Genomic DNA, 56,922 nt, shown 5'->3' with positions numbered 1-56,922 from the left:
ACCGCGCCGCTTCCCATGCCTGGACCGGCCTGAGCCTGCGGGCGCGGACCATCGCCTATTCCACTGACCGCGTGAAACCGGGCGAACTGACCACCTACGAAGCGCTGGCCGACAAGAACTGGGAAGGTCGCCTGTGCCTGCGCACGGCGAAGAAGGTCTACAACCAGTCCCTGACCGCCACCATGATCGAAGTGCACGGCGCAGAGAAAACCGAAAAAATCCTCAAGGGCTGGGTCAACAACCTGTCCACCGACGTGTTCTCCGACGACGTAGCGGTGCTGGAGGCGATCAATGCCGGTCAGTGCGACGTCGGCATCGTCAACACCTACTACTACGGCCGCCTGCACAAGCAGAAGCCGGATTTGCCGGTAAAACTGTTCTGGCCGAACCAGGCGGACCGTGGCGTGCACGTCAACCTGTCGGGTATCGGCCTGACCAAGTACGCCCCGCACCCGGAAGCGGCCAAGGCGCTGGTGGAGTGGATGACCACGCCTGAGGCGCAGAAAATCTTTGCCGATGTGAACCAGGAATTCCCGGCCAACCCGGCTGTGCAGCCATCGGCTGAAGTCGCGGCCTGGGGCAAGTTCATTGCCGATACCTTGCCTGTGGAAATAGCCGGCAAGCGCCAGGCCGAAGCGATTCGCCTGATGGATCGCGCTGGCTGGAACTGAGTCGCCCGTTATACTGCGCCCCGCCTATGCGGGGCGTTTTGTTTGTGCGCCCCGCGTTTTGCTCCTGTAGGAGCCGGCTTGCTGGCGAAGGCGTTCTTGCGTGTTGCAGCGATATTTCGGCCGTCTTCGCTGGCAAGCCAGCTCCTACAAAATCTATCCACTTCCAATTCTGACCATTTCATCGTTTAGAGAGCTTTGTCCTTGGCCCACCCCGCCCAACGCCGCTGGTATCCCCTGGTCTTCGCCATCGCTGCGTTGGTTCTGCTGCCCCTGAGCGTGCTGCTGCTGTCCTGGCAGACCATCGATCAACAGATCTGGTCCCACCTCTGGGACACGCAGATGCCACGGCTGCTGGGCAATACGCTGACCCTGGTGTTGGGCGTCGGTGTGGGTGTGACGCTTCTAGGCGTGAGCCTTGCCTGGCTGACCAGCCTTTGCGAATTCCCCGGTCGACGCTGGCTTGATTGGGCGTTGATGCTGCCGTTCGCCATTCCTGCCTACGTGCTGGCCTTCGTCTTCGTCGGCCTGCTGGATTTCGCCGGGCCGGTGCAGTCCCTGCTGCGCGAATGGTTGGGTACGGGGCTGCGTCTGCCGCGTGTTCGCTCCACGGGCGGCGTGATTGTCGTGCTCGTGCTGGTGTTCTATCCCTACGTGTATCTGCTGGCGCGCACCGCGTTCCTCGCCCAGGGCAAAGGCCTGATGGAAGCGGCGCGGGTCCTGGGCCAATCGCCGTGGCAGGCGTTTTGGCGGGTGGCATTGCCGATGGCTCGGCCGGCCATTGGCGCGGGTGTTGCGTTGGCGCTGATGGAAACCCTGGCGGACTTCGGGGCCGTGTCGGTGTTCAACTTCGACACCTTCACCACGGCCATCTACAAGACCTGGTACGGATTCTTCAGCCTGTCTACCGCCGCGCAACTCGCCAGTCTGTTGCTCCTGGTGGTGATGGTCGTGCTGTACGGCGAGCGTCGTGCTCGCGGGGCCAACCGGACGAGCAACGAGCGACCACGGGTCAAGGCGTTGTATCACCTGCGAGGGTTCAAGGCGTTGGCGGCCATGACCTGGTGTGGCCTGGTGTTCGCCTGCGCTTTCGTCATTCCGATGCTGCAATTGGTTGTCTGGTTCTGGCAGCGCGGACGCCTGGATCTTGATGAGCGTTACACCGGGCTGATCGTCCATACCTTGTATCTGGGCGCGATGGCGGCGTTGATTACCGTGTGCGTCGCCCTGGTGCTGGCGTTTGCCCGGCGTCTGGCGCCGACCCAAGGGATTCGGGCCGGGGTCAGCCTGGCCAATCTGGGCTACGCCTTGCCCGGTTCGGTGCTGGCAGTGTCGATCATGCTGGCATTCAGTTACCTGGATCGTGAGCTGGTGATTCCGCTCTCGGGCTGGCTCGGCGGCGCTGGCAAACCGCTGCTGCTCGGCAGCCTGGCGGCGCTATTGCTGGCGTATCTGGTGCGTTTCATCGCCGTCGCTTACGGGCCGCTGGAAAGCAGTCTGGCGCGTATACGACCTTCTTTGCCCGAAGCAGCACGTAGCCTAGGCGTCAGTGGGCCACGACTTTTTTTCAAAGTGTATCTGCCGTTGCTGCTGCCCGGCACCTTGAGCGCAGCGTTGCTAGTCTTTGTCGATGTGCTCAAGGAAATGCCCGCGACCCTGCTGATGCGCCCGTTTGGCTGGGATACGTTGGCTGTGCGGATCTTTGAAATGACCAGCGAAGGCGAGTGGGCGAGGGCGTCTTTGCCGGCGTTGACCCTCGTGTTGGTCGGGCTGCTACCGGTCATCGGATTGATCCGACGTTCAGCGCATCGAAACACCTAGGTGCCAGTCCTACACCTTGCGGCTACAATGCGCGGCATTCGGTGCGGTCCGTCTGACAGACCAAGTAGCTGAAATCGGCTAAAAGCCTTTAATTCAAAGGGTTCAAGCTGTGCAGCACTTGTCCGCACCTTCGCCACGCCCGGAAGGAGAAACCCATGGGACAGCGTACGCCTCTGTATGACCTTCATCTCGCCCTTGGCGCGAAGATGGTCGATTTTGGCGGTTGGGACATGCCTCTGCATTATGGATCGCAGGTCGAGGAGCACCATCAGGTGCGCCGCGATTGCGGTGTCTTCGATGTATCCCACATGACCGTGATCGATGTCAGCGGCCCCCAGGCCAAAGCCTGGCTCCAGCATTTGCTGGCCAATGATGTCGAGCGCCTGCACAGCCCCGGCCGTGCGTTGTACAGCGCCATGCTCAATGAGCAGGGCGGTATCGTCGACGACATGATCGTCTATCGCCTCGACGAGGGTTATCGCCTGGTGGTCAATGCGTCCACCCGCGATCAGGACATCGCGTGGATGTCAGCCCATCTCGACGGCTTTGACGTGCAGATGAGCGAGCGTTCCGAAATGGCGATGCTGGCCATTCAAGGTCCCCACGCCCGGCAGAAAATTGCCGAACTGGTGAGCCAGTCCCGAAGCAATCTGATCCAGATACTCAAGCCCTTCGAAGGTCAGCCCGACGGTGACTGGTTCATCGCGCGCACCGGTTATACCGGCGAAGACGGGTTGGAGATCGTCCTGCCAGCCGATCAGGCGCCCGGATTTTTCAACGATCTGGTCGGTGCCGGGATCTCTCCGATAGGCCTTGGTGCCCGGGATACCTTGCGCGTCGAGGCCGGCATGAACCTTTACGGCCAGGACATTCAGCAAGACATTTCACCCCTGGCCTCGAACATGGCCTGGAGCATCGCCTGGGAACCGGCCAAGCGTCAGTTCATCGGCCGCTCGGCCCTGGAAGCCGAAAAGACTGCCGGGATCCAGCACAAACTGGTGGGGCTGGTCCTCGAGGAGCGTGGCGTTTTGCGTGCTCATCAGGTGGTTCGTATAGCCGATGTTGGCGAAGGGGAGATCACCAGTGGTAGTTTCTCTCCTACGCTAAGCAAGTCGATTGCACTGGCGCGCGTGCCGATGGCAACTGCCGACCGCGCCGAAGTGGAAATCCGTGGCAAGTGGTACCCGGTCCGGGTGGTCAAACCGACCTTCGTTCGCCACGGCAAAACCTTGATCTAATCTTTTTTGGCGGTTGATGACCGCTGACAATTTCCTGAGGACACAGAACATGAGCAATATCCCTGCCGACCTGCGTTTTGCCGAAAGTCACGAATGGGCACGTCTGGAAGCCGATGGCACCGTCACCGTGGGCATCAGCGATCACGCGCAGGAAGCGCTGGGTGATGTGGTGTTTGTTGAACTGACCGAGGTTGGCAACGTGTTTGCTGCCGGTGATCAGGCGGGTGTCGTTGAATCGGTTAAAGCCGCTTCCGACATCTATTCGCCGATTGCCGGTGAAGTGATCGCGGTCAACGAAGCACTGAGTGGTGAGCCTGAATTGCTCAACTCCGACCCGTACGGAGCGTGGATCTTCAAGATCAAGCCAAGCAATACCGCTGATCTGGACAAGCTGCTCGATGCCGCCGGTTACAAGACCGCCATCGGCGAATAAGCTTCAAGCGTCACCCCAAAGCCCCGACCCGTCGGGGCTTTTTGTTGTCTGGCGATTTTCCCTTGTAGGTGCGAGCTTGCTCGCGATGGATCGTTAACGAAAACGCTACAACCCAGGCCCCCCGCGGCGCGCTCGCTGTCATCGCGAGCAAGCTCGCTCCTACAAGGGTGGCTGCTATGCTGGTTTGACCGTGTTGCATCGACGTTGAGCGCCAGTCAAGAGAGAGCCCGTCATGTCCCAGTTGCCGTCCCTGAGCCAGTTACGCGACCCCAATGCCTTTCTCCGCCGCCACTTGGGCCCCGACGCCGCCGAGCAGCAGGCAATGCTCGACAGTCTGGGTGTTGGCAGCCGGGTTGAATTGATCGAGCAAACCGTGCCGCCCGGCATCCGCCTGAATCGTGCGCTGGATCTGCCCCCGGCACTCGACGAAGAAGCCGCGCTGGCCAAGTTGCGGGGTTACGCCGAACAGAACCAGGTCTGGACCAGCCTGATCGGCATGGGCTACCACGGCACCCTCACGCCGGCCGTCATCCTGCGCAACGTGCTGGAAAACCCAGGCTGGTACACCGCTTACACGCCCTATCAGCCGGAGATTGCCCAAGGTCGCCTCGAAGCGCTGCTGAATTTCCAGCAACTCACCATCGACCTTACCGGTCTGGAGCTGGCCAACGCTTCGTTGCTGGATGAAGCCACCGCAGCGGCGGAAGCCATGGCCCTGGCCAAGCGTGTCGCCAAGTCCAAAAGCAATGTGTTCTTTGTCGATGAAAACTGTCATCCGCAAACCATTTCCGTGGTGCAGACCCGCGCCGAAGGTTTCGGTTTCGAGCTGGTCGTCGACGCTGTGGATAACTTGAAACAGCACCAGGTGTTCGGCGCGTTGTTGCAGTACCCAGATACCCACGGCGAGATCCATGACCTGCGACCGTTGATCGATCACCTGCATGCGCAGCAAGCGATTGCCTGCGTCGCCACGGATTTGTTGAGCCTGCTGTTGCTGACGCCGCCCGGAGAGTTGGGCGCGGACGTGGTGTTCGGTTCATCCCAGCGTTTTGGCGTGCCGATGGGCTATGGCGGACCTCACGCGGCCTTCTTTGCCAGCCGCGACGAATACAAGCGGGCGATTCCGGGGCGGATCATCGGTGTCTCCAAAGATGCGCGCGGCAACATTGCCCTGCGCATGGCCCTGCAAACCCGCGAGCAACATATCCGTCGGGAAAAGGCCAATTCGAACATCTGCACGGCCCAAGTGTTGCTGGCCAATATCGCCAGTTTTTATGCGGTGTATCACGGCCCCGAAGGGCTCAAACGCATCGCCCAGCGCGTCCATCGCCTGACCTGCATCCTCGCCGAAGGCCTGGCGCGAAACGGCATCAACCGCGTCAATCAACACTTCTTCGACACACTGACGCTCGATGTCGGTGGAGCCCAGACCGCCATCATCGAAAGTGCCCGGGCGGCGCAGATCAACCTGCGTATTCTGGGGCGCGGCCAACTGGGCCTGAGCCTGGATGAGGCCTGCGATGAAACCACCGTCGCCAAACTGTTCGATGTTTTTCTCGGGGCCGATAACGGGCTCAGCATTGAAAATCTGGATGCTGAAGTCTTGCCGGGCGGCATTCCCGAAGGGCTGCTGCGGTCTTCGCCCTATCTGCGCCATCCGGTGTTCAGCGCCCATCACAGCGAAACCGAAATGTTGCGCTACCTCAAACAACTGGAAAACAAGGACCTGGCGCTCAATCAATCGATGATCCCGCTGGGCTCGTGCACCATGAAGCTCAACGCCACCAGCGAGATGATTCCCATCACCTGGCCGCAGTTCGCCAACCTGCACCCGTTTGTGCCGAAAGAGCAGGCCGTGGGTTACACATTGATGATCGAAGAGCTGGAACGCTGGCTCTGCGCGATCACCGGTTTCGATGCGATCTGCATGCAGCCCAATTCGGGTGCACAAGGCGAGTACGCCGGGCTGCTGGCGATCCGCAAATACCACGAAAGTCGCCAGCAGGGCGGTCGGGATATCTGCCTGATTCCGTCGTCGGCCCACGGCACCAATCCGGCGTCGGCACAAATGGCCGGGATGCGCGTGGTGATCGTCGAATGCGATGAGGCAGGCAACGTCGACCTCGACGATCTGAAGGAAAAAGCTGCCACGGCCTCGGACAAACTGGCTTGCCTGATGGCCACCTATCCTTCGACCCACGGGGTATACGAGGAAGGCATCAGCGAGATTTGCGAAGTGGTCCACCAGCACGGCGGTCAGGTGTACATGGACGGTGCCAACCTCAATGCCCAGGTCGGCCTGGCGCGACCGGCGGACATCGGTGCCGACGTGTCGCACATGAACCTGCACAAAACGTTCTGCATCCCCCACGGCGGTGGCGGCCCAGGCATGGGGCCGATTGGGGTGCGTGCGCATCTGGCGCCGTTCGTGGCCAATCACCCGGTGGTGCCGATCGATGGGCCGCAACCGCAGAACGGTGCGGTCAGCGCTGCGCCTTGGGGCAGTGCGAGCATTTTGCCGATCAGCTGGATGTACATCGCCATGATGGGGCCGCAACTGGCGGACGTCAGTGAAGTGGCGATCCTCGCCGCGAATTACCTGGCGCGGCATTTGGCCGGGGCCTTTCCGGTGCTCTACACCGGACGCAACGAGCGTGTGGCCCACGAATGCATCCTCGATTTGCGACCGCTCAAGGCGCTGACCGGCATTACCGAAGAGGATGTGGCCAAGCGTTTGATGGACTACGGATTCCATGCGCCGACCATGTCGTTTCCGGTGCCGGGGACGCTGATGGTCGAGCCGACCGAAAGTGAGTCGAAGGCCGAGCTGGATCGCTTTATCGGGGCGATGTTGAGCATTCGTGCGGAAATCAACGAGGTGCAAAACGGCAACTGGCCGGCCGAAGAAAATCCGTTGAAAGGGGCACCGCATACCCTCGCCGATATCACCGGCATCTGGGAGCGGCCGTACAGCGTCGAACAGGCAATCACCCCGGATGCACACACCAAGGCTCATAAATACTGGCCGGCGGTGAATCGGGTGGACAACGTGTACGGGGACCGGAACCTGTTTTGTGCGTGTGTGCCGGTGGATGATTACCGTTAGGCAGGATCAAAAGATCGCAGCCTTCGGCAGCGCCTACGATTGAGCTGCGATCTGTCAGATATAAAAATGCCGCTCATGTGAGCGGCATTTTTAGTCCGGCAACGAAGCTTACTCCGCAGCAGCCACGGCATTCTTCGCCAGAATCGCGTTCGCCAGCTCCATGTCCGTGGCTTGCAGGCCCGGGTTGTCGGCGCGGACTTCTTGCATGGCGGCTTCCAGGTAAGGCCCGCGGATGCCGCCATCGCTGGCAACGAAGCTGCTGGCGTCATCCTGGGTTGCGACGACCAGCTTTTGATCCTTGGATGTCAGGTAAGACGAACCGGTGGTTGCGCCGGACGTCAGAACGTTCCGCCAAAACGTATCGGCCATTGCCGAACCGACAGGCAGAGACAGCAGAGCGACGGTTGCAACAGCAAGTTTGAAACGCATGAAAAGGTGACTCCAATGGATAAAATCCGCCGTTGGATTGCCTTCCCCCCATCGAGTTCAATCATCGCCTTACCTAAAGTTGTTCGCTCTGGGGCGTCACCCGCAATACCTCTTCAACCGTGGTCAAACCGGCCGCGACCTTTTGCGCCCCCGACAGGCGCAGGCTGCGCATGCCTTCCTTGAACGCTTGCCTTCGCACGGCCAGCAGGTCGGCGTCGGGACGGATCAGCGCTTTCATGCCGTCGCTGAGCTGCATGATTTCGTAGACCCCGGCGCGGCCGTGATAACCGGTATCGCGACACTCCGCACAACCCACGGCGCGTTGGGCATTGAGCGGCAATGGCGCTTGCCAGGGGCGGGTCAGGGTTTGCCAGTCGTCGTCCCCCAGTGTTATCGGCGCCTTGCAGTGCGGGCACAGGGTTCGCACCAGACGCTGGGCCATGACGCCGAGCACGGTGGCCTTGATCAGGTAATGCGGCACGCCGAGTTCAAGCAAGCGGCTGATGGCGCTGGGGGCATCGTTGGTGTGCAGCGTCGACAGCACGAGGTGGCCGGTGAGCGCGGCCTGGATTGCCATTTCCGCCGTCTCCAGATCGCGGATTTCGCCAATCATGATGATGTCCGGGTCTTGCCGCATCAGCGCCCGCACACCGGCGGCGAAGGTCAGGTCGATGTTGTGCTGGACCTGCATCTGGTTGAACGACGGCTCGACCATTTCAATCGGGTCTTCGATGGTGCAGAGGTTGACCTCCGGCGTCGCCAGTTTTTTCAGCGTGGTGTAGAGGGTGGTGGTCTTGCCCGAACCGGTCGGGCCGGTGACCAGGATGATGCCGTTGGGCTGGCGAGTCATGTCCTGCCAGCGGCGCAGGTCATCGGCAGAAAAGCCCAACTGATCGAAGTCCTTGAGCAGCACTTCGGGGTCGAAAATCCGCATGACCATTTTTTCGCCAAAGGCCGTCGGCAGTGTCGACAGGCGCAACTCGACCTCGCCGCCGACCGGTGTCTTGGTTTTCACCCGGCCGTCCTGAGGTTTGCGTTTTTCCGCGACGTTCATGCGGCCCAGGCTCTTCAGGCGACTGACAATCGCCATGGTGACCTGCGGCGGAAATTGATAGACGTTGTGCAACACGCCGTCGATGCGAAACCGCACGGTGCCCTGTTCGCGTCGAGGTTCGATATGGATATCGCTGGCGCGTTGCTGGAACGCGTACTGGAACAGCCAGTCGACGATGTTGACGATGTGTGCGTCGTTGGCATCCGGCTCCTGGTCGCTGGCGCCGAGGTTGAGCAACTGCTCGAAGTTGCCCAGCGTGTTGACCTGCTGATCAGCGTTGTTCGCCCCGGTGACCGATTTGGCCAAGCGGAAGAATTCGACGCTGAAACGCTGGATGTCCACCGGGTTGGCCACCACGCGCTTGATCGGCAGCTTGAGCACGTGGGTCAAGTCGGCTTCCCAACCGCTGACGTAAGGCTGGGCGCTGGCCACTGTCACCGCGTCACGGTCGATGGCGACGGCGAGGATCTTGTGGCGTTGGGCGAAGGCGTAGGACATCAGCGGCGTCACGGCCGCGACGTTGATTTTCAGCGGGTCGATGCGCAGGTAAGGCTGGCCGGCCTGCCGGGACAGCCACAGGGTGAGGCTTTCGAGGTCCAGGCGTTTGCCTGGCCGGCTCAAGTCGTCCAGATGCTGATCGGCAATAAACTCCAGCGGATGCACCTGGCCATGGGCGGCGTGACGGCGTCGGGCATTGAGCGCGTGCTCGGCCGAGTCCTGGCTGATCAAGCCTTGGGCGACCAGTTCACGCAGTACCTCATTGAGATCCAGCCAGCGGTCCTGAATGGCGAGTTGAACGGACATGCGGGCTCCTTTTGAACAAGTCCGCAAAGGATAGCCGTGGCATTGCAGACCGCTGGGCCACTACCCGACGAAGCCGTGTCAGGGTTTTTCAGCCCGCCGCCTGAGCCGCTTCGCCCCAAGCAGAATCAGCCGCTTGCAGCTCGACCGAGCAAACGCTGATCAGGTTACGAAGTTTTTCAGCAATCACTTGGGCGCGGTGCCAGCTCAATCCGTCCATGACGATGTCGATGACCAGCAGGTCGTCCTGGCGTTGCACATTGACCTGATCCGGCGTCAGGAACTGCAAAGCGAACAGGTTGAGCGCTCGACACAAAAGATCCGGTTCGGCTTCGGCGAGCATTTGGTAGTGCACACGGCAGTGGGCATTGCTGACATGCCAGACATCGGCGCGGGTGGGCGGGGTGTTCACGGCTTCTAAATGCGGCATGGTCGGGCTCCAGAATCATTGGAGAAATTTTTACATCCGTTACCGGGTATTTCTTGTCTAAGATGGGGCGTATAGCGGCTTTGTTGAATCATGCAATGCACAAATTGCTCACTTAAGGGTTTATTCATGCAGATCGAGCTGGACAGTTATGACCGCAAGATACTCGCGCTGCTGCAAGAGGACGCTTCGCTGTCCAGTGCGCAGATCGCCGAACAGGTCGGCCTGTCGCAATCCCCGTGCTGGCGACGGATTCAGCGGATGAAAGAGGAGGGGATCATTCGGGCCCAAGTGACCTTGCTCGACCGCAAGAAAATCGGTCTGAACACGCAGATCTTCGCCGAAGTAAAACTCAACGCCCACGGCCGCTCGAATTTCACGGAGTTCACCGACGCGATTCGCGGCTTTCCGGAAGTGCTGGAATGTTATGTGCTGATGGGGGCGGTGGATTTCTTGCTGCGGATTGTCACGGCGGACATCGAGGCGTACGAGCGTTTCTTCTTCGAGAAACTGTCGATGGTGCCCGGGATTCAGGAAGTGAATTCGATCGTGGCGTTATCGGAGATCAAGTCGACGACGAGTTTGCCGGTCTGAAATGCTGCGGTAATTGTGCGGGCCCCATCGCCAGCAGGCTGGCTCCCACATTGGTTTTGTGTACGTCACAAATCCCCTGTGGGAGCCAGCCTGCTGGCGATGGCGGTATTACATGCGCAACAGCATTTTCCACGCACGGTTCTGATACACCGCAATCGCCTGCTGTTTACGCGCGTCCAGCACTTCGTCGGTGATCGATTCGTTCGCCAACTGCGCCAGTTTGTTCAGCTCACCGTACAGGCGATCCATTTCCGGGATCTCCAGCACGTTGCGCGCATGGTGCAGCCAGACCTGGATGCGTTCGATGCGCGGCAGTTGCTCGGCCAGGTCTTCCGGCTGTTGCTGATAACGCTGCAATTGCAACGAAGTGGCTTCCTCGCCCAGCAGGCGCGGCAACCAGCTGCCCAATTGCGCAGCGCCCTGGCGATTGCCACGGGTGTTGCGCTCGGCAGCCCAGGTGCGGGCCAGCAACCAGCGCGACGTGGTCAGGGAGAACAGGCCCCAGCGTGGGTCTTCGAGTTCTTCGAGGAACTGCTCCGGCGCGGCTTTGCGCACGTCTTCATCGTCCAGGCCGGCCTGAACCAACGGGCGCCAGTCTTCCAGCAAAGCGTCGAGCGCGACACGCAGGTCGTGGGTCGATTGACGCGGGGCTGCCTGACCGAGACTGCTGATCAGTGCGCGCATTTCAGCAAGGCACTCGACCCAGTCCTGCAACAGGCGCCAGTGACCATTGAAGCGATACTGTTCGGCCAGACGCTGGCTGCTGCTCAGCAAATGCCAGCTCAGCGCGGCGAAAGCATCGTCCAGCGGTGTTTCGGCCGTGATCTGCGGTGCCGGCAGGCTCAACGAGTAGCTGTGGGCGTCATACAAGCGATAACCGCGTTCGGCCTTGCTGATGTCGCACGGCATCAACGCCAGTTTTTCAGCCAGCTCGGCGGCCAGTTCCAGCAGCGCGGCAGGATCGCCTTCGCGCAATTCCAGCTCCAGCTCGCAGATTTCTTCTTTCTGTTTGCCGACGACGACGTGACCCAGGTCCAGCGCGGCTTCGATGACCACTTTGGTTTTGCCACGGCCCCAGGCGATTTCAGCGTATTCGCGGACGAAATCGGTGGTGAAGATCGGCTTCAGGGTTTTCTTGTCCAGTTCGGCCAGTTCCTCGGGCCAGCATTCGCCGTCGAGTTTTTTCACGTCGAGCTTGGCTTTGGGCAGGGGCCAGTTGTATTCATTACGCTCGGACAAACCGGCGACGCTCTGGCCGCGGGTCTTGAGGGTCTGAATCACTTCCTCGCCATCCTTGCGCAGGCGCAGGGCGACTTTGGCCCGGGCCAGATCGCGCTCAGGCGTGTCGAAGTACTGGTTCATCAATTCACGGCGTTCCCAGCCACTTTTGTTGCGTTTTTTCAGTAACGGGTGCTCGCGCAGGGCGGCGAGGGTTTCGCGGCTGACGCGGAGTTTGATTTCGGTTTCTTTCTGCATGGCCGGAAAATCCAGGATCGGGAGCGCAGCCGGGGAATATGTGGCTGCCAAGGTCGTGCAGTGTACAGGACTCAACCTTCCTACGCCGTGCAACGGTTTATTCCTGTCGCCGGATAGCTCTATGATGGACTTCAATCCGCGAGTCGGGAGTCAGCGATGCCATTGCCGTCCATGAAAGATCAGTTCGCTGCACTGATCGCTGCACCGTCCGTCAGCTGTACTCAAGCGAGCCTCGATCAAACCAACCGCCCGGTGATCGACCTGCTGGCCGCATGGCTCGGAGACCTGGGTTTTGCCTGCGACATCCAACAAGTCAGCCCTGGCAAATTCAATCTGCTGGCCAGTTTTGGCTCAGGTCCCGGCGGGCTCGTGCTGGCCGGTCACAGTGACACCGTGCCGTTCGATGGCGCGTTGTGGCAGACCGATCCTTTGAAACTGACCGAAGTCGACGGTCGCTGGGTCGGCCTGGGCAGCTGCGACATGAAGGGCTTTTTCGCCCTGGCCATCGAAGCCGTCAGACCACTGCTCGATCAACCGTTCAAGCAACCGCTGCTGATCCTCGCTACCTGCGATGAAGAAAGTTCGATGTCCGGTGCCCGTGCGTTGGCGGCAGCGGGGCGGCCGCTGGGGCGTGCTGCGGTGATCGGCGAGCCGACCGGGCTCAAGCCGATCCGCATGCACAAAGGCATCATGATGGAGCGCATCGACATCCTCGGGCAGAGCGGCCATTCCTCGGACCCGCGCCTGGGCCACAGCGCCCTGGAAGCCATGCACGATGCCATCGGCGAACTGCGTGGCCTGCGCCTGTTGTGGCAGCGTGAGTTTCGCAATCCACAGTTCGGCGTGCCGATGCCCACGATGAATTTCGGCTGCATCCATGGCGGCGACAATCCCAACCGCATCTGCGGCCAGTGTTCGCTGGAGTTTGACCTGCGTCCATTGCCCGGCATGGACCCCAAGGTCTTGCGTGCCGAGATCCTGCAGAAGCTCAACCCGGTTGCCGAGCGGCATCAGGTGAAGATCACCTACGCGCCGCTGTTCCCCGACGTGCCGTCCTTCGAGCAGGCCGAAGACGCGGAACTGGTACGAATCGCCGAAAAGCTCACCGGCCACAGCGCCGAAGCAGTGGCGTTCGGCACCGAAGCGCCTTATCTTCAGCGTCTTGGCTGCGAAACACTGGTGCTCGGCCCTGGCGATATCGCCTGTGCCCACCAGCCGGGGGAATACCTCGAAATGTCACGTTTGCAGCCTACGGTGCATCTATTACGTCAACTGATCGAACATTACTGCCTGACACCGGCCAAAACGCAACACAACCTGTAGGAGCCGGCTTGCCGGCGATGAACGATGACGCGGTTCATCTGCCGGATCGCAGCGCTTGCATCGCCAGCAAGCCGGCTTCTACAGGTTTCATGTATAACTTGCCGATGTTGAAACCCGTATTCATGAGGAGAGCGCGCGTGTTGCCAAGCCTGTTCCGACGATAACCATCAGCCCGTTGTGCGTTTTTCTGTTTCGCCCTTTTTTCGGCTGCTATTTATTACAGGCCCTGGTTCATGCCCGAATACGTTAATTGGCTTCGTCACGCTTCGCCCTACATCAACGCCCACCGCGATTGCACCTTTGTCGTCATGCTGCCCGGCGACGGCGTTGAACACCCGAATTTCGGCAATATCGTCCACGACCTGGTGCTGTTGCACAGCCTGGGCGTGCGATTGGTGCTGGTCCACGGCTCGCGCCCGCAAATCGAATCCCGCCTCGCCGCTCGCGGTCTGACCCCGCATTACCACCACGGCATGCGCATCACTGATGCGGCAACCCTGGAGTGCGTGATCGACGCCGTCGGCCAATTGCGCATCGCCATTGAGGCGCGCCTGTCGATGGACATGGCCTCGTCGCCGATGCAGGGCTCGCGCTTGCGGGTCGCCAGCGGCAACCTGGTGACGGCACGGCCGATCGGCGTGCTCGAAGGCGTCGACTACCACCACACCGGCGAAGTGCGCCGGGTCGATCGCAAGGGCATCAACCGTCTGCTGGACGAGCGCTCCATCGTGTTGCTGTCGCCATTGGGCTACTCGCCGACCGGTGAGATTTTCAACCTGGCCTGTGAAGACGTCGCCACGCGGGCGGCCATCGAGTTGGGCGCGGACAAGCTGCTGCTGTTTGGCGCCGAACTGGGTTTGATCGACGAAAACGGACGTCTGGTGCGTGAGTTGCGTCCGCAGCAGGTGCCGGCGCATTTGCAGCGCCTGGGCAGTAACTATCAGGCAGAACTGTTGGATGCCGCTGCCGAAGCTTGCCGTGGCGGCGTGGCCCGTAGTCATATCGTCAGCTATGCCGAGAACGGTGCACTGCTGACCGAACTGTTCACCCGTGACGGCGGCGGTACGCTGGTGGCGCAGGAGCAGTTTGAAGTGGTGCGCGAAGCGGCCATCGAAGACGTCGGCGGATTGCTCGACTTGATCAGCCCGCTGGAAGAGCAGGGGATTCTGGTACGCCGTTCCCGTGAAGTGCTGGAGCGCGAGATCGAGCAGTTCAGCGTGGTCGAGCGTGAAGGCATGATCATCGCGTGTGCGGCGCTGTATCAGATTGCCGATTCGGATGCCGGTGAGCTGGCGTGCCTGGCGGTGAATCCGGAGTATCGCCATGGCGGTCGCGGCGATGAATTGCTGGAGCGCATCGAGACCCGCGCCCGGGCTCAGGGTTTGAAAACCTTGTTCGTGCTCACCACCCGCACCGCTCACTGGTTCCGCGAGCGTGGTTTTGTGCCGAGCAGCGTTGATCGCCTGCCATCGGCGCGAGCGTCGCTGTACAACTATCAGCGTAACTCGAAGATCTTCGAAAAAGCCCTTTGACCGAATAGCCCCATCGCTGGCAAGCCAGCTCCTACATGATTTGCGCCTACCTGTAGGAGCTGGCTTGCCAGCGATCGGTTGCGAAAGAACCGCAATAATTACTCGGTTACGAACTTCGCGCTGACATACGGCGAATAGTCCAGCAACACCGTCTCTACCTTTCCTTGCTCCTTCAAGAATTTAGCCGTCTCGCCAATCGCCTTGGCCGTACCGCCGTCCAGCAGCGCGGAGCTTTGCTGAGCCTTGGCATCCGGGAAGGCTGATCCGGCCAACAACTCAGGCACGTCAGCGGCATTGGCACCGGTCAGTTTGGCGATTTTCTGTACCGGCACCGAGTTGGCGGTCCAGTCAGATTTATGGGCGGCATACTCGGCAAAGGAATCCAGTGTGACCTTGGCAAATTTAGCCACGACCTCCGGGTGCTTCTCGGCGTAATCCTTGCGCGCCACCCATACCTCGAACGTCGGTGCGCCCCATTGGCCCACTTGCGCGGCGTCGGTCAAAGTCTTGCCGGTCTTGCGGATCTCCCCAAGCGCCGGCGACCAGACAAACGCGCCATCAATATCGCCGCGCTTCCAGGCTGCCGCAATTTCTGCCGGTTGCAGGTTCACCACTTTGACTTTCGAGCCATCCAGCCCCCAGTGCTTCAAGGCGCCGAGCAGGCTGTAGTGGGAGGTCGAAACGAACGGTGTGGCGATGGTTTTTCCGATCAGATCTTCCGGTTTTTCGATGCCGCTACCGTTGCGAACCACCAACGCTTCGGCCGCATTGATCTGGGCTGACACGATGAACGCGACAATCGGCAAGTTACGGGACGCGGCGGCCGCCAGCGGGCTTGAACCCAGATTGCCGATCTGCACGTCCCCCGAAGCGATGGCCGTGACCACTTCCGGACCGCTGTTGAAGCGTCGCCAGTCGATTGGCTGGCCGATGGACTTCTCATAAAGGCCGTCCGCCTGAGGCACCTTGCTGGGGTCTATTCCGGTTTGATAGCCAACGGTGAGGTTGGCCGCATGAGCTGAAAAGGAAACAGCGAGCGATACATAAACTGTAACAAATGAGCCGGATAGTGCGCGCTTGATCGTCATGGGATCGCCTTTCGGTAAAGGAATTATTTCCGAACTGCGCCAACGCTAAACGATCTAAAAAAACTCTAATAAATACCATTTTGGAATTAGCTTATGAGCCCGGTCGCTCTAGGCCGCGACGTTTGGGGCTATGACCTAAATACCTAAACGGTATTAGAAAAGAACTGCCTATTTCTTTTCAGGTTTATGACGAACTCATGACCCTGCATGGACCAAAAAACGGGGGATTAGACCATGGTCGTAGACACACGTAGTTACGATTGACTTGTGGGTCTCGGTCTGGCGCTAATCGCGCATCTTAGGATTTCGGGCAATCGATCCGGAACCAGGAATACAAGAATTAGAAACGAGAGGAGCTTCAACATGAACAAGTCCACCTTGGCTGTCGCCGTGGCCGTAGGGGTTTTGGCGCAGCAGGCAAGCGCCGCAGGTTTCTTCGAAGACAGCAAGGCTTCCGTCAGTTCGCGAACCATGTATTTCAATAACGATAATCGGGATGGCGGCGCGGATCAGCGAGAAACCGCTGAAGGCCTGAAGCTCGATTACCTGTCCGGTTTCACGCAAGGCAGTGTCGGTTTCGGTATTGATGCCCAGGCGTTGCTGGGTATCCATCTGGATGGTGGCAAAGGCCATCACCCTGATCCCAACACCTTCGTCCCAAGCGACAGCGATCATTCGGCCGTGGACCAGTGGAGCCGTGCGGCTGCCAACGTGAAAGCACGCTTCTCCAAGACCGAAGCGCACCTCGGTGGGGCTCTACAACCCAACTTGCCGATTCTGATCGCGAGCGATGGCCGTTTGCTGCCACAGACTTTTGAAGGTGGCACCATCACCTCCAAGGAGTTCGACGGCTGGACCTTTAACGCGGGTCAGCTGGAACACGCGGCAGGTCGCGCCTCGTCTAACACTGATGGCCTGGCTGTGAATGGCGGGACAGAAGAAAGCAACAAGTTCCTTTACGGCGGTACTGACTGGAAGGTCACCAAAGACCTGACCTTGCAGTACTACTATGCGAACCTGGAAGACTACTACAAGCAAAACTTCTTCGGTTTGGTGCACGTCTACCCGATTGCTCCCAACCAGTCGTTCAAGACCGACGTTCGTTACTTCGACAGCAGCGCCGATGGCAAGAACGGTGAGACCGGCTATCGCTTCAACAACAACGGTGGTTACGCCAAAACCCCGGGCGAGGTCGATAACAAGACCTGGAGCGCCATGTTCACCTACACCCTGGGTGGCAACGCCTTCCTGCTGGGTCACCAGCGCGTCAACGATGACGGTGGCTTCGTTTACCTGAACCAGGGCAGCCTGACAGGTGACAACGGTCATAACCTGGGCGCGGGTGGCTCGAGCTTCTACCTGTTCACCGATTCGATGATCAACGGTTTCGTCCGCGCAGGTGAGAACACCACGTTCGGCCAGTACAGCTATGACTTCGCCGGTCTGGGTGTGCCAGGTCTGAAAACGGCGATTTCCTATCTGCATGGCGACAACATCAAATCCGCTACGGGTGGCAGCGATATGTCCGAGTGGGAACGCGACATGCGGATCGACTACACCGTCCAGCAGGGCGCTCTCAAAGGCTTCGGCGTGACGTTGCGTAACGGCGTTTATCGTGGCAGCGAAATCAACATCGCCGACCAGGACCAGACCCGCCTGATCTTCAACTACACCTACAGCTTCCTGTAACTAGCCGTTCGAAAAGGCCCTGCCAACTGGCGGGGCTTTTTTTCGTGTGAATTTTTATATTCCACAAAAGCTGCACGTAATCATTTTTTATTCTTTTTGGTTTTTGTGTCCGCCGCCTAAAGTGAGCGGGTCCGGCCGTCGCGGTCCCTCGAAAAATGATCAGCTTAAGGAATCGGCCTTTGCCGCCGATACCTCGGATCTGTCGCGGAAACGTATATTCCACAAAGATATTAAAAAGTACCAAGCGATTCATTTTGGCTTTATGGCGATGTATCCTGCGGCCGCCAAACGACCGGCTTAGACGGTATGCCGCGAAATTAAGCGTTTAGGATCCCGGGCACCAGATCCAGGACCAGAAACAGAAGAATTAGAAACGAGAGGAGCGAAACATGAATAAGTCCACCTTGGCCCTGGCTGTGGCCACAGGGGTTTTGGCGCAGCAGGCAGGCGCCGCCGGTTTTATCGAAGACAGCAAGGCAACATTGGGGCTGCGTAACTTCTACATCAACACCGATAACCGCAGTGGTGCTGCCGATCCAAGCAGGAACGAAGAATGGGGCCAAGGCTTTGACCTGCGTTTCATCTCCGGTTACACCCAAGGCACTGTCGGCTTCGGTATTGATGCGATTGGCCTGCTGGGCGTGCGTCTTGATTCGGGCGGTGGCACCAACGGTGCGACGTCGACGTCTTACGGCGGCACTGTTTTCCCGAGCAAGTCCAACGGCGAAGCGGTTGATGACTTCTCCAGCCTGGGCCTGACGGCCAAGGCCAAGATCTCGCAGACCGAGCTGAAACTGGGCACCCTGCAACCAAAACTGCCGGTGATCGTGACCAACGATGGTCGCCTGCTGCCACAAACCTGGGAAGGTGGCCAGCTCACGTCCGGCGAGATCAAGGACCTGACGCTGATCGGCGGCCAGATCGAGCACGTGAAAGGCCGTAACTCGAGCAACAATGAACAGATGTCTATCAATGGTGCATCCCCGCGCACTATCAATAGCAACAAGTTCATCTACGCCGGTGGTGACTACAAGCTCACCAAAGACCTGACTGCCCAGTACTACTACGGCAACCTGGAAGACTTCTATAAGCAGCACTTCCTGGGTCTGGTACACAACTGGGCCATCGGCCCGGGCGTGTTGAAGTCGGACTTGCGCTACTTCAACAGCTCCGATGACGGTGCCAACGGCTACAACCCGGATTACTACAGCACCGGCAACTACAGCGGTGTGCCAAACGGCAAGGGCAAGGTAGACAACAATCTGTACAGCGGCCTGTTCCTGTACTCCGTTGCCGGTCACACCTTCGGCGGCGGTTATCAGGTCAGCAATGGCAGCAGCGATTTCCCTTGGCTGAACCAGGGTGACGGTTCTTCGAACTACACCATCACCGATTCGCAAATCCAGAAGTTCGGTCGTGCCGGCGAGCGCACCTGGCAAGCACGCTACTCGTATGACTTTGCCAAGGTCGGCGTACCTGGCCTGACGGCGGGTATGGTGTACCTGCATGGCGATAACATCGACACCGTCAACAGGGCCGGCGCTGAAGCAGCCAGCGGCGCTTCCGAGTGGGAACGTGACCTGAGCGTTGCTTACGTATTGCAAGAAGGCCCACTGAAGAATCTCGGCCTGACCTGGAAAAACGCTACATGGCGCACCAATATCGCGGGTGTTCGCGACCAGGACGAAAACCGCCTGATCCTCAGCTACTCGATCCCGCTGCTGTAACAGCGCTCGCGTAACCGAGACGAAAAAAAGCCCCGCCCGGCATCACGCCGGGCGGGGCTTTTGCTTTCTCAAGGCGGTTCACCCCCGTAAACACGCCATGAAGTTCCCCTCTTTGCAGCAACTCAAGGCCTTCTCGAACCTTGGCGACGATGGTGGGCGTGATGCTTGAGGACGTCCAGTGAACAGATTTTTAATATTCAATTACGATCTAAATAAATCGATATTTATTCTTTTTAATAGTTAAAAAACACAGGCACAGTTGAGCTCATCAAGCACTCACAAGGAGCAGCACCATGAGCCTCAGACTCGGCGACATCGCCCCCGACTTCGAACAGAACTCCAGCGCCGGCACCATCCGTTTCCACCAGTGGCTGGGCGATAGCTGGGGCGTGCTGTTTTCCCATCCGGCGGATTTCACACCGGTGTGCACCACCGAGTTGGGCCTCACCGCCAGGCTCAAGGACGAATTCGCCCAGCGCGGCGTCAAGGCCATCGCCTTGTCCGTGGACTCGGTGGAGTCGCATCACAAGTGGATCGAAGACATCAATGAAACCCAAAGCACGGTGGTCAACTTCCCGATCCTCGACGATGCCGACCGCAAAGTCTCGGACCTCTACGACCTGATCCATCCCAACGCCAACGACACCCTGACGGTGCGCTCGCTGTTCGTCATCGACCCGAACAAGAAGGTTCGGTTGACCATCACTTACCCGGCGAGCACTGGCCGCAACTTCAACGAGATCCTGCGGGTGATCGACTCGCTGCAACTCACCGATAACTACAAGGTGGCCACCCCGGCCAACTGGCAGGACGGTGATGACGTGGTGATCGTGCCGTCGCTCAAGGATGAAGCGGAAATCAAACGGCGCTTTCCCAAGGGCTACCGTGCGGTGAAACCGTACCTGCGCCTGACGCCGCAGCCCAACCGCTAATTGCTTTTGTAGGCGCTGGCTTGCCGGCGAACCAGGCGACGTGGTGCTTCAGGCACACCGCTATCGCCGGCAAGCCAGCGCCTGCAGGTATGTGTTCGGATGCTCTCTAAGCAGGGGATTTCAGGCCGTTTCGACGGCCTGTTTTTTTGCCTGGAAGAAAACGGTTTGTATATTTCCATAACGCATAACCAAATGAATAAATATGATTTATAGATATATAAATCACCTGTTAAGGTCACTCCATCGAAGCGAGATCGCAAGCCGCGAATCGCCAGCACCGCTCAAGGAATCGTCCGAATGTTGGTCGTCTCACTCGGTGGCAGTCCCAGCCAACGCTCCCGTTCCGGGGTGCTGCTGGATCGCTCCCGGCAATGGTTACAAACGCAGGGTGTCGAGGTGGTGAGTTACCAGGTACGGGACTTCCCGGCCGAAGACTTGCTCCACGCACGCTTCGACAGCCCCAAGATCATCGACCTGCTGCAACAGATTGAAAACGCCGATGGTTTGCTGATTGCGACACCGGTTTACAAGGCCTCTTTTTCCGGCGCATTGAAAGTCGTGCTGGACCTGCTGCCCGAGCGCGGCCTGAGCCACAAAGTAGTTCTGCCAATAGCCACTGGCGGCAGTATCGCCCACATGCTGGCGGTGGATTACGCGCTCAAACCGGTGCTGTCGGCCTTGAAGGCTCAGGAGTTGCTGCAAGGGATTTTCGCTGTCGACAGCCAGATTGCTTACGGCGAAGGCAACGCGCTGGCGCAGTTGGCGCCGGAGTTGGAACAACGACTGAATGAATCGCTGGAGCTGTTTTTCAGCGCGATGGCGAGACGGCCCAAGCCGCTCGATCCGAACCTGTTGAATGAACGTTTGTTGAGTGCTCGCTGGAGCATTTAAGTCCCACCGAAAAATTGAAGTACTGGCCTTACTCGCCCGCTAACGGGCAAGCAGGTGCAGCCACAACCCAACTGCAAATAAGGAGAGCGCCATGCGCCCTGTCATTTTGCGTCGTGGTCTGGTCGCTCTGTTTGCTGCGGCTGTCACCTTCGGCGCCATTACTCAAGCTCAGGCCGAGACACTTCGAATCGGCTATCAGAAATACGGCACCCTGGTGCTGCTCAAAGCCAAAGGCACCCTGGAAAAACGCCTCGCTGCCCAAGGCGTGGACGTGCAATGGACTGAATTCCCCGGTGGCCCGCAACTGCTTGAAGGCTTGAACGTCGGCTCCATCGATTTCGGTGTGACCGGCGAAACTCCGCCAGTGTTCGCTCAAGCGGCCGGTGCCGATCTGCTCTACGTCGCCTACGAACCGCCCGCGCCGCACAGCGAAGCGCTGCTGGTGCCGAAGGACTCGCCGATCAAATCGGTGGCGGACCTCAAGGGCAAGAAAGTCGTGCTCAATAAAGGCTCCAACGTGCACTACCTGCTGGTGCGTGCGCTGGAAGACGCCGGCCTCAAATACACCGACATCCAGACTGTATTCCTGCCGCCAGCCGATGCCCGTGCCGCGTTCGAGCGTGGCAGTGTCGACGCTTGGGTGATCTGGGATCCGTACCAGGCTGCCGCCGAACAGCAACTGCAAGCGCGCACCCTGCGCGATGGTCAGGGCCTCGTCGACAACCACCAGTTCTACCTCGCCACCAAACCGTATGCGCAGAAGAATCCCGAAGTGATCAAGACCCTCGTGGAAGAAGTGCGAGCGGTGGGTGAATGGTCCAAAGCCAATCCACAGGACGTGACGGCTCAGGTTTCACCGCTACTTGGCCTGCCGACAGACATCACCCTGACCTCGGTGAAACGCCAGGGTTACGGCGCGCTGTTCCTCACGCCTGAAGTGGTTGCCGCGCAGCAGAAAATCGCCGACAGCTTCTATCAGCTCAAGCTGATTCCCAAGCCGCTGAGCATCAAAGACGTGATCTGGACGCCGCCGGCCGCTCTCGCCAAAGCCCAATAATTCGATTCCCCAAGGAGACCACTCCATGAGCCTCAATATCTTCTGGTTCCTGCCTACACACGGCGACGGCCATTACCTTGGCACCGCCGAAGGCGCTCGCGCCGTTGACCACGGTTATCTGCAACAGGTCGCGCAAGCGGCGGATCGTCTGGGCTTCGGCGGTGTGCTGATTCCGACCGGTCGCTCCTGCGAAGACTCGTGGCTGGTGGCGGCGTCGCTGATTCCGGTGACCCAGCGTCTGAAGTTTCTTGTCGCCCTGCGCCCCGGGATCATTTCCCCGACGGTAGCCGCGCGGCAGGCGGCGACGCTGGATCGTCTGTCCGGTGGGCGCGCGCTGTTCAACCTGGTCACTGGCGGTGATCCAGAAGAGTTGGCCGGCGACGGTCTGTTCCTCAGCCACGAGGAGCGTTATCAGGCCTCGGTGGAATTCACCCGCATCTGGCGCCGCGTGCTGGAAGGCGAAACGGTCGATTATGACGGCCAGCACATCAGTGTGAAGGGCGCGAAATTGCTCTATCCGCCGATCCAGCAACCACGTCCGCCGTTGTACTTCGGCGGGTCTTCGGAAGCTGCGCAAGACCTGGCCGCCGAGCAAGTGGAAATGGTGTTGACCTGGGGTGAGCCTCCGGCCGCCGTTGCCGAGAAGATCGAACAGGTTCGTGCCAAAGCCGCCAAGCTTGGTCGCACCGTACGCTTCGGCATTCGTCTGCATGTGATCGTGCGTGAAACCAACGCCGAAGCCTGGCAAGCGGCGGACAAATTGATCTCGCATCTGGACAACGAGACCATCGCCCGTGCCCAGGCATCGCTGGCGCGTTTCGATTCGGTCGGCCAGCAACGCATGGCTGCGCTGCATGGCGGAAGTCGCGACAACCTGGAAGTCAGCCCTAACCTGTGGGCCGGTGTCGGCCTGGTGCGCGGTGGTGCCGGTACGGCGCTGGTGGGCGACGGTCCGACCGTGGCCGCACGGGTGAAGGAATACGCGGACCTCGGCATCGACACCTTCATTTTCTCCGGTTATCCACACCTGGAAGAGTCGTACCGGGTGGCCGAATTGCTGTTCCCACACCTCGATGTCGAGCGCCCCGAGTTGCCGAAAAGTGCCGGTTACGTCAGCCCGTTCGGTGAAATGGTCGCCAACGACATTCTTCCCAAAGCCGCGTCCCAGAGCTGAGGCGCGCCATGAACAAATTCATCCACAGCCTCGCGCCATGGGCGTTGCCGGTGTTGTTGCTGGCGGTGTGGCAGTTGTCGGTGTCGGCAGGCTGGTTGTCGACACGGATTCTGCCGGCGCCCATCGCCGTGATCGAGGCCGGCGTAAGTCTGGTCAGCAGCGGCGAAATCTGGACGCACCTGGCCATCAGCGGCTGGCGTGCGGCCCTGGGATTCACCATCGGTGGCGGTATCGGCCTGGTACTGGGGTTCATCACCGGGTTGTCGAAGTGGGGCGAACGCTTGCTCGACAGTTCGGTGCAAATGATCCGTAACGTGCCGCACCTGGCGCTGATTCCGCTGGTGATCCTGTGGTTCGGCATCGATGAGTCGGCAAAGATTTTCCTGGTGGCGCTGGGCACGTTGTTTCCGATTTACCTCAACACCTATCACGGCATCCGCAACGTCGATCCGGCGCTGGTGGAGATGGCGCGCAGTTATGGCCTGTCCGGTTTCAGTCTGTTCCGGCAAGTGATTCTGCCGGGGGCGTTGCCTTCGATTCTGGTGGGCGTGCGTTTCGCCCTGGGCTTCATGTGGTTGACGTTGATCGTCGCGGAAACCATTTCCGCCAGCTCCGGCATCGGCTATCTGGCGATGAATGCCCGGGAGTTCTTGCAGACCGACGTGGTGGTGCTGGCGATTCTGTTGTACGCGGTGCTCGGCAAATTGGCCGACCTCGCGGCCCGTGGACTTGAACGTGTCTGGCTGCGCTGGCACCCGGCGTATCAGGTTGCCAAGGGAGGTGCGGCATGACGGCTCAACAACCTCCGCGACTGCTGCGCGGGATTCCGCTGGCGGTGCGCAAGCTGCAAAAAACCTTTGGTGCGCGGCAGGTGTTGCGCGAGATCGACCTGCACATACCGGCCGGCCAGTTTGTCGCCGTGGTGGGGCGTAGCGGTTGCGGCAAAAGTACCTTGCTGCGCTTGCTCGCCGGGCTCGATCAGCCCACGGGTGGCGAGTTGCTCGCCGGTGCCGCGCCGCTCAGTGAGGCGCAGGAAGACACGCGGCTGATGTTCCAGGAAGCGCGGTTGCTGCCGTGGAAAAAGATCATCGACAACGTTGGCCTCGGCCTCAAGGGCAACTGGAAACCGCAAGCGCTGCAAGCCCTGGAAGCGGTCGGTCTGGCTGATCGCGCCCACGAGTGGCCGGCCGCGTTGTCTGGTGGACAGAAACAACGCGTGGCATTGGCTCGTGCACTGATTCATCAGCCGCGCTTGCTGTTGCTCGACGAACCGTTGGGTGCGCTGGATGCCCTGACTCGAATTGAAATGCAGCAACTGATCGAACGGCTCTGGCAACAGCACGGCTTCACGGTGTTGCTGGTCACCCATGACGTCAGTGAAGCGGTGGCAATTGCCGATCGGGTGATCCTGATCGAAGATGGCGAAGTCGGACTCGACCTGCACGTGGAACTGCCGCGCCCTCGGGTGCGCGGCTCCCATCGGCTGGCGGCGCTGGAAACCGAAGTACTCAATCGCGTGCTGGCGCTGCCCGGCCAGCCGCCGGAACCGGAACCTGTTTCACCCTTGCCCACGCAATTGCGTTGGGCTCAATAACTCAAGTCTTATCCCACGACAGGAATCAACATCATGACTATCAAAGCCATCAACGTTCGTAACCAGTTCAAAGGCTCCATCAAGGAAATCGTCCTCGGCGACGTGCTGTCGGAAATCGACGTGCAGACGGCGTCCGGCATCGTCACTTCGGTGATCACTACGCGTTCGGTCAAGGAGCTGGAGCTGGCCGTCGGCAGTGAAGTGATCGCGTTCGTGAAATCCACCGAGGTGTCGATCGCCAAGTTGTAAGCGGTGTGTTTAAACAACAACCCCGAAGGGTTTGAGCCCTTCGGGGTTTTTTATTGCCTGCGCTGACGGTGGTAGAGTCCGACGTGAATTTTTACGACGAAAAGGAGATCAAGGTGACAGTCAGGATTTCGGATTACATTCATGGCGTGACCCAGTCAGCACTGGCCCCGTGGGCAGACTTAACGCCCTGGGCGCTGGTGAGCGATGCACCCGAGCGTGTGCGTGAGTTGCTACGACAGTTGCCGGATGAGCATTACCAAGTCTCGGGCGACATTGCCGTCCACCGCACTGCGCAGGTCGAAGAGGGGGCGATCCTCAAGGGGCCGTTGATCATCGGCCCTGACTGTTTCATCGCCGCCGGTGCTTACCTGCGTGGGGGGTGTTGGCTGGATGAGCACTGCATCATCGGCCCCGGTGCCGAACTCAAATCGTCTTTCGTGTTTGCCGGCAGCAAGCTCGCTCACTTCAATTTTGTCGGTGATTCGGTGCTGGGCGCCGGGGTCAATCTGGAGGCGGGCAGCCTCATTGCCAACTATCGCAACGAGCGTGCGGACAAAACCGTGAACGTGCGGATCGGTGATGGACTGGTGTCGACCGGGTGCGAAAAGTTCGGTGCACTGTTGGGCGACGGCGCGCGACTCGGTGCCAACGCGGTGGTCGCGCCGGGCGGGTTGCTGCGACCGGGAACAGTGATCAGACGCCTGGCGCTCTACGATTGCGAAGAGGTTTGAAACATCAGTCGCCGAGGCTGCGCTTGGGCAGGAACGGTGGCAGGTACAACCCGAGATAGGCATCAAACACGCGCATCGCTTCCTCGGCCATACGCGGTGTGATCTGCCCGTGCTGCTGCACCGAGCGTGCGTAGACGCGGTCGCCCAGTTCCATGGCCAGGGCAAATACGTCGACATCCATCGGAAGCTTCGGCAGTTCGAAATGGTGGTCGAAAAGCTTGTGCATCAGGTCGCCCAATTCGATGTCGTGCTGGCGGTCGGCCTGGGTGACTTCGGTCAGGCCGTGCTGGGCCAGAATCAGTTGGCGGGCGGCGGCGTCTTCGCTGTAGATCGCCAGCATGCGCTGTTCCACCAGCCGCGACAGGTCACGCCAACCGCTCAGCGCGTGGTGGTCGATGGGCGCTTGCAGACAAGCGCGGAATGCCGCGTGGACGTCGGCGGTCAGCGCTTCGAGCAAGGCCGGGACGCTGGCGAAAAAATGGTAGACGGAGGAGGGCGGAATCTCCGCACGCTCGGCGACGCTGTAGATCGACAGACTGGCCACGCCCTCGGCGGCCAGCAGCGTGCGGGCGGCATCGAGTATCGAATCGATCCGGGCCTGGCTGCGTGCGCGGGGTTTGCGGGGGCTGGCTACGCGTGTCATTGGAGTCTCCTGCGGGGCAGCGGGCATTGTACGCAGAGCGGGCAGATGTTCCATATCCCCTGTGGCGAGGGAGCTTGCTCCCGTTGGGTTGCGAAGCGGCCCCAAAACGGCCGATGCGGTGTGCCTGACAGAACCGACTGCGGATGAAAGCGAGTCCTTCGGTCTCCAGCGGGAGCAAGCTCCCTCGCCACAGGGTTTGATGGCACCCATAAAAAAACGCCGTCGGCTGTGAGGCCGGCGGCGTTTTTTTACTGCAACCGCTTACACGGTATGCAGGTACCAGTTGTACTCAAGGTCGGAGATGGAGTGTTCGAACTCCTCCAGCTCACTCTCTTTGCACGCGACGAAGATATCGATGTATTTCGGATCGATGTACTTGGCCATGACTTCGCTGTCGTCCAGCTCGCGCAGTGCGTCGCGCAGGTTGTTCGGCAGGCTCTGCTCGTTCTGCTCGTAGCTGTTGCCTTCGACCGGAGCGCCCGGCTCGATCTTGTTGGTCAGGCCGTGGTGCACGCCCGCCAGAACCGAAGCCATCAGCAGGTACGGGTTGGCGTCGGCGCCGGCCACGCGATGCTCGATGCGCACGGCATCGGCAGAGCCGGTCGGTACGCGAATCGCTACGGTACGGTTGTCCAGGCCCCAGCACGGCGAGTTCGGCACGTAGAACTGTGCGCCGAAACGACGGTACGAGTTGACGTTCGGGCAGAGGAAAGCCATCTGCGCCGGTAGGGTCTCGAGCACACCGCCGATCGCGTGACGCAGTGCGGCGTTCTGCTCGGGATCCTCACTGGCAAAAATGTTTTTGCCATCTTTGTCGAGAATCGAGATATGGACATGCAGACCATTGCCCGCTTGGCCCGGGTAAGGCTTGGCCATGAAGGTGGTGTCCATTTCATGGTCGTAGGCGATGTTCTTGATCAGGCGCTTGAGCAGGACCGCGTAGTCGCAGGCCTTGATCGGATCGGCCACGTGGTGCAGGTTCACTTCGAACTGCGCCGGGGCACTTTCCTTGACGATGGCGTCGGCCGGGATGCCTTGCTCTTTTGCGCCTTCCAGAATGTCCTGGAGGCAGTCGACGTATTCGTCGAGGTCGTCGATCAGGTAAACCTGTGTCGAGTGCGGACGTTTGCCGGAAACCGGCGAGCGAGGCGGTTGCGGACGACCGTTCACGTTCTCCTGGTCGATCAGGTAGAACTCCAGTTCGAACGCGGCGCAGATGGTCAGGCCCATTTCGTCGAATTTGCGCACCACGTTGGCCAGCACTTCACGTGGATCGGCGAAGAAGGGGGTGCCTTCGAGTTCGTGCATGGTCATCAACAGTTGCGCGGTCGGGCGCTTCTGCCATGGCTCGTTGCACAGGGTATCGGGGATTGGATAGCAGATTCGGTCAGCATCGCCGATGTCCAGGCCCAGGCCGGTGCTTTCCACCGTCGAGCCGTTGATATCCAGAGCAAATAAAGAGGCCGGCAGGTTGATGCCTTTCTCGTAAACCTTGTGGAGGCTGGTGCGTTCAATGCGCTTGCCGCGCACCACACCATTCATATCCGCAATCAGAAGGTCAACGTACAGAACCTCAGGATGTTCCTTAAGGAACGCGTTCGCTTCGTTAAGCTGAACGGCACGCGGGGGTACCGACATGATGCAACACCTTTGTTGTTAAAAATATCAATCATTGATCTTTTCTGGTTTCAGTCAACCCGAACGGCATGCCGAAGTCAAGCAAGGCCTTTTTTGCCCTAAAAAAGCGCTCGTATGGCTTTTTTGAGGCACTTTGGGGCGTTTTTATACCTTTTGGTGTGTTGGTCGCCGCGAGCTTGAGCGGGCCGTGTTGTATTTTTTACGGGGGTGTTGTGTAAAAAAATGAACAAGGCTAAGCTCGAATCAAACCCATAACAGCAATAATACCGGGGTGCTTCATGTCTCGCCTGCCGTTAATCGGCGTCACCGACTGCTCAAGACAGGTCGGTCGGCATGTCTGCCATATCAGTGGTGACATATCCGCCCGCGCCATGGGCTCAGCAGCCTGGATGATCCTCTCGTCCTTGACGGTTCGACTGTCCCCGTCCGATATTCTGGACGGTCGCAATGGCACCCCCATTACGGTTACTCCATTCAATATAGAACCGATTCACAATAGCGGCTCAGCCATCGTGCAGGGCACCGCTCGCGATTCTGCACGCCTGATCTCGGCGCATGTGCCCACAAGCACGCCGGCCTGGCGCAGACTTGCATTCCAACGCGACGCCGATGCGTCAACTATCGCCTGACTCATGAAAGAGTCAGGAAACTCAAAGCCTAGAGGCATTTATGAGTAACAACCTCGACCAGCTCACCGATTGGTTGAAAGACCGCAAGATCACAGAAGTCGAATGCATGATCGCCGACTTGACCGGGATTACCCGTGGCAAGATTTCGCCGACCAACAAGTTCATCGCCGAAAAAGGCATGCGCCTGCCTGAAAGCGTTCTGTTGCAGACAGTGACCGGCGACTATGTCGAAGACGACATCTATTACGAACTGCTCGACCCGGCCGACATCGACATGATCTGCCGTCCCGACCAGAACGCTGTGTTTCTCGTGCCGTGGGCCATCGAACCCACCGCACAGGTGATCCACGACACCTACGACAAGCAAGGCAACCCGATCGAGCTGTCGCCGCGCAACGTGCTCAAGAAAGTCCTGAAACTCTATACCGACAAGGGCTGGCAGCCGATTGTGGCGCCGGAAATGGAGTTCTACCTGACCAAGCGCAGCGACGACCCGGACTATCCGTTGCAGCCACCGATCGGTCGCTCTGGTCGCCCGGAAATCGGTCGTCAGTCGTTCTCTATCGAAGCGGCGAACGAATTCGACCCGCTGTTCGAAGACGTCTACGACTGGTGCGAACTGCAGGAGCTGGATCTCGACACGCTGATCCACGAGGACGGCACGGCGCAGATGGAAATCAACTTCCGTCACGGCGATGCCCTGTCCCTGGCCGACCAGATCCTGGTGTTCAAGCGCACCATGCGCGAAGCCGCGCTCAAGCACGACGTGGCCGCGACCTTCATGGCCAAACCGATGACCGGCGAGCCGGGCAGTGCGATGCACTTGCACCAGAGCATCATCGACATCGAGACCGGCAAGAACATCTTCTCTAATGAAGACGGGACCATGAGCCAGTTGTTCCTGCACCACATCGGTGGTTTGCAGAAGCTCATCCCCGAGCTGTTGCCGCTGTTCGCACCCAACGTCAACTCGTTCCGCCGCTTCCTGCCGGACACCTCGGCACCAGTGAACGTGGAGTGGGGCGAAGAGAACCGCACCGTGGGCCTGCGGGTTCCGGATGCCGGGCCGCAAAACCGTCGGGTAGAAAACCGCCTGCCGGGCGCCGACGCCAACCCGTACCTGGCGATCGCCGCGAGCCTGCTCTGCGGTTACATCGGCATGGTCGAAGGCCTGAACCCGAGTGCACCGGTGGTGGGTCGTGGCTATGAACGCCGCAACCTGCGCCTGCCGCTGACCATCGAAGACGCACTGGACCGTATGGAAAACAGCGCGACCATCGAGCGGTACCTGGGCAAAAATTTCATCACTGGCTACGTCGCGGTCAAGCGGGCCGAGCATGAAAACTTCAAGCGCGTGATCAGTTCGTGGGAAAGGGAATTCCTGCTCTTTGCCGTCTGATACGCCGGGCGCCGTCGTTTTCCAGGCGGCGCTTTCACCTGATTTTTTTAGGAGATTCGTATGACCAGCAACAATCCGCAAACCCGTGAATGGCAAGCCCTGAGCAACGATCACCACCTGGCTCCGTTCAGCGACTTCAAGCAGCTGAAAGAGAAAGGCCCGCGGATCATCACCCATGCCAAGGGTGTTTACCTGTGGGACAGCGAAGGCAACCAGATCCTCGACGGCATGGCCGGTTTGTGGTGCGTGGCCATTGGTTACGGTCGTGATGAACTGGCCGACGCAGCCAGCAAGCAAATGCGCGAATTGCCTTACTACAATCTGTTCTTCCAGACCGCCCACCCGCCGGTGCTGGAACTGGCCAAGGCCATCTCCGACATCGCACCGGAAGGCATGAACCATGTGTTCTTCACCGGTTCCGGTTCCGAAGGCAACGACACCATGCTGCGTATGGTCCGCCACTATTGGGCAATCAAGGGCCAGCCGAACAAGAAAGTCATCATCAGCCGCAAGAACGGCTATCACGGTTCCACCGTGGCCGGCGCGAGCCTGGGTGGCATGACTTACATGCACGAACAGGGCGATTTGCCGATCCCGGGCATCGTCCACATCGCGCAGCCTTACTGGTTCGCCGAAGGCGGTGACATGACCCCGGAAGAGTTCGGGATCTGGGCTGCCAATCAGTTGGAAGAGAAAATTCTCGAAGTCGGCGTCGACAACGTCGGTGCCTTCATTGCCGAGCCGATCCAGGGTGCCGGCGGCGTGATCATTCCGCCAGACAGCTACTGGCCGCGCATCAAGGAAATTCTCGCCAAGTACGACATTCTGTTCGTGGCCGACGAAGTGATTTGCGGTTTCGGCCGTACCGGTGAGTGGTTCGGTAGCGATTTCTACGACCTCAAGCCCGACATGATGACCATCGCCAAAGGCCTGACCTCGGGTTACATCCCGATGGGTGGCCTGATCGTGCGTGACGCCGTGGTGGACGTGCTCAATGAAGGTGGCGATTTCAACCACGGCTTTACGTACTCCGGACACCCGGTGGCTGCTGCGGTGGCGCTGGAAAACATCCGCATCATGCGCGACGAGAAAATTATCGAGCGCGTTCATGCAGAAACGGCACCGTATTTGCAGAAACGTCTGCGGGAACTGAACGATCATCCGCTGGTGGGTGAAGTTCGTGGGGTAGGTCTGTTGGGGGCCATCGAACTGGTTCAGGACAAGGCCACACGCAAGCGTTATGAAGGCAAGGGCGTCGGCATGATCTGCCGTCAGTTCTGCTTCGACAATGGCCTGATCATGCGCGCCGTCGGCGACACCATGATCATCGCGCCACCGCTGGTGATTACACCGGCGGAAATCGATGAGCTGGTGACCAAGGCGCGCAAGTGTCTTGATCTGACCCTGAGTGCATTGCAGGGCTAAGTGCTAGGCTCTGAGCGCAAGTCCGAGGTTCTGCATGACGCAGGGACTTTCGCTCAGAGCTGTCAGAAAGCGTGGCCTTTCCTTGATAGACCGATGTGGATCTTGCCAGACTAGCCGCGGTTCCAGTTACCCGGGTTCGGTCGCTGAACAAGTGGTTCAAAAAAGAAAAATTTGGAGCATTACGCATGAAGGCACTAGGTAAAAAGCTCGCTGGCAAGACCCTCCTTGCCATGTCCGTGATGGGGTTGATGGCGGGCGCGGTTCACGCCGATGACAAAGTTCTGCACGTGTACAACTGGTCCGATTACATCGCCCCCGACACCGTCAAGAAGTTCGAAGACGAGTCGGGCATCAAAGTGGTCTACGACGTCTTCGACAGCAACGAAACCCTCGAAGCCAAGTTGCTGGCCGGCAAGTCCGGTTACGACATCGTTGTGCCGTCGAACAACTTCCTGGCCAAGCAGATCAAGGCCGGCGTGTACCAGAAGCTCGACAAATCCAAGCTGCCTAACTGGAAAAACCTGAACCCGGAACTGCTCAAGGCGGTATCGGTCAGCGACCCGGGCAACGAGCACGCGTTCCCGTACATGTGGGGCTCGATCGGTATTGGCTTCAACGCCGAGAAGGTCAAGGCTGCACTGGGTGCCGATGCACCGACCAACTCCTGGGACCTGCTTTTCAAACCTGAAAACGCCGCGAAGTTGAAATCGTGCGGTATCAGTTTCCTCGATTCGCCAACCGAGATGATTCCGGTGGCGTTGCACTACCTGGGCTATCCAACCGACAGCCAGGACAAAAAACAACTGGCCGAAGCCGAAGCGCTGTTCCTGAAAATCCGTCCTTCGGTAGGTTACTTCCACTCGTCCAAGTACATCTCCGACCTGGCCAACGGCAACATCTGCGTGGCCGTGGGTTACTCGGGTGACATTTACCAGGCCAAGTCCCGCGCAGAAGAAGCCGGCGACAAGGTGAAAGTCAGCTACAACATTCCGAAAGAAGGTGCAGGCAGCTTCTACGACATGGTCGCCATCCCTAAAGATGCCGAAAACGTCGAAGGCGCCTACAAGTTCATGACCTTCCTGCAGAAGCCGGAAATCATGGCTGAAATCACCAACGCCGTGCGTTTCCCGAACGGTAACGCCGCTGCCACGCCGCTGGTGGATAAAGACATCACCAGCGATCCGGGCGTTTACCCGCCGGCGGATGTCCTGGCCAAGCTGTACGCGATTGCCGACTTGCCGGCCGCGACCCAGCGGATCATGACCCGCAGCTGGACCAAGATTAAATCCGGTAAATAAGTAATTAACCTGTAGGAGCGAGCCTGCTCGCGATGAACCTGAGAGCGCCGCGGGGTGTCAGGCACCCATCGTTATCGTTGACGACCATCGCGAGCAGGCTCGCTCCCACAGGTGTTTCTGCATAAAAGTTTTGCTGGAACGGTTTTTCGGGGGTAAGTTGCGCGCCGGTTTTGTTGCCGGACAACCACGGTTGTCATGTAACACGGGGCAACTTGGGCCCAACTAATTTTAGAGGACCTCCACTTGCCTATTTTTTCTTTGTTGCGTAATGCCATGCTGGTTGGCGCCGGATTGACACTGGCTGTCAGTGTCCAGGCCGCCGGTACCGTGCATATTTATAACTGGTCGGATTACATCGGCGAGAGCACGTTGGCCGACTTCCAGAAAGAGACCGGCATCAAGCCGGTGTATGACGTTTTCGATTCCAACGAAACCCTGGAAGGCAAGTTGCTGGCCGGGCGTACGGGTTACGACGTGGTCGTGCCGTCGAACCACTTCCTTGGCAAGCAGATCAAGGCCGGGGCGTTCCAGAAACTCGACAAGTCGCAACTGCCGAACTACTCGAATCTCGACCCGGTGCTGCTCAAGCGCCTGGAGCAAAATGATCCGGGCAACCTGTACGCCGTGCCGTACCTGTGGGGCACTAACGGCATCGGTTACAACGTCGACAAGATCAAGGCTGTGCTGGGCGTCGATACGATTGATTCGTGGGGCGTGCTGTTCGAGCCGGAGAACATCAAGAAGCTGCAAAGCTGCGGTGTAGCGTTCCTCGATTCGGCTGATGAAATGATGCCGACCGTGCTCAACTACATGGGCCTGAACGCCAATAGCACCGACCCTGAAGACTACAAAAAGGCCGAAGCCAAGTTGCTGGCGGTGCGGCCTTACGTGACGTACTTCCACTCTTCGAAATACATCGCAGACCTGGCCAACGGCGATATCTGCGTGGCGATCGGTTTCTCCGGCGATATCTTCCAGGCAAAAAATCGCGCCGATGAAGCCAAGAAAGGCGTGAACATCGCTTACTCGATTCCCAAAGAAGGCGGCGCGCTCTGGTTCGACATGCTGGCGATTCCGAAGGACTCGACCAACGTCAAACAGGCCAACGCGTTCATCAACTACTTGCTGAAACCTGAGGTGATTGCGCAGGTCAGCGATTACGTCGGCTACGCCAACCCTAACCCGGCGTCGGACAAACTGATGGACCAGTCCATTCGCACCGACGAAGCGGTGTACCCACCGCAAGCGGTGCTCGACAAGACCTACGTGTCCGTCGAGTTACCGCCGAACATTCAACGTTTGATGACCCGCAGCTGGACCAAGGTCAAGTCGGGTAAATAGATTCAAGGCTCAAACTATCCAGGTTGGCTCACCTTGAGCGAACTGCACTCTTTTTTCTGGGAGTTTCGTAAATGGCAGTTGCCTCCGGCGCCTATAAGAAAGCCCTCGAGGGCGACCAGTCACCTAAACAGGTGCTGGTCAAAATCGACCGGGTCACGAAGAAGTTCGACGAGACGATTGCCGTGGACGACGTGTCCCTGGAAATCAAGAAAGGCGAGATTTTCGCCCTGCTCGGCGGTTCGGGATCGGGCAAGTCCACGTTGCTGCGCATGCTCGCCGGTTTCGAACGGCCCACGGAAGGGCGGATTTTCCTCGATGGCGTAGACATCACCGACATGCCGCCGTACGAGCGGCCGATCAACATGATGTTCCAGTCTTACGCCCTGTTCCCGCACATGACCGTGGCGCAGAACATTGCCTTCGGCCTCAAGCAGGACAAATTACCGGCCGCTGAAGTCGATGCCCGCGTGGCGGACATGCTCAAGCTGGTACAGATGAGCCAGTACGCCAAGCGCAAGCCGCACCAGCTGTCCGGCGGCCAGCGTCAGCGCGTGGCCCTGGCCCGTTCCCTGGCCAAGCGCCCGAAGCTGTTGCTGCTCGACGAACCGATGGGCGCGCTGGATAAAAAGCTGCGTTCGCAAATGCAGCTGGAGCTGGTCGAGATCATCGAGCGCGTCGGCGTGACCTGCGTCATGGTGACCCACGATCAGGAAGAGGCCATGACCATGGCCGAGCGCATCGCAATCATGCACCTGGGCTGGATCGCCCAGATCGGCAGCCCGATCGACATCTACGAAACCCCGACCAGCCGCCTGGTCTGCGAATTCATCGGTAACGTGAACATCTTCGAAGGCGAAGTGATCGACGACGCCGAAGGCCACGCGATCATTACCTGCAAAGACATGGACCACCAGATCTACGTGGGCCACGGCATCAGCACTTCGGTGCAGGACAAGTCGGTCACCTACGCGATCCGTCCGGAGAAACTGCTGGTCACCGCTGACATGCCGACCTGCCAGTACAACTGGTCCAGCGGCAAGGTCCACGACATCGCCTACCTGGGCGGGCACTCGGTGTTCTACGTCGAACTGCCAAGCGGCAAACTGGTGCAGTCGTTCGTGGCCAACGCCGAGCGTCGCGGCGCACGTCCGACCTGGGGCGATCAGGTTTACGTGTACTGGGAAGACGATAGCGGCGTGGTACTTCGCTCATGAACATGCGCAAATTCAAACGCCGACTCAATCGAATAATTCCCGGTGGCCGCCAACTGGTCATCGGGGTTCCCTTCATCTGGCTGTTCCTGTTCTTCATGTTGCCGTTCTTCATCGTTCTGAAGATCAGCTTCGCCGAAGCCGACGTGGCCATTCCGCCGTACACCGAAATCTACAGCTTCGCCGAACAGAAGTTGCAGTTGCTGCTGAACCTGGGCAACTACGCGATGCTCGGCGACGACGAGTTGTACATCGCCGCCTACCTGGGCTCGTTGAAGATGGCGCTGATCAGCACCATCCTTTGCCTCGTGATCGGCTACCCGATGGCCTACGCCATCGCCAGCGCCCGTAAAGAGCTGCAAACGGTGTTGGTGTTGTTGATCATGATGCCGACCTGGACCGCGATCCTGATCCGTGTCTACGCGTGGATGGGCATCCTCAGCAACAACGGCCTGCTCAACGGTTTCCTGATGAGCATGGGCTGGATCGACGAACCGCTGCAGATCCTCAACACCAACCTTGCGGTGTACATCGGCGTCGTCTATTCGTACCTGCCGTTCATGATCCTGCCGCTGTACGCCAACCTGGTGAAGCACGACAACAGCTTGCTGGAAGCTGCTTCCGACCTGGGTTCGAGCACGTTCAACAGCTTCTGGAAAATCACCATCCCGCTGTCCAAGAACGGCATCATCGCCGGCTGCATGCTGGTGTTCATCCCGGTAGTGGGTGAGTTCGTGATCCCGGAACTGCTCGGCGGTCCGGAAACCCTGATGATCGGTAAAGTGCTGTGGCAAGAATTCTTCAACAACCGTGACTGGCCGGTGGCGTCCGCTCTGGCGGTGGTGATGCTGGCGATCCTGATTGTGCCGATCATTCTGTTCAACCGCAGTCAGGCCAAGGAAATGGAGGGTAAAGAATGAAGCGCTTCCGTTTCTCCAGCCTGATGCTGGTGGTGGGTCTGTTGTTCATCTACCTGCCGATGTTGATCCTGGTGATCTACTCGTTCAACGCCTCGAAACTGGTGACGGTGTGGGGCGGCTGGTCGATCAAGTGGTACGTCGGCCTGCTCGACAACTCGCAACTGATGGGTTCGGTGGTGCGCTCGCTGGAAATCGCCTGCTACACGGCGATTGCAGCAGTCGCACTAGGGACATTAGCCGCGTTCGTCCTGACCCGCATCACCCACTTCAAGGGCCGCACGCTGTTCGGTGGCCTGGTGACTGCGCCGCTGGTGATGCCTGAAGTGATCACCGGTCTGTCGCTGTTGCTGCTGTTCGTGGCGATGGCGCAGATGATCGGCTGGCCACAGGAACGCGGCATCGTCACCATCTGGATCGCCCACACGACGTTCTGTGCGGCTTATGTGGCGGTGGTGGTGTCGGCGCGCTTGCGTGAGCTGGACCTGTCCATCGAAGAGGCGGCCATGGACCTCGGTGCGCGGCCGTGGAAGGTGTTCTTCCTGATCACCATCCCGATGATCGCGCCATCGCTGGCCGCGGGGGGCATGATGTCCTTCGCGCTGTCGCTGGATGACCTGGTGTTGGCGAGCTTCGTGTCCGGTCCGGGTTCCACGACCCTGCCGATGGAAGTGTTCTCGGCCGTGCGTCTGGGTGTTAAACCCGAGATCAACGCCGTGGCCAGCCTGATCCTGCTGGCGGTTTCGATCGTGACCTTCCTGGTCTGGTTCTTCAGCCGTCGTGCCGAAGAAAGCCGCAAGCGTGCGATCCAGCAAGCCATCGAGGAAAGCGCTGCCGACTCCTGGAAGCAACCGGACGTGCGCCGCGCGCAGGCACCGGAAGCGGCTTGAGCCTGAACCGGGGTTGACCACAGCACTGTGGTCAGCCCGATTCAAAATGTAGGAGCGAGCTTGCTCGCGATAGCGGACAGTCATCCAACATCAATGTTGACCGTGGCGCCGCCATCGCGAGCAAGCTCGCTCCTACAGTTGTTTTGGGCGTTCACAAAATCTGAGTTCAACCAAAGATCCCTTGTAGGAGCGAGCTTGCTCGCGATTGCGGACTGTCATTCAACGTCAATGTTGACCGTGGCACCGCCATCGCGAGCAAGCTTGCTCCTACAGTTGTTTTTGGGCGTTCACAAAATCTGAGTTCAACCAAAGATCCCTTGTAGGAGCGAGCTTGCTCGCGATTGCGGACTGTCATTCAACGTCAATGTTGGCTGTGGCACCGCCATCGCGAGCGAGCTTGCTCCTACAGTTGTTTTGGGTGTTCACAAAACCTGAGTTCAACCAACGATCCCTTGTAGGAGCGAGCTTGCTCGCGATAGCGGACTGTCATTCAACGTCAATGTTGACCGTGGCGCCGCCATCGCGAGCAAGCTTGCTCCTACAGTTGTTTTTGGGCGTTCACAAAATCTGAGTTCAACCAAAGATCCCTTGCTCGCGATGAGGCTGTTCCAGCCAGCAAAGGTTTACTGCGCAACCCGCGCCGGCAACAGCTTCAACGTGCTGCGTGTATTGGCCGTGACCTCTTCGTCGTTGAGATGCGCCTGGAAATAAACGCCCTCGATGTACGCCTCGGATTGATCGTCAACGTGACGGTCGAGCAACACGCCGCTTTGGCCTACCGGGTTGATGGTCAGGCTGTGGGCCGGGTCGGCGAAGTCGATCAGACGCCGGGTCGATGGACCATAGGTGACTGGCCACGGTGCCGGGCCGATCTTCGCTGAAAGATTGTTAGGCACTTCATGGCTGCCTGGCGCGGCGAACGGGCCGACGTTGAAGATCCGGTCCAACGGCTTCTGTTGACCCAGCGGATGGCCATGGGTCAGCGTGTGCGCGTTGCCCCACTGCCATTGCGTGAAGTCTGCGCCAAAGGTGGTCTTGAGGTGGGCGATGCTGGCTTGCCAGGCTGCCTTCACTGTGTCTGCGCGGGTTTCATGGTCGAGCGTGGTGCGGTTGTCCCACCACGGCGAGTCGGCCGTTGCGGCCAGGCGCGGTAGCGCGGCGTCGATCACCCGGGTCGAGAGCAATGTTTCGAAAAAGTCGGCGCCCAGTTCATCGTGCATCGTCGCGTCGGCGAGGTTGAACAGGAACTGGTTGAACACGGTGGCGCTGGTGGATTCGAGCGGGTAATCACCTTTCCATTGCGCCAGTTGTTCGACCAGTTTGAGTTCGGCGGGATCGCTCACCACTTCACGCAACACCGGCAGCAGTGGCGCCAGCAAACGCGGGCCGTAGGCGGTGGTGGTGCCCAGTTGCAGCGACTGGCTGGTCTCCAGATTCCACTTCACGGTTTTATCGCTGAGTTGGCGATTGAGCTCCTGGCCACGGTCGGCAAGGTTGTAGTAACCGGGAATCTCCATGCCCGTCGGCGACACGGGCTGGAAGTTGGCCGAGACGATGTAGCCCCGCGCCGGGTTTTCTTCCTGGGGGTTGGCGCTGAACGGGTAGAAACCGTCCTTGTCCGCCTCGGCCGTGCTGCCATCGAGAATGAACCACGGACGTACACCCGCCGGACGCTTGGGCAATTGCGCCGCCGCCCACCAGCCGATATCGCCTTTGGCATTGGCCCAGACCACGTTCAGGCCGGGTGCCTGGATTTTTGCCGCAGCACCACGGGCCTTGGCCAGGGTATCGGCGCGATTGAGCTGGTAGAAACCGTCGATGATCGGGTTCTGGCTTTCGAGAAAGGCCCACCACATGGCAATCGGCGTTTTGCCGACGCCACGGCCCAGGGCATCGTTGACGATCGGACCGTGGGGCGACTGACGCAACACCAGCGTCACCGGTGCTTGCCCTTTGACGGCGATCTGTTGCTCGCTGGACGTCATGTCCACCCATTTGCCGCGATACCAGACCTGGTTGGGATTGTCCGGGTTGACCTTCTCGGCGATCAGGTCGAGGTCATCGTTCTGGAACATGGTGATGCTCCAGCCGAAGTCGCGGTTCAAGCCCAATGACGCGAACGGCATCAAGGCCTGATAGTGACCGTAGAGTTCGAAGCCCGGTGCAGTGAGGTGAGCTTCGTACCACACCGAGGGCGCTGAAAAGCGGATATGCGGATCGCCCGCCAGCAGCGGCTTGCCACTTTGGGTTCGACTGCCGGCGACAACCCACGCGTTGCTGCCTTCGAACTGCGGCAGGCCATTGTCGGCCAGGGCCTGCTCACTCAGGCGGGCGAGGGCGTTGAGGTCTTTCCAGTCGATGCCGCTCAGCGCCGGTGCAGCTCCGTTGAGCACGCCTTTGGGCTGCCAGTCGAGGTCGAAGGCGTTGAGGTATTGAGGCCCCAGCTGATCGCGGACGAACGTCAGCACGGGCTCGGTGCGAAACGCAGCGGCAAAGCTGTAGGCCATGTAGCCGGCGATGCTGATGGTGTCCTGGGCGGTGAACGGGCGCTTGGAAATGCCCAGCACATCGAACTCGACCGGTTTTGCGTGGCTGTCCTGATACTGATTGATGCCATCCAGGTACGCTTGCAGGGCGATGAACGATGGCGATTGTTTGTCCAGGTTTGCCAGGTAGGTTTCGGCGCGTTCACGAATGCGCAGGCTGCGCATCAGTTTGTCGGTGTCGAGCAGCTTCGGCCCGAGCACTTCGGCCAATTCGCCGCGGGCGAGACGGCGCAGGACCTCCATCTGGAACAGTCGGTCCTGGGCATGCACATAGCCGAGGGCGCGGTACAGGTCGGTTTCGTTGTCGGCGCGGATGTGCGGGACGCCGCGCTCGTCGTAGCGCACGGTGACCGACCCTTGCAGGTGTTGCAGTTCGACCATGCCCTGGCGTGACGGCTGCTTGCTGTAGAGGTACCCACTGGCGCCTGCGGCCAGCACAACGATCAGCAGAGCGAGAGCGGTCAGGCTACGTTTCATGGCAACTCCTTGTTGTTATTGTTTTCCGTTGAGTCACTGTTTAACACGTGCCGCCAATTTGGCGCATCGCCCTTAGGAGGGATTCGTATTACCGCGTTTTTCCCTCTTCCGGAGGATCGAGCGGCCACGGGCAGTAACAGCCGACTGCCAGTGTGTGCGTGGCACTCACCGAACGGCCTTCGTCCAGAGCCTGCAGGATTGGTTCGATAAAGCTGTTGCTGGAATTGCAGGTCAGGCCCTCGCTGTATGGGCCGAAGTACGCCAGTTTTCCGGAACGATCCCAGATCGCCACGGCCGGGCTGGCGGGTATCTGCTCGGAACCGGGTAGCACCTCGATGGACTTCAGGTTACTCAAAGTGCTCGGCAACTGGCCGTGGCTACCGGGTTTTTGCACTCCATAGAATTCCACACCGTGTGGCTCGTAACGCTCGACCAATTCCGTCAGATGTTGTTGATTGCCGACGTTGCACGGGCAGGCCGGGTCCCAGAAATGCACCAGTCGGATGGCGCCGGGTCCGGCAATGGCCTCGGGAAGACGCAGCGGGTCACCGGAAAACATTGCGGTGTGGGAGCTGAACGCACGCAGGTAACGCCCCTGAAACCAGTCGTAACCCGCCCACAACACACCGGCACACACCACGGCGAGCAGACTGGCAAACAGGGGGACACGAAAAGGCGAGTGCATCGGTTCAATCCTCGAAGGTCGGCTAGCTTGCCATGCTTGCCGCGACAGATGAATATCGCAGACCTATAAAGTCCGTTTCATGCTTTGGAATCGCTCATGCCTGTCACTTTCGATCCTGATCTTCTACGTGCGAGTCTGCGGCCACTGGCGGATGGACTGCCGTTGTCGACGCAGGCGCAGGCCTATCAGCAGTTCTATGGGCTGGATTTCGCGCAGCGTCGGCTGCGCAGCGGTCTTGGGCGCTTCGAGATCGATGGGTATCAGCTGGTGAGTCAGTTCTGGTGGCCCGAAGGGGCGAAGGCGACGCTGTTTGTCTTCCATGGTTTTTACGACCACACCGGACTGTACCGGCACGTGATCGAGTGGGCGCTGGATCAGGGGTTCGCCGTGATTGCCTGCGATTTGCCAGGGCATGGATTGTCCAGTGGCGAGCGTGCGAGCATCAAGGACTTCGCCGAATACCAGGACACCTTGCAGGGGCTGTTTACCGAAGCGCAGTCCCTTGATTTGCCGCAACCGTGGCACCTGTGCGGGCAGAGTACCGGCGGCGCCATCGTGATCGATCATGTGCTCAATGCCGGCGCGAACAGCCCGGCCCAGGGGCAGGTGATTCTGTTGTCACCGCTGGTGCGGCCGCGGGCGTGGGGTTGGTCGCAACTGAGCTATTACCTGCTCAAACCGTTCGTCAAAGCCATCGCCCGACGCTTCAGCGAAAACTCCAATGACCCGGATTTTCTGCCATTCCTGCAAGCCGATCCTTTGCAGCCGTTGCGTCTGCCAACTGCGTGGGTCGGGGCGTTGTCACGCTGGATCAAGCGCATCGAGGCCGCGCCGGTCAGCAGCCGACGGCCACTGATTGTGCAAGGGCAGGCGGACATGACGGTCGATTGGGAACACAACCTCGAAGTGTTGCGCGGCAAGTTTGATCGACCGCAAGTGTTGATGCTGCCTGAGGCGCGGCATCATCTGGCGAATGAGACGCTGGTGATGCGAACGGAGTATTTCGGGTTTTTGACCAGGCGGATAAAAGGCCGGAACTCCTAGTGACAGTCAGGGCCCCATCGCGGGCAAGCCCGCTCCCACAGTGATTGGAGCAAGCCCACAATTTTGTGATCAGCACCGACCTTGTGGGAGCGGGCTTGACCGCGAAGGCGATCGATCTGGCGCTAAAAATTACTGGTTCAGGTTCGAAGGGCTTTGCCCCACCGCCAACCCCGCCCGAATCGCCGCCAGCGCCGCCTGATAATAAGCCTGGCCTTCAGCCGATTCGGCAAAAGTCGCAAACTCTTCCAGTTCGTTGTCCGACAGGTCGCGGTAGACATAGAGCAGCGTGTTGTTCAGGTCGCTGCCGATCTGGTCCATCAAACGCTGGCGCTGCCCGTTCAACATGCCTTGGGCTTGTCCGGCACCGAGCAGGCCGGGGATCATCGAACTCAGGCTGTCAGCGGCGACACCGGCAATCGCCAGACTGACTTCCGCGCCAGCCTCACGCGCCGGCAGGGCCTGGGCCAGGTGGCCGATGATCAGCATGCGGCTGTCGCTGGCCTGCATCTTCGGCAAACCCTTGGCATTTTTCGCCAGTTGGTCGCGACGGGTCGCCAGCAGTTCGGCGGCGATGATCTTTTTGCCCAGCGGTGACTGGAAAAACGTCAGCGCAGGTTTCGGATCGGTGAGGTTTTTGCGCAATTGCGCTTCGGCACGCTGGTCCACGGCCTTAGGCGCAAACCGCTGATTGCTGTTATTGACCAGCGCCTGAAACACCGCTGGTGGCAGGCTGCCCTGATAACGCTGTTGGGCCGCCGTCAGGGCGTCGTTAAAGTGCGCGCGTTGTTCCGGCCAGCCGGCGACCTTGTACAGCTGGTCGTGGCCGTCTGCCCAGGCGGGCAAAACGCAGAACATCAGCAGTGATAAAAGCAAACGGCGCATAGGGACTCCTGTCAGCAGGCGACTATTCTCCGTGTGGCACCCTGACTTGTCGAGAATTCGTATCAACCCGCTGCGCGGCTCTGTCGGATTTCCAGGCGCAGGCATACTATGCGCGCCATGCAAATATCCTCTGATCACCCGCTGCTGTTACGAATCGTCGATGACCTGGCCGAGCGCGGCTGGTCGCAGCAGAATATTTTCCTGCCTCTGGATCTGACCCGAGCGCTGGCGGCCGAGTGCCGTAAACGTGCTGCCGAGGGTGAGCTGGCTCCGGCCGCCGTCGGCCGTGGACCGACCTCGGAGATACGCGAAGGCATCCGTGGCGATCATATTCAGTGGATCGATCCCGGTCAGGCCGAGGCGTGCGACAGCTACCTGGGCCTGATGGACAGCCTGCGCGAGGCGATCAATCGCGGGCTGTTCCTGGGGTTGGAGGATTTCGAAAGCCATTTCGCGATGTACCCGCCCGGGGCGTTCTACCTCAAGCACCTCGACCGCTTTCGCGATGACGACCGGCGCATGGTCTCGGCGGTGGTCTACCTCAATGACGGCTGGCTGCCTGAACACGGCGGTCAGTTGCGCATGTACCTGGACAATGAGCGCGCCTACGACGTGCAACCTACCGGCGGTTGCCTGGTGGTGTTTCTCTCTGGCGAAGTGCCCCACGAAGTCTTGCCGGCAACCCGCGAACGCCTGTCATTGACCGGCTGGTTCCGGCGTCGCGGCAACGAGCCGTTCTGAAATGCAAAAGATTCTGGTCAGCCGCTGCCTGTTGGGCCACCGAGTGCGTTATGACGGCGGGGCCAGTGGGCCGTTCGATCAGCTTCAGCAGTGGCTCGATGAAGGCCGTGTAGTGCCGCTGTGCCCGGAGGTGGCGGGCGGCTTGCCAACCCCACGGGCTGCTGCAGAAATTCCCGGCGGGCAGGGCGCTCACGTGCTTGATGGTCAGGCAACAGTGATCACCACCGAGGGCGAAGACGTCAGTGCGCAGTTTCTGTCGGGGGCGTATCAGGCGTTGGAACTGGTGCAAAAGCACGGCATCCGCGTTGCCGTGCTCAAGGCCAACAGCCCATCGTGCGGCAACCTGCTGACCTACGACGGTACCTTCAGCGGTGTGAAGGTCAGTGGCGAGGGGGTGACGGCGGCGTTGCTCAAGCGCCATGGCGTTCAAGTCTTCAGCGAGCTCGAGCTGGCCGAAGCGGCGGCCGCACTATTGATCTAAAGCGGATCACTAAATCCTGTAGGAGCCGGCTTGCTGGCTCCTACAAATGATCGCGCCAGTCTCAGGGTTTGGGCGTCGCCACAAACCACTTCTTCTCCAGCGCCGCCATTCGGCCGTCGTCCTTGATGCGTTGCAACGCATTTTCCAGGCTGGCATGGAACGCCGGGTTACCTTTCTGAAACGGAATCACCAGGCTTACAGCCGGGTTGGCTTTGGGCTTCTCTTCCGTCAGCGACTGCACCAGGAGCATTGAGCGCGGTTCTTCCTTCTGCGCGAGCATCTGCGTGTTGGTTTGAATGTATGGCTCGCTGAAGTCGAAACGATCCTTGAGTTCCGGGGTCATTGCTATGTGATTGATGGCGACGTCGTACTTGCCGCTTTCGACGCCGGTCAACAGATCGCTGCCGTCGGTGATGACAAAGTCGGCGCGCACATCCAGTTCATTGGCCAGCATTTGACCCAACTCGACTTCGAAGCCGCTGAGTTTTTCGTCCTCCTTGAAATTGAAAGGAGGTGTATTAGCCTCAACAGCAATGCGCAGTTCGCCTCGGTCGTTGATGTCGTCAATCAGTTCGGCATGAGCCAATGGACTCAGAAGGGGTATCAGGCAGATCAGGCCAGGCAGAAAGCGCATGGTCACTCCTTGAATTCATTATCGCGACCCTCTGATTCAGGCTCGCTTTGCTATGGTTGTCGAGTGCCTTCGACAACAAATGGCCATGAAGTTGTCATGGTCACGCGGATTTTACGGAAAAACTGGAGAAGAAAATGAAAAGCTTTATGTCACGTGCAGCGTTGGCTGGTCTGCTGATGGGTGTTTCGGCGCTGGCCGCTGCGGCGACACCGGCTCCCAAAGGGGCTGAGGTGTCCATCGTTTCTCCCGAAGACGGTGCCACGGTGCCTCAGACATTTACCGTCAAATTCGCGGTCGAGAACATCGCGCTGGCGCCAGCGGGCGATGTCACCAAGAACACCGGTCATCACCATCTGCTGATCGATGTCAAAGACTTGCCGGCCGAAGGTCAGCCGATTCCGCAGGGCAATCCGCACATCATGCACTTCGGCAAGGCGCAGACCCAGGCCGATATCAAACTGGCCCCGGGCAAGCACACCTTGCAGCTGGAGCTGGGTGACAGCGGCCACATGCCGTTTGATCCGCCGATCGTCTCCGAGAAAATCACGGTCAACGTGGAATAAAATAGCGAGCCTTGAGGGGCTAACGCTATTCACTGTAGGAGCGAGCCTGCTCGCGATGGTCGTTAACGATAACGCGTGTTTACTGGCGAAACGCCTCTTGAGTCCATCGCGAGCAGGCTCGTTCTCACAGTGAAATGAAAAAGGGAGCCCCGAGGGGCTCCCTTTTTTTCAACTGCGGCTGTTCTTAGAACAGTACACGGCAACGAATGGTGCCGTTGATGTGCTGCAGCTTCTCTTGCGCCAGGTCCGAGTACTCGGCGTCGACGTCGATCACTACGTAGCCAACCTTCTCGTTGGTCTGCAGGAACTGACCGGAGATGTTGATGCCGTTTTCGGCGAAGACCTTGTTGATCTCGCTGAGCACGCCCGGGATGTTTTCGTGGATGTGCAGCAAACGGTGCTTGCCAGGGTGAGCCGGCAGGGCCACTTCCGGGAAGTTCACGGACGATACCGACGTACCGTTGTCGCTGTACTTGACCAGTTTTTCCGCCACTTCCAGACCGATGTTGGCCTGGGCTTCAGCGGTGGAACCGCCGATGTGCGGGGTCAGGATCACGTTGTCCAGGCCGCGCAGCGGGCTTTCGAACTCTTCGTCGTTGGAGCGTGGCTCCACCGGGAACACGTCGATGGCCGCGCCGATCAGGTGCTTGTCCTTGATGGCCGCTGCCAGGTGGTCCAGTTCAACCACGGTGCCGCGAGCAGCGTTGATCAGGATGCCGCCTTTCTTGATGGCGCGGATTTCCTTCTCGCCCATCATCCACTGGGTGGCGGCGGTTTCCGGAACGTGCAGCGAAACGATGTCGGACATCGCCAGCAGATCGTGCAGGTTGCCTACCTGAGTCGCGTTACCCAATGGCAGCTTGGTGATGGTGTCGTAGAAGTACACCTGCATGCCCAGGCCTTCAGCCAGGACCGACAGTTGAGTGCCGATCGAGCCGTAACCGACGATACCCAGCTTCTTGCCGCGGATTTCGAAGGAGTTGGCTGCGCTCTTGATCCAGCCACCACGGTGGCAGGAAGCGTTTTTCTCAGGGATGCCGCGCAGCAGCAGGATCGCTTCGGCCAGTACCAGTTCCGCGACGGAACGCGTGTTGGAGTACGGCGCGTTGAACACGGCGATACCGCGTTCGCGGGCGGCGTTCAGGTCAACCTGGTTGGTGCCGATGCAGAAACAGCCGACAGCGACCAGTTTCTTCGCGTGATCGAAGATCTCTTCGGTCAGTTGAGTGCGCGAGCGAATGCCGATGAAGTGGGCATCCGCGATCTTTTCCTTCAGCTGGGCTTCCGGCAGAGAACCCGTGAGGTACTCGATGCTGGTGTAGCCCGCCGCCTTGAGGACGTCGACAGCCGATTGGTGGACGCCTTCGAGAAGAAGGAACTTGATCTTGCTCTTATCGAGAGAAGTCTTGCTCATCTGCGTAAACCTGTATCCCGGAGAAAAATGGCAGGAAATGGTCAACAGACGCTGACCCCGACGGCAAGAAAGCCGTCGCCGCAGGACAGTCGTTGGGCACTATGCTGCGGGGTCGATATGCTAGCATAGGCGCCCCGCTAAACACTCATTCCTGCGACGTGAAGCGTTCTCAGGATGACCATGAATTGTTCGAGAGTTCTGTCGATGACCAATCCTGCCCTGATTGATGAGCTGAAGACCCTGGTTGAGCCTGGCAAGGTGCTGACCGATGCCGACTCCCTGAATGCTTACGGTAAGGATTGGACCAAGCATTTCGCCCCGGCCCCGACCGCCATCGTGTTCCCCAAGACCACCGAGCAGGTCCAGGCCATTGTCCTGTGGGCCAACAAACACAAGGTGGCGCTGGTGCCGTCAGGCGGCCGAACCGGTCTTTCCGCCGCTGCGGTCGCGGCCAATGGCGAAGTGGTTGTGTCCTTCGACTACATGAACCAGATCCTCGACGTGAACCTCACCGACCGTACTGCCGTTTGTCAGCCCGGCGTGGTCACCAAGCAATTGCAGAACGTCGCCGAAGAAAAAGGCCTGTATTACCCGGTGGACTTCGCCTCGTCGGGCTCCAGCCAGATTGGCGGCAATATCGGCACCAATGCCGGCGGGATCAAGGTCATTCGCTACGGCATGACCCGTAACTGGGTCGCCGGCATGAAAGTGGTCACCGGCAAGGGCGACGTGCTGGAACTGAACCGCGACCTGATCAAGAACGCCACCGGCTACGACATGCGCCAGCTGTTCATCGGCGCGGAAGGCACCCTCGGTTTCGTGGTCGAAGCGACCATGCGCCTGGACCGTGCACCGAAAAACCTCACCGCGATGGTCCTCGGCACCGCCGATTTCGACTCGATCATGCCGGTGCTGCACGCCTTCCAGAGCAAGCTCGACCTGACCGCGTTCGAATTCTTCTCCGACAAAGCGCTGGCCAAGGTCATGGGCCGTGGCGATGTACCGGCGCCGTTCGAAACCGACTGCCCGTTCTATGCGCTGCTGGAATTCGAAGCAACCACCGAAGAAGTGGCCAACCACGCCCTGGAAACCTTCGAACACTGCGTCGAGCAGGGCTGGGTGCTGGACGGTGTGATGAGCCAGAGCGAAACCCAGCTGCAGAACCTGTGGAAGTTGCGCGAATACATCTCTGAAACCATTTCCCACTGGACGCCGTACAAGAACGACATTTCGGTCACTGTGTCGAAAGTCCCGGCATTCCTGAAGGAAATCGACGCGATCGTCGGCGAACACTACCCGGACTTCGAAATCGTCTGGTTCGGCCACATCGGCGATGGCAACCTGCACTTGAACATCCTCAAGCCAGATAACCTGAGCAAGGACGAGTTCTTCGCCAAGTGCGCCACCGTCAACAAGTGGGTGTTCGAAACCGTCGAGAAGTACAACGGTTCGATTTCCGCCGAACACGGCGTGGGCATGACCAAGCGTGACTATTTGACCTACAGCCGTTCTCCGGTTGAGATCGAGTACATGAAAGCCGTCAAAGCGGTGTTCGACCCGAATGGCATCATGAACCCGGGCAAGATTTTCGCTGTTTGATTTTCGAACTTTAAGAGCACGAAGCAGGAGTCGGTAATGAGCTATCAGCACCAGTATGTCGACGGTACGCGTATTCACTTCCCGTTGGGGAAAGTGGTGTGCATTGGCCGTAACTACGCCGAACACGCCAAGGAACTGGATAACCCGGTGCCGACCGAACCCCTGCTGTTTATCAAGCCGGGCAGTTGCGTGGTGGCGCTGGAGGGTGGTTTCAGCATTCCGACCGAGCGTGGCTCAGTGCATTACGAAGCGGAAATCGCGGTGTTGATCGGCAAGCCGTTGTCGACCAAGCCGAGCCGTGAGGAAGTGCTCGATGCCATCTCCGGTTTCGCACCGGCCCTGGACTTGACCTTGCGCGACAAACAGGCCGAGCTGAAATCCAAAGGCTTGCCTTGGGAAATCGCCAAGTCGTTCGATGGCGCGGCCGTAATTGCTCCGTTCGTGTCCGGCAGCACCTTTGCCGACCTGACCGATATCGGCATCCGCCTGACCATCAACGGTGAAGTGCGCCAGGACGGCAACAGCAGCGCGATGCTCAACCCGATCGTGCCGATGATCCAGCACATGGCCGGCTGCTTCTCGCTGCAGGCCGGTGACGTGATCCTGACCGGCACGCCAGTGGGTGTTGGCCCGCTGAACGTCGGCGACGAGATCGTGCTGGAACTGCCGGGCGCCAGCAGCTTTACCAGCAGCGTCCGTTAACCTGCACCAACCCCTGTAGGAGCTGGCTTGCCAGCGAAGAGGCCGCAACATTCAATATCCATGTTGACTGTTGCGCCGCTTTCGCTGGCAGCCAGCGCCTACAAGGCCGTTGTCATCCTTGCGTCGCAAAGGGCTATCCCGCCATTTCCCGTTTTTTTCACATCCTGTCTGGATAATTCCAGGGCTTGCGGCCGACTGGCCGGGTTCAATTGTGCTATTACCCATAGCCTGAATTTCTGGAACGCACTCCCCGATGGCCACTCAACCGCTCTCCACGCTCAAACCTGCCCGCCGCTCGCGCTTCGCCCTGCGTTGGTACACCTGGCTTTTGCTGGTGACCGCTATCGCTTATGGCCTCGCATTTGCCATGCATTGGGACGACCGTGGCGTGCTTTGGATGCAGGAAAGTTTCGAAAGCCCGGCCGAGCGCCAGGATAGTGTCTGGTTGCCGGACTACCAGGCTGTGATCGACGCCAAGCCGCTGCCTGGCATGGAAAAGGACGAGGCCTCCGATCTGGCCTACGACCCTCAGTCCAAAACCCTGTTTTCGGTCATGGGCAAGAACCCCTTCCTGGTCGAGCTGACCTTGCAGGGCGATGTTCTACGCAAAATGCCACTGGTGGGCTGGAGCAACCCGGAAGGTGTCGCCGAGCTGGGCAACGGCCTGCTGGCCATTGTCGATGAGCGTGACCACCAGATCACCATCGTCAAAGTCGATGCCGACACCCGCGAACTGAACCTCGCCGATTTCCCTAAATACGACCTCGGGCCTTCGAAAGACCAGAACAAGGCTTTTGAAGGTGTCACCTGGGATGCGCGTAACCAGCAGCTGTTGCTGGGTGAAGAGCGTCCACCGGCGTTGTTCACCTGGAAAGGCGATGGCAAGACGCTCACCGGTGACAAGCAAAAGCTTGCCAGCGATGAGCTGGACATCCGCAACCTCTCGGCCTTGGCCATTGACCCGCGCACCGGTCATACCCTCGTGCTGTCCGCTGACTCTCACCTGTTGCTGGAGTTGGACGAGAAGGGCGAACAGGTCAGCTTCATGACCCTGCTGCGCGGTTTCAACGGCCTGAAAAAGACCATCCCTCGCGCCGAAGGTGTGACCATGGACGAGGCCGGCACGCTGTACATGGTGAGTGAACCGAACCTGTTTTACCGCTTCGAAAAGCAGAAATGACGCTTATGTTGTGTAGGAATAATTACGTTCGGTTGTGCGGCTTGGCCCGTGGCCATTAAGCTTCAGTTCAGACAGGCGTGTTATTCCATTCGCCAGTCCTGAACCCGAGCCCTCCCGAATGCGTCGACTTGCCCGTCCCAAGCCCCTGATTCTGATCTTGTCAGTGATCGCTCTGATCGTCTTGATCGTGATCGGGCAGTACATGCGCCTGTTCGAACGCGCCTGGTTCAACCTGTACACCCTTTGGCAGCCCATGAGCACCCAGTCCATCGGCCTGGATCAATATCAGGTGGCAGTAGAAGGGCAAGTGATTGAAGGTTTGAACGACGACGTATCAGCGTTGACCTTCGATCCGGTGCGCAGAAGCCTGTTTACCGTGACCAACAAGAACTCCGAGCTGATCGAGTTATCCCTCGACGGCAAGATCCTGCGCCGTCTTTCACTGATCGGTTTCGGTGATCCGGAAGCCGTGGAGTTCATCAGCGACGACACCTATGTCATCACTGACGAACGCCAGCAGCGGCTGATCAAGATTCGCCTGGAGCCAGGCGCGACGTTCCTCGATGCGGCAGACGCTGAACAGATGACCCTCGGCGTGCACATGAGCGGCAACAAGGGGTTTGAGGGGCTGGCCTATGATTCGGTGGGCAAGCGTCTGTTCGTCGCGAAGGAGCGCGATCCGATGCTGATTTACGAGGTGCACGGGTTTCCGCATTTCAACCCGGAAAAATCCTACGCGGTGCACGTGATCAACAACCCCAAGCGCGATGCCGGGATGTTTGTACGGGATCTGTCGAGTCTGCAATATGACGAGCGCAGCGGGCATTTGCTGGCGCTGTCGGACGAGTCGCGGTTGATTCTGGAGCTGGATGTGGGTGGACGGCCGCTGAGTACCATGTCACTGAGCAAGGGCCGGCAGGGCCTGAAGAAAACCGTGCCGCAGGCTGAAGGGATCGCCATGGATGACGAGGGCACGATGTACCTGGTGAGCGAGCCGAACCTGTTTTACGTCTTCAAAAAACCAACCCAGCCTTGAGGCTGACACGGTTCCTGCAGGAGCTGGCTTGCCAGCGAAGGGTGCAAGACATTCGACATCGATGTCGGCCATTACACCGCTTTCGCTGGCAAGCCAGCGCCTACAGGGGATTGTGTGAGCTTATTCAGCGCGCAGGGTTTTCACGCCTTCGCGGGTGCCCAGCAGCAACAGGTCCGCCGGACGCGCCGCGAACAAGCCGTTGGTGACCACGCCGACGATGGCATTGATCTGCGTTTCCAGCTCCACCGGATTGGTGATCTGCATGTTGAACACATCGAGGATGATGTTGCCGTTGTCGGTCAGTACGCCTTCACGGTAGACCGGGTCGCCGCCCAGCTTCACCAGTTCACGCGCCACATGGCTGCGGGCCATCGGGATCACTTCGACCGGCAGCGGGAATGCGCCGAGCACCGGTACCAGCTTGCTGCCATCGGCGATGCAGATAAAGGTCTTGGCCACGGCCGCGACAATCTTCTCGCGGGTCAGGGCCGCGCCGCCGCCCTTGATCAGGTTCAGGTGTTCGTCGCTTTCATCGGCGCCGTCGACGTAGAACTCCAGATCGCTGACGGTGTTCAGCTCATACACCGGAATCCCGTGGCCCTTGAGGCGTGCGGCGGTGGCTTCGGAACTGGCGACGGCGCCATCGAATGCGCCCTTGTGCTTGGCCAGCGCGTCGATGAAGCAGTTGGCGGTGGAGCCGGTGCCGACCCCGACGATGCTCTTGTCGTCGAGTTTCGGAAGGATGAAGTCGACGGCGGCCTGAGCCACTGCCTGTTTGAGTTGATCCTGGGTCATGCGGGCTCCGAGGTGTCGAAGAAGGAACGAAAGGCCGGCATTATAGGCTTCGGGGCGGGGAAGGTCATTGCCCGATTGGCAGAGAGCAGGAGTTCTGGTGCCGGATGGCTTTTGTGGCGAGGGAGCTTGCTCCCGCTGGAGCGCAAAGCGGTCCCCTGCATTCTTTCAGACATAATGTGCAATATGGATTTACGACTGCTTCGCAGCCGAGCGGGAGCAAGCTCCCTCGCCACAATGGTTTCATGGTGTCCAAAACCACCGGTTTAATGTGGTCGTGCGGCCAAAAGCCGGGTTAGACTCCGTGGTCCTGCCCAACCCGCTCAGTGATGCTTTCCGATGCTTGAACAGTACGTCAAAAAGATCCTCACCTCGCGCGTTTATGACGTTGCCGTAGAAACCCCATTGCAGACTGCCCGCCAGCTCTCCGAGCGGCTGGGCAACAGCATTTGGCTCAAGCGCGAAGACTTGCAGCCGGTGTACTCGTTCAAGATTCGCGGCGCCTACAACAAATTGACCCAGCTGAGCGACGAAGAGCGCGCTCGCGGCGTGGTCACCGCGTCGGCGGGCAACCATGCCCAAGGCCTGGCCCTGGCGGCCAAGGTGTTGGGCGTGAAAGCGACCATCGTCATGCCCAAGACCACCCCCGAGATCAAGGTCGAAGGCGTGCGCTCCCGTGGCGGTAAAGTGGTGCTGCACGGCGATTCGTTCCCGGAAGCCCTGGCTTACTCGCTGAAACTGGTCGACGAAAAAGGCTACGTCTATATCCACCCGTATGACGATCCCCACACCATTGCCGGGCAGGGCACGGTGGCGATGGAGATTCTGCGCCAGCACCCACAGCCATTGGATGCGATTTTCGTCCCGGTGGGCGGTGGCGGCCTGATCGCCGGTATTGCGGCGTACGTGAAGTACCTGCGGCCAGACATCAAGGTCATCGGTGTCGAGCCGGATGATTCAAATTGTCTGCAAGCGGCCATGGCGGCAGGTGAGCGCGTGGTGTTGCCGACCGTGGGCCTCTTCGCCGATGGCGTGGCGGTGGCTCAGATCGGTCAGCACACCTTCGATATCTGCAAAGATTATGTCGATGAAGTGATCACCGTCAGCACCGATGAAATCTGTGCCGCTATCAAGGATATCTACGACGATACCCGCTCGATCACCGAACCTGCCGGCGCCTTGGGTGTGGCCGGGATCAAGAAGTATGTCGAACAGCGCGGGGTCACCGGGCAGACCTTCGTGGCGATCGATTCCGGCGCCAACGTCAACTTCGACCGCCTGCGCCATGTCGCCGAGCGTGCGGAGTTGGGCGAAGGCCGTGAAGCGATCATCGCCGTGACCATCCCCGAGAAACCGGGCAGCTTCAAGGCGTTCTGCGAGGCCATCGGCAAGCGCCAGATCACCGAATTCAATTACCGCTACAACACCGGCAGCGAAGCGCACATCTTTGTCGGCGTGCAGACGCACCCGGACAACGACCCGCGCAGCACGTTGATCGCCAGCCTGAGCGAGCAGGGTTTCCCGGTGCTGGACCTGACCGACAACGAGCTGGCCAAGTTGCACATCCGGCACATGGTCGGCGGCCGTGCGGCGCACGTGGTCGATGAAGTGATTCTGCGTTTCGAGTTCCCGGAGCGTCCGGGCGCGCTGTTCAACTTCCTCAACAAATTGGGCGGGCGATGGAACATCTCGATGTTCCATTACCGCAACCATGGCGCGGCGGATGGTCGTGTCGTTGCGGGCCTGCAAGTGCCCCACGACGAGCGCCACCTGGTGCCGGCGGCGCTGGAAGAGATTGGTTACCCGTACTGGGATGAAAGCGATAACCCGGCCTACCAGTTGTTTCTGGGCTAACGGCTACGACGATGGCAATGCATAAGGAAATCGAACCATGGAAACGTTAACGGCCCTGAAAATGGCGCACATGGTGGCGACGGTGGTGTTGCTGTTGTCTGCGCTGGGTCTGGGGATCTGGGTCTGGCGTGCGCGGCATAATGGCGATGCGACGGCCGGCAGCCGCACCTTGCAGCGGCCACGGGTGTTTATCTGGCTGTTGATGGGGCTGGCGTTGTTGAGCATGCCGTTTACCGGCTGGTGGATGGTGCACCTGGTGGGCTGGCCGCTGGGGCAGACCTGGTTGCTGGCCTCGAGTGTGCTGTACACCGTGGCGGCGCTGGCGTGGTTCTGGTTGCTGGTGCGGCTGAACAAACTGCGCAAGGCGCCGGGTGGCGTGGGTAAATTTACCTTTGGCTTGGCGTTGTTCAGTTTTGTCTGCTTTATCGCCATTGCCGGATTGATGGGCGCCAAGCCGGTTTAATGTTTGAGACCGAGTTGAAGCTATCGCTGGCAAGCCAGCTCCTACAGGGCGAGTGCTGCCCTTGTAGGAGTCGGCTTGCCGGCGATGGCGTCTTCAGTCGCGCAGAGTGATTACCGGCCAACCACGTTTCTCGGCCTCTGCCCGCAGATTCGGATCCGGATCCACTGCCACTGGATTCGTCACCTGCTCCAACAACGGCAAATCATTCATCGAGTCGCTATAGAAGTAGCTGTCTTCGAGTGAATGTCCGGTCTCTTCCAGCCAACGATTCAGGCGGGTCACCTTGCCTTCGCGGAAGCACGGCACATCGGTGCTGCGCCCGGTGTAGCGGCCATCGAGCATTTCGCACTCGGTTGCGATCAGGGTTTCGACGCCCAGGCGCACGGCAATCGGCCCGGTAACAAAACGGTTGGTCGCGGTGATGATCACCAGTACGTCGCCGGCGTCTCGGTGCTTTTTCAGCAGTTCGAGGGCCTTGGGCAACATGATCGGTTCGATGCAGTCACGCATGTAGTCGCTGTGCCACTGATCCAGCGTGGCCATCTCGGTACGACCCAGAACCTCCAGGCAGAAATTCAGGTACGCGGCGTTATCCAGCTTTCCGGCCAGGTAGTCCTGATAGAACTCGTCGTTGCGAGTTTTGTAGGCGAGGGCATCAAGGAAGCCGCGCTCACACAGGTAATCGCCCCAAGCGTGATCACTGTCACCGCCCAGGAGGGTGTTGTCCAAATCGAATAAAGCCAGGCGCATTGCAGTTACCCGCTGATATGTCTGTAAAAAGGCGACAAGAATACGGTCTTTTCACAAGAGTGCACATAAGGTAGGAACCTTCGTTGCCGCCTTCACAACCTTTGTGGAACAATGCGACGACATGCGTTTGCGAGGTTGTTGCCGTGATCGACCCCGATGGTTTTCGCCCCAATGTCGGGATCATTCTGACGAATGACGCCGGCCAGGTGCTATGGGCTCGCCGTATCAATCAAGATGCCTGGCAGTTTCCGCAGGGGGGAATCAACCCTGAAGAGACGCCGGAGGACGCCTTGTACCGCGAGTTGAACGAAGAAGTGGGCCTTGAGCGCGAAGATGTTGAAATTCTCGCCTGCACCCGGGGCTGGTTGCGCTATCGTTTGCCGCAACGTCTGGTACGTACCCACAGCCAACCGCTGTGCATCGGCCAGAAACAGAAATGGTTTCTCCTGCGCCTGGTCTCGAACGAGCAGCGGGTGCGGATGGATTTGACCGGTAAACCGGAGTTCGATGGCTGGCGCTGGGTCAGTTATTGGTATCCGTTGGGCCAGGTGGTGACATTCAAGCGCGAGGTGTATCGACGCGCTCTCAAAGAGCTTGCCCCGCGCCTTTTAGCGCGCGACTGACGACGGAGTTCGACCCCGAGCCATGCTCAATACGCTGCGCAAGATCGTCCAGGAAGTTAACTCCGCCAAGGATCTCAAGGCGGCGTTGGGGATTATTGTGTTGCGCGTCAAAGAGGCCATGGGCAGCCAGGTCTGCTCGGTCTACCTGCTTGATCCCGAGACCAACCGGTTCGTGCTGATGGCCACCGAGGGCTTGAACAAGCGCTCGATCGGCAAGGTCAGCATGGCCCCCAATGAAGGTCTGGTTGGCCTGGTCGGCACGCGTGAAGAACCCCTGAACCTCGAAAACGCGGCGGATCACCCGCGCTACCGCTACTTCGCCGAAACCGGGGAAGAACGCTACGCTTCGTTCCTCGGAGCACCGATCATTCACCACCGCCGCGTCGTCGGCGTGTTGGTCATCCAGCAAAAAGAACGCCGCCAGTTCGATGAAGGTGAAGAAGCCTTCCTCGTGACCATGAGCGCGCAGCTCGCCGGGGTTATCGCCCACGCTGAAGCCACCGGCTCGATCCGTGGCCTGGGCCGTCAGGGCAAGGGCATCCAGGAAGCCAAGTTCGTCGGCGTTCCGGGTTCGCCGGGTGCGGCGGTCGGTACGGCGGTGGTCATGCTGCCACCGGCCGATCTGGACGTGGTGCCCGACAAGACCATCACCGACATCGACGCCGAGCTCGGGCTGTTCAAGACCGCCATCGAAGGCGTTCGCGCCGACATGCGCACGTTGTCGGCCAAGCTCGCCACGCAGTTGCGCCCGGAAGAGCGAGCGTTGTTCGACGTCTACCTGATGATGCTCGACGATGCCGCACTGGGCAGCGAAGTCACCACCGTGATCAAGACCGGCCAATGGGCCCAGGGCGCCTTGCGCCAGGTGGTCACCGATCACGTCAACCGTTTCGAATTGATGGACGACGCCTACCTGCGTGAGCGTGCGTCGGACGTGAAGGACCTCGGTCGCCGTCTGCTCGCCTATCTGCAGGAAGAGCGCCAGCAAACCCTGGTCTACCCCGACAACACCATTCTGGTCAGCGAGGAAC

At 59.5% G+C, this 56,922-nt stretch carries 53 protein-coding genes (2 of these 53 only partly in view); 39 read left to right on the top strand and 14 right to left on the bottom strand.

All coding sequences use genetic code 11. The features are described from left to right. The 5 genes from CKW15_RS09425 to gcvP form a co-directional block, all read left to right on the top strand. Positions 1 to 671, top strand: the 3' portion of a protein-coding gene (locus tag CKW15_RS09425; protein WP_053163697.1) for an extracellular solute-binding protein. The gene continues 334 nt to the left of window position 1, outside the view; the window shows 671 of its 1,005 coding nt (coding positions 335-1,005); its start codon lies off the left edge, out of view; it ends in the stop codon at positions 669 to 671. 201 nt (positions 672 to 872) lie between these two features. Further along, positions 873 to 2,489, top strand: a complete 1,617-nt coding sequence (locus CKW15_RS09420; RefSeq protein ID WP_095057535.1) for an iron ABC transporter permease — start codon at positions 873 to 875, stop codon at positions 2,487 to 2,489. A gap of 155 nt (positions 2,490 to 2,644) precedes the next feature. Continuing rightward, positions 2,645 to 3,727, top strand: a complete 1,083-nt coding sequence (gene gcvT / locus CKW15_RS09415) for a glycine cleavage system aminomethyltransferase GcvT (RefSeq protein ID WP_095057534.1) — start codon at positions 2,645 to 2,647, stop codon at positions 3,725 to 3,727. A 49-nt stretch (positions 3,728 to 3,776) separates the two neighbouring features. Further along, positions 3,777 to 4,160, top strand: a complete 384-nt coding sequence (gcvH, locus tag CKW15_RS09410; protein ID WP_095057533.1) for a glycine cleavage system protein GcvH — start codon at positions 3,777 to 3,779, stop codon at positions 4,158 to 4,160. 232 nt (positions 4,161 to 4,392) lie between these two features. After that, the gene (gene gcvP / locus CKW15_RS09405; protein ID WP_095057532.1) at positions 4,393 to 7,266 is read left to right on the top strand and encodes an aminomethyl-transferring glycine dehydrogenase; all 2,874 of its coding nucleotides are present in this window, start codon (positions 4,393 to 4,395) and stop codon (positions 7,264 to 7,266) included. 108 nt (positions 7,267 to 7,374) lie between these two features. On the opposite strand, the gene CKW15_RS09400 is transcribed toward gcvP, so the two are convergent. From CKW15_RS09400 to CKW15_RS09390, 3 genes are all read right to left on the bottom strand, one after another. Then, on the bottom strand, positions 7,375 to 7,695 hold the full coding sequence (locus tag CKW15_RS09400) for a DUF2388 domain-containing protein (RefSeq protein ID WP_095057531.1): 321 nt from the start codon (positions 7,693 to 7,695) through the stop codon (positions 7,375 to 7,377). Between the two features lie 73 nt (positions 7,696 to 7,768). Beyond that, entirely contained in the window at positions 7,769 to 9,553 is a 1,785-nt protein-coding gene (locus CKW15_RS09395) for a GspE/PulE family protein (RefSeq protein WP_095057530.1), read from the bottom strand. A gap of 88 nt (positions 9,554 to 9,641) precedes the next feature. Further along, the gene (locus CKW15_RS09390; RefSeq protein ID WP_095057529.1) at positions 9,642 to 9,980 is read right to left on the bottom strand and encodes a hypothetical protein; all 339 of its coding nucleotides are present in this window, start codon (positions 9,978 to 9,980) and stop codon (positions 9,642 to 9,644) included. Between the two features lie 126 nt (positions 9,981 to 10,106). Between CKW15_RS09390 and CKW15_RS09385 the strand changes: the two genes are divergently transcribed. Then, a complete protein-coding gene (locus CKW15_RS09385) occupies positions 10,107 to 10,571 on the top strand; it encodes an Lrp/AsnC family transcriptional regulator (RefSeq protein ID WP_095057528.1) in 465 nt (154 codons plus the stop codon). Positions 10,572 to 10,679: 108 nt separating this feature from the next. Here CKW15_RS09385 and CKW15_RS09380 read toward each other — a convergent pair whose 3' ends face one another. Next, the gene (locus CKW15_RS09380) at positions 10,680 to 12,047 is read right to left on the bottom strand and encodes an inorganic triphosphatase (RefSeq protein WP_095057527.1); all 1,368 of its coding nucleotides are present in this window, start codon (positions 12,045 to 12,047) and stop codon (positions 10,680 to 10,682) included. Positions 12,048 to 12,203: 156 nt separating this feature from the next. On the opposite strand from CKW15_RS09380, the gene argE reads away from it, so the two are divergent. Both argE and argA read left to right on the top strand, forming a co-directional pair. Further along, positions 12,204 to 13,370, top strand: coding sequence for an acetylornithine deacetylase (argE, locus tag CKW15_RS09375; protein WP_095057526.1), 1,167 nt, complete (start codon positions 12,204 to 12,206; stop codon positions 13,368 to 13,370). A gap of 233 nt (positions 13,371 to 13,603) precedes the next feature. Continuing rightward, positions 13,604 to 14,902: an amino-acid N-acetyltransferase gene (gene argA, locus CKW15_RS09370; protein WP_095057525.1), complete on the top strand. Its 1,299-nt coding sequence runs from the start codon at positions 13,604 to 13,606 to the stop codon at positions 14,900 to 14,902. Positions 14,903 to 15,000: 98 nt separating this feature from the next. On the opposite strand, the gene tauA is transcribed toward argA, so the two are convergent. Then, a complete protein-coding gene (gene tauA / locus CKW15_RS09365; protein WP_095057524.1) occupies positions 15,001 to 15,990 on the bottom strand; it encodes a taurine ABC transporter substrate-binding protein in 990 nt (329 codons plus the stop codon). 363 nt (positions 15,991 to 16,353) lie between these two features. Here tauA and CKW15_RS09360 point away from each other — a divergent pair, with 363 nt between their 5' ends. The 11 genes from CKW15_RS09360 to CKW15_RS09315 all read left to right on the top strand — a co-directional run bounded on the left by CKW15_RS09360 (position 16,354) and on the right by CKW15_RS09315 (position 26,034). Then, on the top strand, positions 16,354 to 17,679 hold the full coding sequence (locus CKW15_RS09360) for an OprD family porin (protein ID WP_095057523.1): 1,326 nt from the start codon (positions 16,354 to 16,356) through the stop codon (positions 17,677 to 17,679). Between the two features lie 46 nt (positions 17,680 to 17,725). After that, entirely contained in the window at positions 17,726 to 17,980 is a 255-nt protein-coding gene (locus CKW15_RS28020) for a hypothetical protein (RefSeq protein ID WP_143498411.1), read from the top strand. Between the two features lie 88 nt (positions 17,981 to 18,068). Next, complete coding sequence (locus tag CKW15_RS09355; RefSeq protein ID WP_095057522.1) at positions 18,069 to 19,406, top strand: OprD family porin; 1,338 nt, start codon at positions 18,069 to 18,071, stop codon at positions 19,404 to 19,406. A gap of 293 nt (positions 19,407 to 19,699) precedes the next feature. Next, a complete protein-coding gene (locus CKW15_RS09350; protein ID WP_095057521.1) occupies positions 19,700 to 20,338 on the top strand; it encodes a peroxiredoxin in 639 nt (212 codons plus the stop codon). Positions 20,339 to 20,635: 297 nt separating this feature from the next. Continuing rightward, entirely contained in the window at positions 20,636 to 21,229 is a 594-nt protein-coding gene (ssuE, locus tag CKW15_RS09345; RefSeq protein WP_095057520.1) for an NADPH-dependent FMN reductase, read from the top strand. Positions 21,230 to 21,320: 91 nt separating this feature from the next. Further along, positions 21,321 to 22,286, top strand: coding sequence for a sulfonate ABC transporter substrate-binding protein (locus CKW15_RS09340; protein WP_095057519.1), 966 nt, complete (start codon positions 21,321 to 21,323; stop codon positions 22,284 to 22,286). 25 nt (positions 22,287 to 22,311) lie between these two features. Then, a complete protein-coding gene (gene ssuD, locus CKW15_RS09335) occupies positions 22,312 to 23,460 on the top strand; it encodes an FMNH2-dependent alkanesulfonate monooxygenase (protein WP_095057518.1) in 1,149 nt (382 codons plus the stop codon). Positions 23,461 to 23,468: 8 nt separating this feature from the next. Further along, positions 23,469 to 24,251: an aliphatic sulfonate ABC transporter permease SsuC gene (ssuC, locus tag CKW15_RS09330; protein ID WP_095057517.1), complete on the top strand. Its 783-nt coding sequence runs from the start codon at positions 23,469 to 23,471 to the stop codon at positions 24,249 to 24,251. Beyond that, the gene (gene ssuB / locus CKW15_RS09325; RefSeq protein ID WP_095057516.1) at positions 24,248 to 25,054 is read left to right on the top strand and encodes an aliphatic sulfonates ABC transporter ATP-binding protein; all 807 of its coding nucleotides are present in this window, start codon (positions 24,248 to 24,250) and stop codon (positions 25,052 to 25,054) included. Before ssuC ends, ssuB begins: the two co-directional genes overlap by 4 nt. A 33-nt stretch (positions 25,055 to 25,087) precedes the next feature. Further along, positions 25,088 to 25,303: a molybdopterin-binding protein gene (locus CKW15_RS09320; protein WP_007967989.1), complete on the top strand. Its 216-nt coding sequence runs from the start codon at positions 25,088 to 25,090 to the stop codon at positions 25,301 to 25,303. 113 nt (positions 25,304 to 25,416) lie between these two features. Next, the gene (locus CKW15_RS09315; RefSeq protein ID WP_218232064.1) at positions 25,417 to 26,034 is read left to right on the top strand and encodes an LpxA family transferase; all 618 of its coding nucleotides are present in this window, start codon (positions 25,417 to 25,419) and stop codon (positions 26,032 to 26,034) included. Positions 26,035 to 26,038: 4 nt separating this feature from the next. On the opposite strand, the gene CKW15_RS09310 is transcribed toward CKW15_RS09315, so the two are convergent. Next, a complete protein-coding gene (locus CKW15_RS09310) occupies positions 26,039 to 26,677 on the bottom strand; it encodes a TetR/AcrR family transcriptional regulator (protein ID WP_095057515.1) in 639 nt (212 codons plus the stop codon). A 261-nt stretch (positions 26,678 to 26,938) separates the two neighbouring features. Then, positions 26,939 to 28,315: a glutamine synthetase family protein gene (locus CKW15_RS09305; RefSeq protein ID WP_095057514.1), complete on the bottom strand. Its 1,377-nt coding sequence runs from the start codon at positions 28,313 to 28,315 to the stop codon at positions 26,939 to 26,941. A 278-nt stretch (positions 28,316 to 28,593) separates the two neighbouring features. Between CKW15_RS09305 and CKW15_RS09300 the strand changes: the two genes are divergently transcribed. The 8 genes from CKW15_RS09300 to CKW15_RS09260 all read left to right on the top strand — a co-directional run bounded on the left by CKW15_RS09300 (position 28,594) and on the right by CKW15_RS09260 (position 37,425). Further along, on the top strand, positions 28,594 to 28,944 hold the full coding sequence (locus CKW15_RS09300; RefSeq protein ID WP_095057513.1) for a hypothetical protein: 351 nt from the start codon (positions 28,594 to 28,596) through the stop codon (positions 28,942 to 28,944). Between the two features lie 40 nt (positions 28,945 to 28,984). Then, a complete protein-coding gene (locus CKW15_RS09295) occupies positions 28,985 to 30,343 on the top strand; it encodes a glutamine synthetase family protein (protein WP_095057512.1) in 1,359 nt (452 codons plus the stop codon). Between the two features lie 60 nt (positions 30,344 to 30,403). Beyond that, the gene (locus CKW15_RS09290) at positions 30,404 to 31,768 is read left to right on the top strand and encodes an aspartate aminotransferase family protein (protein ID WP_095057511.1); all 1,365 of its coding nucleotides are present in this window, start codon (positions 30,404 to 30,406) and stop codon (positions 31,766 to 31,768) included. A gap of 185 nt (positions 31,769 to 31,953) precedes the next feature. Then, positions 31,954 to 33,066, top strand: a complete 1,113-nt coding sequence (locus CKW15_RS09285) for a polyamine ABC transporter substrate-binding protein (RefSeq protein WP_095057510.1) — start codon at positions 31,954 to 31,956, stop codon at positions 33,064 to 33,066. Between the two features lie 243 nt (positions 33,067 to 33,309). Continuing rightward, positions 33,310 to 34,407 (top strand): polyamine ABC transporter substrate-binding protein, encoded by a 1,098-nt coding sequence (locus CKW15_RS09275; RefSeq protein ID WP_095057508.1) that lies wholly within the window; start codon positions 33,310 to 33,312, stop codon positions 34,405 to 34,407. Positions 34,408 to 34,478: 71 nt separating this feature from the next. Further along, positions 34,479 to 35,621 carry an ABC transporter ATP-binding protein gene (locus CKW15_RS09270; RefSeq protein ID WP_053163613.1) on the top strand — a complete coding sequence of 381 codons (1,143 nt, stop codon included), beginning with the start codon at positions 34,479 to 34,481 and terminating at the stop codon, positions 35,619 to 35,621. Positions 35,622 to 35,656: 35 nt separating this feature from the next. Next, positions 35,657 to 36,538 carry an ABC transporter permease subunit gene (locus CKW15_RS09265; protein WP_177408792.1) on the top strand — a complete coding sequence of 294 codons (882 nt, stop codon included), beginning with the start codon at positions 35,657 to 35,659 and terminating at the stop codon, positions 36,536 to 36,538. Then, positions 36,535 to 37,425: an ABC transporter permease subunit gene (locus tag CKW15_RS09260; protein ID WP_053163606.1), complete on the top strand. Its 891-nt coding sequence runs from the start codon at positions 36,535 to 36,537 to the stop codon at positions 37,423 to 37,425. Before CKW15_RS09265 ends, CKW15_RS09260 begins: the two co-directional genes overlap by 4 nt. A 623-nt stretch (positions 37,426 to 38,048) precedes the next feature. Here the strand turns inward: CKW15_RS09260 and CKW15_RS09255 are convergent. Both CKW15_RS09255 and CKW15_RS09250 read right to left on the bottom strand, forming a co-directional pair. Continuing rightward, the gene (locus tag CKW15_RS09255) at positions 38,049 to 40,448 is read right to left on the bottom strand and encodes a penicillin acylase family protein (RefSeq protein ID WP_095057332.1); all 2,400 of its coding nucleotides are present in this window, start codon (positions 40,446 to 40,448) and stop codon (positions 38,049 to 38,051) included. An 88-nt stretch (positions 40,449 to 40,536) separates the two neighbouring features. Then, a complete protein-coding gene (locus tag CKW15_RS09250) occupies positions 40,537 to 41,133 on the bottom strand; it encodes a DUF6436 domain-containing protein (protein WP_095057333.1) in 597 nt (198 codons plus the stop codon). A gap of 96 nt (positions 41,134 to 41,229) precedes the next feature. Between CKW15_RS09250 and CKW15_RS09245 the strand changes: the two genes are divergently transcribed. Further along, entirely contained in the window at positions 41,230 to 42,177 is a 948-nt protein-coding gene (locus CKW15_RS09245) for an alpha/beta hydrolase (protein WP_095057334.1), read from the top strand. Between the two features lie 129 nt (positions 42,178 to 42,306). Here the strand turns inward: CKW15_RS09245 and CKW15_RS09240 are convergent, their stop codons facing one another. Continuing rightward, positions 42,307 to 43,059 (bottom strand): DUF2059 domain-containing protein, encoded by a 753-nt coding sequence (locus tag CKW15_RS09240; protein WP_095057335.1) that lies wholly within the window; start codon positions 43,057 to 43,059, stop codon positions 42,307 to 42,309. Positions 43,060 to 43,167: 108 nt separating this feature from the next. Between CKW15_RS09240 and CKW15_RS09235 the strand changes: the two genes are divergently transcribed. After that, complete coding sequence (locus tag CKW15_RS09235) at positions 43,168 to 43,800, top strand: 2OG-Fe(II) oxygenase (protein WP_095057336.1); 633 nt, start codon at positions 43,168 to 43,170, stop codon at positions 43,798 to 43,800. A 1-nt stretch (position 43,801) separates the two neighbouring features. Continuing rightward, entirely contained in the window at positions 43,802 to 44,281 is a 480-nt protein-coding gene (locus CKW15_RS09230) for a DUF523 domain-containing protein (protein WP_095057337.1), read from the top strand. A gap of 61 nt (positions 44,282 to 44,342) precedes the next feature. Here the strand turns inward: CKW15_RS09230 and CKW15_RS09225 are convergent, their stop codons facing one another. Next, on the bottom strand, positions 44,343 to 44,915 hold the full coding sequence (locus CKW15_RS09225; RefSeq protein ID WP_095057338.1) for a transporter substrate-binding domain-containing protein: 573 nt from the start codon (positions 44,913 to 44,915) through the stop codon (positions 44,343 to 44,345). Between the two features lie 134 nt (positions 44,916 to 45,049). Between CKW15_RS09225 and CKW15_RS09220 the strand changes: the two genes are divergently transcribed. After that, positions 45,050 to 45,478, top strand: a complete 429-nt coding sequence (locus tag CKW15_RS09220; RefSeq protein WP_095057339.1) for a DUF4399 domain-containing protein — start codon at positions 45,050 to 45,052, stop codon at positions 45,476 to 45,478. Between the two features lie 184 nt (positions 45,479 to 45,662). Here CKW15_RS09220 and serA read toward each other — a convergent pair whose 3' ends face one another. After that, on the bottom strand, positions 45,663 to 46,892 hold the full coding sequence (gene serA, locus CKW15_RS09215) for a phosphoglycerate dehydrogenase (RefSeq protein WP_095057340.1): 1,230 nt from the start codon (positions 46,890 to 46,892) through the stop codon (positions 45,663 to 45,665). A gap of 204 nt (positions 46,893 to 47,096) precedes the next feature. Between serA and CKW15_RS09205 the strand changes: the two genes are divergently transcribed. The 4 genes from CKW15_RS09205 (at position 47,097) to CKW15_RS09190 (ending at position 51,409) form a co-directional block, all read left to right on the top strand. Further along, complete coding sequence (locus CKW15_RS09205) at positions 47,097 to 48,491, top strand: FAD-binding oxidoreductase (protein WP_095057342.1); 1,395 nt, start codon at positions 47,097 to 47,099, stop codon at positions 48,489 to 48,491. Positions 48,492 to 48,527: 36 nt separating this feature from the next. Beyond that, entirely contained in the window at positions 48,528 to 49,193 is a 666-nt protein-coding gene (locus tag CKW15_RS09200) for a fumarylacetoacetate hydrolase family protein (RefSeq protein WP_095057343.1), read from the top strand. A 253-nt stretch (positions 49,194 to 49,446) separates the two neighbouring features. Further along, positions 49,447 to 50,373 (top strand): SdiA-regulated domain-containing protein, encoded by a 927-nt coding sequence (locus CKW15_RS09195; protein ID WP_095057344.1) that lies wholly within the window; start codon positions 49,447 to 49,449, stop codon positions 50,371 to 50,373. Between the two features lie 118 nt (positions 50,374 to 50,491). Next, positions 50,492 to 51,409 carry an SdiA-regulated domain-containing protein gene (locus CKW15_RS09190; RefSeq protein ID WP_095057345.1) on the top strand — a complete coding sequence of 306 codons (918 nt, stop codon included), beginning with the start codon at positions 50,492 to 50,494 and terminating at the stop codon, positions 51,407 to 51,409. A gap of 120 nt (positions 51,410 to 51,529) precedes the next feature. Here the strand turns inward: CKW15_RS09190 and rpiA are convergent, their stop codons facing one another. Then, the gene (gene rpiA / locus CKW15_RS09185) at positions 51,530 to 52,204 is read right to left on the bottom strand and encodes a ribose-5-phosphate isomerase RpiA (protein ID WP_095152074.1); all 675 of its coding nucleotides are present in this window, start codon (positions 52,202 to 52,204) and stop codon (positions 51,530 to 51,532) included. Positions 52,205 to 52,540: 336 nt separating this feature from the next. Between rpiA and ilvA the strand changes: the two genes are divergently transcribed. Further along, complete coding sequence (gene ilvA / locus CKW15_RS09180; protein ID WP_095057347.1) at positions 52,541 to 54,055, top strand: threonine ammonia-lyase, biosynthetic; 1,515 nt, start codon at positions 52,541 to 52,543, stop codon at positions 54,053 to 54,055. Between the two features lie 37 nt (positions 54,056 to 54,092). Further along, positions 54,093 to 54,518 carry a DUF2269 domain-containing protein gene (locus tag CKW15_RS09175; protein WP_095057348.1) on the top strand — a complete coding sequence of 142 codons (426 nt, stop codon included), beginning with the start codon at positions 54,093 to 54,095 and terminating at the stop codon, positions 54,516 to 54,518. Positions 54,519 to 54,611: 93 nt separating this feature from the next. On the opposite strand, the gene CKW15_RS09170 is transcribed toward CKW15_RS09175, so the two are convergent. Further along, positions 54,612 to 55,268, bottom strand: coding sequence for an HAD family phosphatase (locus CKW15_RS09170; RefSeq protein ID WP_095057349.1), 657 nt, complete (start codon positions 55,266 to 55,268; stop codon positions 54,612 to 54,614). A 143-nt stretch (positions 55,269 to 55,411) separates the two neighbouring features. Between CKW15_RS09170 and CKW15_RS09165 the strand changes: the two genes are divergently transcribed. Both CKW15_RS09165 and ptsP read left to right on the top strand, forming a co-directional pair. Next, positions 55,412 to 55,891, top strand: a complete 480-nt coding sequence (locus CKW15_RS09165) for an RNA pyrophosphohydrolase (protein ID WP_053163553.1) — start codon at positions 55,412 to 55,414, stop codon at positions 55,889 to 55,891. Positions 55,892 to 55,913: 22 nt separating this feature from the next. Next, positions 55,914 to 56,922: the start of a phosphoenolpyruvate--protein phosphotransferase gene (gene ptsP, locus CKW15_RS09160; protein WP_095057350.1), read on the top strand. 1,271 nt of this gene lie beyond the right edge of the window; only the first 1,009 of its 2,280 coding nucleotides appear in the window; the start codon lies at positions 55,914 to 55,916; its stop codon lies off the right edge, out of view.

It is taken from the genome of Pseudomonas sp. Irchel s3b5 (genome assembly GCF_900187435.1).
Lineage (GTDB): Bacteria > Pseudomonadota > Gammaproteobacteria > Pseudomonadales > Pseudomonadaceae > Aquipseudomonas.
The sequence above is the reverse complement of the archived record's forward strand: the minus strand, read 5'-3'. Positions and strand labels throughout refer to the sequence as shown.

Excerpts from the sequence above, each read along its gene's own strand:
- gcvT (WP_095057534.1), top strand. The coding sequence starts at position 2,645 with ATGGGACAGCGTACGCCTCTGTATGACCTTCATCTCGCCCTTGGCGCG.
- gcvH (WP_095057533.1), top strand. The coding sequence starts at position 3,777 with ATGAGCAATATCCCTGCCGACCTGCGTTTTGCCGAAAGTCACGAATGG.
- gcvP (WP_095057532.1), top strand. The coding sequence starts at position 4,393 with ATGTCCCAGTTGCCGTCCCTGAGCCAGTTACGCGACCCCAATGCCTTT.
- CKW15_RS09400 (WP_095057531.1), bottom strand. The coding sequence starts at position 7,695 with ATGCGTTTCAAACTTGCTGTTGCAACCGTCGCTCTGCTGTCTCTGCCT.
- CKW15_RS09395 (WP_095057530.1), bottom strand. The coding sequence starts at position 9,553 with ATGTCCGTTCAACTCGCCATTCAGGACCGCTGGCTGGATCTCAATGAG.
- CKW15_RS09390 (WP_095057529.1), bottom strand. The coding sequence starts at position 9,980 with ATGCCGCATTTAGAAGCCGTGAACACCCCGCCCACCCGCGCCGATGTC.
- CKW15_RS09385 (WP_095057528.1), top strand. The coding sequence starts at position 10,107 with ATGCAGATCGAGCTGGACAGTTATGACCGCAAGATACTCGCGCTGCTG.
- CKW15_RS09380 (WP_095057527.1), bottom strand. The coding sequence starts at position 12,047 with ATGCAGAAAGAAACCGAAATCAAACTCCGCGTCAGCCGCGAAACCCTC.
- argE (WP_095057526.1), top strand. The coding sequence starts at position 12,204 with ATGCCATTGCCGTCCATGAAAGATCAGTTCGCTGCACTGATCGCTGCA.
- argA (WP_095057525.1), top strand. The coding sequence starts at position 13,604 with ATGCCCGAATACGTTAATTGGCTTCGTCACGCTTCGCCCTACATCAAC.
- tauA (WP_095057524.1), bottom strand. The coding sequence starts at position 15,990 with ATGACGATCAAGCGCGCACTATCCGGCTCATTTGTTACAGTTTATGTA.
- CKW15_RS09360 (WP_095057523.1), top strand. The coding sequence starts at position 16,354 with ATGAACAAGTCCACCTTGGCTGTCGCCGTGGCCGTAGGGGTTTTGGCG.
- CKW15_RS09355 (WP_095057522.1), top strand. The coding sequence starts at position 18,069 with ATGAATAAGTCCACCTTGGCCCTGGCTGTGGCCACAGGGGTTTTGGCG.
- CKW15_RS09350 (WP_095057521.1), top strand. The coding sequence starts at position 19,700 with ATGAGCCTCAGACTCGGCGACATCGCCCCCGACTTCGAACAGAACTCC.
- ssuE (WP_095057520.1), top strand. The coding sequence starts at position 20,636 with ATGTTGGTCGTCTCACTCGGTGGCAGTCCCAGCCAACGCTCCCGTTCC.
- CKW15_RS09340 (WP_095057519.1), top strand. The coding sequence starts at position 21,321 with ATGCGCCCTGTCATTTTGCGTCGTGGTCTGGTCGCTCTGTTTGCTGCG.
- ssuD (WP_095057518.1), top strand. The coding sequence starts at position 22,312 with ATGAGCCTCAATATCTTCTGGTTCCTGCCTACACACGGCGACGGCCAT.
- ssuC (WP_095057517.1), top strand. The coding sequence starts at position 23,469 with ATGAACAAATTCATCCACAGCCTCGCGCCATGGGCGTTGCCGGTGTTG.
- ssuB (WP_095057516.1), top strand. The coding sequence starts at position 24,248 with ATGACGGCTCAACAACCTCCGCGACTGCTGCGCGGGATTCCGCTGGCG.
- CKW15_RS09320 (WP_007967989.1), top strand. The coding sequence starts at position 25,088 with ATGACTATCAAAGCCATCAACGTTCGTAACCAGTTCAAAGGCTCCATC.
- CKW15_RS09310 (WP_095057515.1), bottom strand. The coding sequence starts at position 26,677 with ATGACACGCGTAGCCAGCCCCCGCAAACCCCGCGCACGCAGCCAGGCC.
- CKW15_RS09305 (WP_095057514.1), bottom strand. The coding sequence starts at position 28,315 with ATGTCGGTACCCCCGCGTGCCGTTCAGCTTAACGAAGCGAACGCGTTC.
- CKW15_RS09300 (WP_095057513.1), top strand. The coding sequence starts at position 28,594 with ATGTCTCGCCTGCCGTTAATCGGCGTCACCGACTGCTCAAGACAGGTC.
- CKW15_RS09295 (WP_095057512.1), top strand. The coding sequence starts at position 28,985 with ATGAGTAACAACCTCGACCAGCTCACCGATTGGTTGAAAGACCGCAAG.
- CKW15_RS09290 (WP_095057511.1), top strand. The coding sequence starts at position 30,404 with ATGACCAGCAACAATCCGCAAACCCGTGAATGGCAAGCCCTGAGCAAC.
- CKW15_RS09285 (WP_095057510.1), top strand. The coding sequence starts at position 31,954 with ATGAAGGCACTAGGTAAAAAGCTCGCTGGCAAGACCCTCCTTGCCATG.
- CKW15_RS09270 (WP_053163613.1), top strand. The coding sequence starts at position 34,479 with ATGGCAGTTGCCTCCGGCGCCTATAAGAAAGCCCTCGAGGGCGACCAG.
- CKW15_RS09260 (WP_053163606.1), top strand. The coding sequence starts at position 36,535 with ATGAAGCGCTTCCGTTTCTCCAGCCTGATGCTGGTGGTGGGTCTGTTG.
- CKW15_RS09255 (WP_095057332.1), bottom strand. The coding sequence starts at position 40,448 with ATGAAACGTAGCCTGACCGCTCTCGCTCTGCTGATCGTTGTGCTGGCC.
- CKW15_RS09250 (WP_095057333.1), bottom strand. The coding sequence starts at position 41,133 with ATGCACTCGCCTTTTCGTGTCCCCCTGTTTGCCAGTCTGCTCGCCGTG.
- CKW15_RS09245 (WP_095057334.1), top strand. The coding sequence starts at position 41,230 with ATGCCTGTCACTTTCGATCCTGATCTTCTACGTGCGAGTCTGCGGCCA.
- CKW15_RS09240 (WP_095057335.1), bottom strand. The coding sequence starts at position 43,059 with ATGCGCCGTTTGCTTTTATCACTGCTGATGTTCTGCGTTTTGCCCGCC.
- CKW15_RS09235 (WP_095057336.1), top strand. The coding sequence starts at position 43,168 with ATGCGCGCCATGCAAATATCCTCTGATCACCCGCTGCTGTTACGAATC.
- CKW15_RS09230 (WP_095057337.1), top strand. The coding sequence starts at position 43,802 with ATGCAAAAGATTCTGGTCAGCCGCTGCCTGTTGGGCCACCGAGTGCGT.
- CKW15_RS09225 (WP_095057338.1), bottom strand. The coding sequence starts at position 44,915 with ATGCGCTTTCTGCCTGGCCTGATCTGCCTGATACCCCTTCTGAGTCCA.
- CKW15_RS09220 (WP_095057339.1), top strand. The coding sequence starts at position 45,050 with ATGAAAAGCTTTATGTCACGTGCAGCGTTGGCTGGTCTGCTGATGGGT.
- serA (WP_095057340.1), bottom strand. The coding sequence starts at position 46,892 with ATGAGCAAGACTTCTCTCGATAAGAGCAAGATCAAGTTCCTTCTTCTC.
- CKW15_RS09205 (WP_095057342.1), top strand. The coding sequence starts at position 47,097 with ATGACCAATCCTGCCCTGATTGATGAGCTGAAGACCCTGGTTGAGCCT.
- CKW15_RS09200 (WP_095057343.1), top strand. The coding sequence starts at position 48,528 with ATGAGCTATCAGCACCAGTATGTCGACGGTACGCGTATTCACTTCCCG.
- CKW15_RS09195 (WP_095057344.1), top strand. The coding sequence starts at position 49,447 with ATGGCCACTCAACCGCTCTCCACGCTCAAACCTGCCCGCCGCTCGCGC.
- CKW15_RS09190 (WP_095057345.1), top strand. The coding sequence starts at position 50,492 with ATGCGTCGACTTGCCCGTCCCAAGCCCCTGATTCTGATCTTGTCAGTG.
- rpiA (WP_095152074.1), bottom strand. The coding sequence starts at position 52,204 with ATGACCCAGGATCAACTCAAACAGGCAGTGGCTCAGGCCGCCGTCGAC.
- ilvA (WP_095057347.1), top strand. The coding sequence starts at position 52,541 with ATGCTTGAACAGTACGTCAAAAAGATCCTCACCTCGCGCGTTTATGAC.
- CKW15_RS09175 (WP_095057348.1), top strand. The coding sequence starts at position 54,093 with ATGGAAACGTTAACGGCCCTGAAAATGGCGCACATGGTGGCGACGGTG.
- CKW15_RS09170 (WP_095057349.1), bottom strand. The coding sequence starts at position 55,268 with ATGCGCCTGGCTTTATTCGATTTGGACAACACCCTCCTGGGCGGTGAC.